This is a genomic window from Natrialba taiwanensis DSM 12281, from assembly GCF_000337595.1.
GTDB classification, from domain to species: Archaea; Halobacteriota; Halobacteria; order Halobacteriales; family Natrialbaceae; genus Natrialba; species Natrialba taiwanensis.
Map to the genome: position 1 here is coordinate 1 of NZ_AOIL01000038.1, position 51,179 is coordinate 51,179.

At 56.1% G+C, this 51,179-nt stretch carries 47 protein-coding genes and 1 pseudogene; 6 read left to right on the forward strand and 42 right to left on the reverse strand.

From position 1 onward, the window contains the following. Positions 1-2,267: 2,267 nt before the first annotated feature. The 13 genes and pseudogenes from C484_RS10340 to C484_RS24335 all read right to left on the reverse strand — a co-directional run. The gene (locus C484_RS10340) at positions 2,268-3,803 is read right to left on the reverse strand and encodes a primase-associated protein (RefSeq protein ID WP_006825890.1); all 1,536 of its coding nucleotides are present in this window, start codon (positions 3,801-3,803) and stop codon (positions 2,268-2,270) included. Next, on the reverse strand, positions 3,796-4,722 hold the full coding sequence (locus C484_RS10345) for a hypothetical protein (RefSeq protein WP_006825891.1): 927 nt from the start codon (positions 4,720-4,722) through the stop codon (positions 3,796-3,798). Before C484_RS10345 ends, C484_RS10340 begins: the two co-directional genes overlap by 8 nt. A 55-nt stretch (positions 4,723-4,777) precedes the next feature. Further along, complete coding sequence (locus C484_RS10350) at positions 4,778-9,331, reverse strand: type IV secretion system DNA-binding domain-containing protein (protein ID WP_006825892.1); 4,554 nt, start codon at positions 9,329-9,331, stop codon at positions 4,778-4,780. Beyond that, positions 9,318-12,089 (reverse strand): helix-hairpin-helix domain-containing protein, encoded by a 2,772-nt coding sequence (locus tag C484_RS10355; RefSeq protein ID WP_006825893.1) that lies wholly within the window; start codon positions 12,087-12,089, stop codon positions 9,318-9,320. The genes C484_RS10350 and C484_RS10355 overlap by 14 nt, the downstream gene beginning before the upstream one ends. Next, on the reverse strand, positions 12,089-13,039 hold the full coding sequence (locus C484_RS10360) for a hypothetical protein (RefSeq protein ID WP_006825894.1): 951 nt from the start codon (positions 13,037-13,039) through the stop codon (positions 12,089-12,091). The genes C484_RS10355 and C484_RS10360 overlap by 1 nt, the downstream gene beginning before the upstream one ends. Positions 13,040-13,045: 6 nt before the next feature. Then, positions 13,046-13,438 (reverse strand): hypothetical protein, encoded by a 393-nt coding sequence (locus C484_RS10365; protein WP_006825895.1) that lies wholly within the window; start codon positions 13,436-13,438, stop codon positions 13,046-13,048. Between the two features lie 117 nt (positions 13,439-13,555). Then, complete coding sequence (locus C484_RS24320) at positions 13,556-13,927, reverse strand: AAA family ATPase (RefSeq protein ID WP_006825896.1); 372 nt, start codon at positions 13,925-13,927, stop codon at positions 13,556-13,558. After that, a complete protein-coding gene (locus C484_RS24325; protein ID WP_006825897.1) occupies positions 13,893-15,023 on the reverse strand; it encodes an AAA family ATPase in 1,131 nt (376 codons plus the stop codon). Before C484_RS24325 ends, C484_RS24320 begins: the two co-directional genes overlap by 35 nt. A 6-nt stretch (positions 15,024-15,029) precedes the next feature. Further along, on the reverse strand, positions 15,030-16,529 hold the full coding sequence (locus C484_RS10375; protein ID WP_006825898.1) for a hypothetical protein: 1,500 nt from the start codon (positions 16,527-16,529) through the stop codon (positions 15,030-15,032). A gap of 82 nt (positions 16,530-16,611) precedes the next feature. After that, complete coding sequence (locus tag C484_RS10380) at positions 16,612-18,402, reverse strand: hypothetical protein (protein ID WP_006825899.1); 1,791 nt, start codon at positions 18,400-18,402, stop codon at positions 16,612-16,614. A 79-nt stretch (positions 18,403-18,481) separates the two neighbouring features. Next, positions 18,482-18,820 (reverse strand): hypothetical protein, encoded by a 339-nt coding sequence (locus C484_RS10385; protein WP_006825900.1) that lies wholly within the window; start codon positions 18,818-18,820, stop codon positions 18,482-18,484. A gap of 68 nt (positions 18,821-18,888) precedes the next feature. Further along, positions 18,889-19,122, reverse strand: a complete 234-nt coding sequence (locus C484_RS24330; RefSeq protein ID WP_239640965.1) for a hypothetical protein — start codon at positions 19,120-19,122, stop codon at positions 18,889-18,891. Between the two features lie 171 nt (positions 19,123-19,293). Further along, positions 19,294-19,554: pseudogene (locus C484_RS24335) on the reverse strand (HNH endonuclease); the annotation flags it as partial. A 1,860-nt stretch (positions 19,555-21,414) separates the two neighbouring features. Between C484_RS24335 and C484_RS22985 the strand changes: the two are divergent. The 4 genes from C484_RS22985 to C484_RS10410 all read left to right on the forward strand — a co-directional run bounded on the left by C484_RS22985 (position 21,415) and on the right by C484_RS10410 (position 24,586). Beyond that, positions 21,415-21,678, forward strand: a complete 264-nt coding sequence (locus C484_RS22985; RefSeq protein WP_152422696.1) for a transcriptional regulator — start codon at positions 21,415-21,417, stop codon at positions 21,676-21,678. 659 nt (positions 21,679-22,337) lie between these two features. Continuing rightward, positions 22,338-23,672 (forward strand): Cdc6/Cdc18 family protein, encoded by a 1,335-nt coding sequence (locus C484_RS10400; protein ID WP_006825903.1) that lies wholly within the window; start codon positions 22,338-22,340, stop codon positions 23,670-23,672. Positions 23,673-23,941: 269 nt separating this feature from the next. After that, a complete protein-coding gene (locus tag C484_RS10405; protein ID WP_006825904.1) occupies positions 23,942-24,190 on the forward strand; it encodes an antitoxin VapB family protein in 249 nt (82 codons plus the stop codon). Between the two features lie 3 nt (positions 24,191-24,193). Next, entirely contained in the window at positions 24,194-24,586 is a 393-nt protein-coding gene (locus tag C484_RS10410) for a PIN domain-containing protein (protein WP_006825905.1), read from the forward strand. A 343-nt stretch (positions 24,587-24,929) separates the two neighbouring features. On the opposite strand, the gene C484_RS22305 is transcribed toward C484_RS10410, so the two are convergent. The 4 genes from C484_RS22305 to C484_RS10425 all read right to left on the reverse strand — a co-directional run bounded on the left by C484_RS22305 (position 24,930) and on the right by C484_RS10425 (position 29,954). Beyond that, positions 24,930-25,976 carry an RNA-binding domain-containing protein gene (locus C484_RS22305; protein ID WP_083867328.1) on the reverse strand — a complete coding sequence of 349 codons (1,047 nt, stop codon included), beginning with the start codon at positions 25,974-25,976 and terminating at the stop codon, positions 24,930-24,932. 187 nt (positions 25,977-26,163) lie between these two features. Then, positions 26,164-27,378: a cytochrome P450 gene (locus C484_RS10415; protein ID WP_049912763.1), complete on the reverse strand. Its 1,215-nt coding sequence runs from the start codon at positions 27,376-27,378 to the stop codon at positions 26,164-26,166. A 165-nt stretch (positions 27,379-27,543) separates the two neighbouring features. After that, positions 27,544-28,368 carry an IS5/IS1182 family transposase gene (locus tag C484_RS10420; RefSeq protein WP_006825907.1) on the reverse strand — a complete coding sequence of 275 codons (825 nt, stop codon included), beginning with the start codon at positions 28,366-28,368 and terminating at the stop codon, positions 27,544-27,546. A 347-nt stretch (positions 28,369-28,715) separates the two neighbouring features. Then, on the reverse strand, positions 28,716-29,954 hold the full coding sequence (locus C484_RS10425; protein ID WP_006825908.1) for a tyrosine-type recombinase/integrase: 1,239 nt from the start codon (positions 29,952-29,954) through the stop codon (positions 28,716-28,718). Between the two features lie 591 nt (positions 29,955-30,545). Here C484_RS10425 and C484_RS10430 point away from each other — a divergent pair. Together C484_RS10430 and C484_RS10435 are read left to right on the forward strand one after the other, a co-directional pair. After that, positions 30,546-31,370, forward strand: coding sequence for a ParA family protein (locus C484_RS10430; RefSeq protein ID WP_006825909.1), 825 nt, complete (start codon positions 30,546-30,548; stop codon positions 31,368-31,370). After that, a complete protein-coding gene (locus C484_RS10435) occupies positions 31,363-31,734 on the forward strand; it encodes a hypothetical protein (RefSeq protein ID WP_006825910.1) in 372 nt (123 codons plus the stop codon). Before C484_RS10430 ends, C484_RS10435 begins: the two co-directional genes overlap by 8 nt. A 334-nt stretch (positions 31,735-32,068) precedes the next feature. Here the strand turns inward: C484_RS10435 and C484_RS10440 are convergent, their stop codons facing one another. The 25 genes from C484_RS10440 to C484_RS10535 form a co-directional block, all read right to left on the reverse strand. Next, the gene (locus tag C484_RS10440) at positions 32,069-32,626 is read right to left on the reverse strand and encodes a PH domain-containing protein (protein WP_049915301.1); all 558 of its coding nucleotides are present in this window, start codon (positions 32,624-32,626) and stop codon (positions 32,069-32,071) included. Between the two features lie 528 nt (positions 32,627-33,154). Continuing rightward, positions 33,155-34,144: an ImmA/IrrE family metallo-endopeptidase gene (locus C484_RS10445; protein ID WP_006825912.1), complete on the reverse strand. Its 990-nt coding sequence runs from the start codon at positions 34,142-34,144 to the stop codon at positions 33,155-33,157. 107 nt (positions 34,145-34,251) lie between these two features. Next, on the reverse strand, positions 34,252-35,349 hold the full coding sequence (locus tag C484_RS10450) for a DUF6610 family protein (RefSeq protein ID WP_006825913.1): 1,098 nt from the start codon (positions 35,347-35,349) through the stop codon (positions 34,252-34,254). 167 nt (positions 35,350-35,516) lie between these two features. Beyond that, the gene (locus tag C484_RS10455; protein WP_006825914.1) at positions 35,517-35,867 is read right to left on the reverse strand and encodes a hypothetical protein; all 351 of its coding nucleotides are present in this window, start codon (positions 35,865-35,867) and stop codon (positions 35,517-35,519) included. Beyond that, positions 35,867-36,094: a hypothetical protein gene (locus C484_RS10460; RefSeq protein WP_006825915.1), complete on the reverse strand. Its 228-nt coding sequence runs from the start codon at positions 36,092-36,094 to the stop codon at positions 35,867-35,869. The genes C484_RS10455 and C484_RS10460 overlap by 1 nt, the downstream gene beginning before the upstream one ends. A gap of 380 nt (positions 36,095-36,474) precedes the next feature. Next, the gene (locus C484_RS10465; protein ID WP_006825916.1) at positions 36,475-36,798 is read right to left on the reverse strand and encodes a hypothetical protein; all 324 of its coding nucleotides are present in this window, start codon (positions 36,796-36,798) and stop codon (positions 36,475-36,477) included. Positions 36,799-36,875: 77 nt separating this feature from the next. Beyond that, complete coding sequence (locus tag C484_RS10470; RefSeq protein ID WP_006825917.1) at positions 36,876-37,085, reverse strand: hypothetical protein; 210 nt, start codon at positions 37,083-37,085, stop codon at positions 36,876-36,878. A 115-nt stretch (positions 37,086-37,200) separates the two neighbouring features. Further along, positions 37,201-37,560, reverse strand: a complete 360-nt coding sequence (locus C484_RS10475; RefSeq protein WP_006825918.1) for a hypothetical protein — start codon at positions 37,558-37,560, stop codon at positions 37,201-37,203. Positions 37,561-37,668: 108 nt separating this feature from the next. Continuing rightward, positions 37,669-38,697 (reverse strand): hypothetical protein, encoded by a 1,029-nt coding sequence (locus tag C484_RS10480; RefSeq protein WP_006825919.1) that lies wholly within the window; start codon positions 38,695-38,697, stop codon positions 37,669-37,671. A 254-nt stretch (positions 38,698-38,951) separates the two neighbouring features. Beyond that, the gene (locus tag C484_RS25160) at positions 38,952-39,419 is read right to left on the reverse strand and encodes a zinc finger domain-containing protein (protein ID WP_449289171.1); all 468 of its coding nucleotides are present in this window, start codon (positions 39,417-39,419) and stop codon (positions 38,952-38,954) included. 63 nt (positions 39,420-39,482) lie between these two features. Then, positions 39,483-41,204 carry a DNA cytosine methyltransferase gene (locus C484_RS10485; protein ID WP_006825920.1) on the reverse strand — a complete coding sequence of 574 codons (1,722 nt, stop codon included), beginning with the start codon at positions 41,202-41,204 and terminating at the stop codon, positions 39,483-39,485. A 210-nt stretch (positions 41,205-41,414) separates the two neighbouring features. Continuing rightward, positions 41,415-41,792 carry a hypothetical protein gene (locus tag C484_RS10490; protein WP_006825921.1) on the reverse strand — a complete coding sequence of 126 codons (378 nt, stop codon included), beginning with the start codon at positions 41,790-41,792 and terminating at the stop codon, positions 41,415-41,417. Next, positions 41,789-41,944: a hypothetical protein gene (locus C484_RS23640; protein ID WP_006825922.1), complete on the reverse strand. Its 156-nt coding sequence runs from the start codon at positions 41,942-41,944 to the stop codon at positions 41,789-41,791. The genes C484_RS10490 and C484_RS23640 overlap by 4 nt, the downstream gene beginning before the upstream one ends. A 126-nt stretch (positions 41,945-42,070) precedes the next feature. Further along, a complete protein-coding gene (locus C484_RS10495; RefSeq protein ID WP_006825923.1) occupies positions 42,071-42,325 on the reverse strand; it encodes a HalOD1 output domain-containing protein in 255 nt (84 codons plus the stop codon). Then, positions 42,315-42,476: a DUF7563 family protein gene (locus C484_RS25165; RefSeq protein WP_449289172.1), complete on the reverse strand. Its 162-nt coding sequence runs from the start codon at positions 42,474-42,476 to the stop codon at positions 42,315-42,317. Before C484_RS25165 ends, C484_RS10495 begins: the two co-directional genes overlap by 11 nt. 2 nt (positions 42,477-42,478) lie before the next feature. Then, positions 42,479-42,655, reverse strand: coding sequence for a hypothetical protein (locus tag C484_RS23645; protein ID WP_006825924.1), 177 nt, complete (start codon positions 42,653-42,655; stop codon positions 42,479-42,481). Further along, positions 42,652-42,975 carry a hypothetical protein gene (locus C484_RS10500; protein WP_006825925.1) on the reverse strand — a complete coding sequence of 108 codons (324 nt, stop codon included), beginning with the start codon at positions 42,973-42,975 and terminating at the stop codon, positions 42,652-42,654. Before C484_RS10500 ends, C484_RS23645 begins: the two co-directional genes overlap by 4 nt. A 1,315-nt stretch (positions 42,976-44,290) precedes the next feature. Continuing rightward, positions 44,291-44,791 (reverse strand): hypothetical protein, encoded by a 501-nt coding sequence (locus tag C484_RS10505; RefSeq protein ID WP_006825926.1) that lies wholly within the window; start codon positions 44,789-44,791, stop codon positions 44,291-44,293. Then, a complete protein-coding gene (locus C484_RS10510; RefSeq protein ID WP_006825927.1) occupies positions 44,792-45,094 on the reverse strand; it encodes a hypothetical protein in 303 nt (100 codons plus the stop codon). Positions 45,095-45,907: 813 nt separating this feature from the next. Next, a complete protein-coding gene (locus C484_RS10515; RefSeq protein WP_006825928.1) occupies positions 45,908-46,372 on the reverse strand; it encodes a hypothetical protein in 465 nt (154 codons plus the stop codon). After that, a complete protein-coding gene (locus tag C484_RS10520; RefSeq protein WP_006825929.1) occupies positions 46,369-47,013 on the reverse strand; it encodes a hypothetical protein in 645 nt (214 codons plus the stop codon). The genes C484_RS10515 and C484_RS10520 overlap by 4 nt, the downstream gene beginning before the upstream one ends. A 216-nt stretch (positions 47,014-47,229) precedes the next feature. Then, positions 47,230-47,577: an SWIM zinc finger family protein gene (locus tag C484_RS10525; protein WP_006825930.1), complete on the reverse strand. Its 348-nt coding sequence runs from the start codon at positions 47,575-47,577 to the stop codon at positions 47,230-47,232. Positions 47,578-48,125: 548 nt separating this feature from the next. Beyond that, on the reverse strand, positions 48,126-49,037 hold the full coding sequence (locus C484_RS10530) for a DUF6884 domain-containing protein (RefSeq protein WP_006825931.1): 912 nt from the start codon (positions 49,035-49,037) through the stop codon (positions 48,126-48,128). Between the two features lie 5 nt (positions 49,038-49,042). Further along, on the reverse strand, positions 49,043-49,183 hold the full coding sequence (locus C484_RS23650) for a hypothetical protein (RefSeq protein ID WP_006825932.1): 141 nt from the start codon (positions 49,181-49,183) through the stop codon (positions 49,043-49,045). A 304-nt stretch (positions 49,184-49,487) separates the two neighbouring features. Then, positions 49,488-50,369, reverse strand: a complete 882-nt coding sequence (locus tag C484_RS10535; RefSeq protein ID WP_006825933.1) for a hypothetical protein — start codon at positions 50,367-50,369, stop codon at positions 49,488-49,490. Positions 50,370-51,179 lie beyond the last annotated feature (810 nt).

Below are 51,179 nucleotides of genomic sequence, written 5' to 3' on the forward strand. Positions count from 1 at the left end.
GCAACATCGTCTTCGTCTCTCCTCAAGCGTACCAGCGTACTACCACCCCGCGTGTACCGCCTTCTCGAGTGGTCCGTACACCACCGATATCGAACCCGCCGGTCACCCACGTCGTCTTCCCGTCAACCGACTCCGGTTATCCAACACTCGGACCGCCATCGAGAGGGCTCCGTCCCCCAGCTGGTCTCCGTCTCGATCGTCACCCAAAGGACCGACCGTTCCAGCTTCCAACCTTCGGACAATCCCCGAGAAGCAGGACCACCGGACTAAGAGGGACCAACATTCCACTCAGGGGAAAGCCCGGCAGCACAGCGACCACCGGGAGCGAGCGAGCAGCCCGGAACCTGGAGGAGGGCGGGTGATCGTGGGAGGGCGGTGCTATGCGGTGCGGTCCTCCTCTGCTCGCTGCTCCATNCCTTCTGTACGGCTTCCGCATCCAGGACTTCATCGAACTGGCCCATGCTCGCAGCTGTACTCGGATCGCTCGGCGCAGATCCTGCCGTAGCACCGCCACTTCCGTATAGTACGATCGTGCACTCCTCGGTAATTCGTGGAACCGTTCCTGACACTCCAGACACGTGTACTCGAACTCTGCCCGGACGTTGTTCTGGTGCCCCTCGAGTTCACCCGCTTTGCTGTAGTGGAACTCCTCGTACACGAGCTTCTTCGAGACGAACTCGCGACCGTCACACCGCGGACACTGGTTCATCATCAGCGGCTCGTCCGATCCCTGCCTCGAGACAGTACCCGATTCCATCGGTGCAACCCTGGCCGGTTCACCCTCACTGCTCTCCTTACTATCCTCGGCTGAACTCTCGTCTTCGTCCACTGTGGTATCAGCTTGGTCTGCCTCCGATTTGTCTTCCTCGCCTGGCGCTGCTCCTTCTCGAACCCCCTCGTCGAATTCCTCGCTCAGGTTCTGGTCGTCGTCCTCTGCCTCTTCCGTCTGGTGTTGGTCAGTCCAGCTCATATCCCGACTCACCCCTCTCAGGTGAGTGAACAACACTGCCGTCGCGATCACCTAGCCTGACGTTCTCCTAGCTGCTCTTCNCTCACCACCGCCCTCGAGTCCCACCTCACCGTCGACGTCCTTGCCCACGGCCACATTCTCCCCTCGAGGAGAGGAACCCACACTGTACTACCTCCCCTCCAAGTCCACTCTATCCCTATCCTCAAGCTCTCTTCCAAATTCCCCGTCACGGCCTGACTCCTAGCTTGTACGTTCCTTCAGCTCTCATCTCTCCTCAGCTTCATCTCCAGTCCTCTGCCCCTCTACTCCGATCACCACACACCACCCTGTTCTCCGCTCTTCACTCGTTCTCCAGACCTCCCTCTCTGTTCTCCCTCTCGCCTCGAGCACCATCCTCTCTCTATTTCTCCCACCCCTCTTCTTTCTCTATTGGCACCTCACATTCTGCTCTCTTTTCAACTTTCTCTCACATCTATTACCTTGTCTCACACCCGTTCCCTCCCCCCTCTCTACCGCTCTCCATTCTCCCACTGATCGTGTTCTAAAAATGCTTCTCACTCCTCTTTCATTCCCCTTCCGACCACCCCTTGTTACTGCCCCTACCTTCCACCCGTTCTACACCCAACTCAATCCCTCCATTCTCGAGTCCGCACACTCCTCCAGACTTCACCTCCAGTTTCTGATACATACACCTTCCCNCCCGTTCTACACCCAACTCAATCCCTCCATTCTCGAGTCCGCACACTCCTCCAGACTTCACCTCCAGTTTCTGATACATACACCTTCCCTTGCCCTCTGAACTCGCCACGTCTCAATCCCGTCGCGCACACCTCTCTTTCTGCACAAACCCCCATTCCTTTGGACGATTTTTCGTCATTCACGACCGGATTTAAGCCCTCAAATCGTTTTAAACCCCCGTTGCGCATATCTAAGGTCGTAACAATACGCGCAACGAGCAAAGATTTCAAGCACGAAAGTCAAAAAACGCGCAACAAGGGGTTTCAGCCACCCAACTCAGCCGATTCTAGATTTCAATGTTCAAATTGAGGAACGGCAGAAGAGACAGTTAGATGTCACATTCTTAGAAGAATCCCCCTTATCCGCTGATTTCTCCATCATCAAGGCTCAGATAATGCGCAACGGAATACTATCTCTTGGATAATGGTTGTAATTAATATATTCTAGATATCATATTGGTTGGGTAGAATAGCACCAAATCCGGTTTTTAGATCTTCTGTATAGTTTCGAAAGAAATAGCCTAAAGAGAGGGTTGAATCCGATGTGAGTTTCCTCTATATTAAATGGGGTCGGTTTCCTCGAGTTGGTCGTACATGTCGTCGGGGAATGGGAGGCTGCCATAGATTGAGTAGGGGCACTGCTCTTTCCCGATACAGTACCGTTGCATATCGTCATTATTACAATTCATTGGCAGGGGTGTGTTCCCCTCGGAACCAATGCCACGGTCGCCCCGTCGGGCTTCGTACTTGATCTGGTAGGCAGAGATCTCTGGATCGAACCATGGCCACCGGCTGAACAGGTCTTTGAGTTCATCAGTGATCGCGTCGACGGGCTTCTCGCGATACTGCGGAAGCCACATCACCATCCGAACGAGATTGAAGAGGTCTTTTCGGACTGGCTTTTCCTCTTGGAGCCGTTCGTCGAGTGCTGCCAGACAAGGTAATTCAAATAGGTCTTCGAGTTCCATGATTTCAAGTGGGCGCGATCCCCCGCCCGAGTGGCCGATGCGATACGTATTGACGCGGTCACTCCGATCGATCGTCACCGACCGATGTGACGTAGAATTAGCGAGTGTTTTTGCGACACTACGGTGGTTGGACAGTTGCCCCAACTGAGCTTTCTCACCCTCGTTCTCTGGTTCGTATGCCTCGAGCGCGTCGGACAACTCCTGAGCAGTATGAAACTCGCCGATCTGAGTCTGGGGTGACGCTCGCACCGCATTTTGGAGCAGTCGGACGATCTGCTCGCCTTGATCCCAGTTTTTCCACACCTTCTCGTACTGGCCGATCTCGAGGGCGTAGTCAGTCCGTTCGGTGATGGCAGTTTCGTGCTCTCGAAGCCACTTGCGTTGTGGTTCACCGAGTTCATCCTCTTGAACTGTCTGTAGCCGGCCAAAACACCGCTTGGCGTACGATCGATAAGTGTCATGGAGGTGGTCGAGCGGGACGTAGAGATGATTGTTCTTGATCTGCGTTCGAATCTCGCCCGTCTCATCGCTACTTGTGGCTTCGGTGGATGCTCGCGCGAGACACTTTCGAGAAGCAGCCGCCATTGGGATCTCGACGTAGAGATCGTACTCATTTTCGGCAGTTTCCACCTCGTCAAATTCGGGCATTGGTTTGACGCCCGTACAAACGCGACCTGGGTGGGGACCGTCCTGACTGGGGCCTTTCGCGTAGAGGACCTCAGCAATATCCTGATACAGAGTCGGATCGTCGTACTCATGCACAAGTGCGAGGAGATTGGTCGCGAACAGCTCGCGGATATTATGAAGGACTTGATTCCGACGAGGCGGCGTGTCTTCGAAGCGGGGTTGTTCGCTCACGCAAACTGTACTGAGAGTAGCCAACAATACGAGCGTGGCAGGTTCGTCGACGAATGGGTACTCGAGCGGACGGTTGCGCTGGGAGCTCTTGAACGCAGCAGTCCCGAACTGTTCGAGATCCGAAAGCAGCGTCTCTCGGTCTGGCGTATTATCGACGACGTAGCGGTCGTACCCGCGAGTGAACAGTCGAACGATCTCGTTATCGGTGTAATTGGTTGGGATCGCTGCAGCGAGGTAGGCATCTCGGTCAGTCTCTCGTGGGTCAATCATGGGTGAGTTCACTCTCCGTTTCAAGGAACTGTGGTCGGGCTTCCGTTCGCGGATCGAACGCTAGGCTCTCGATCGGCTGGACGACGCGACAGACGTCAGCGTGCAACGAGTAGGGCACACGAAGCAGACGACTCCGGTCGGCGGTCACAACGGGATCGATCGGAATCTCATAACGCTCGAGCAAGAGGTCGTTGAGCACTTCTCGGCTTTTCTCATCGTACCCGTATTCAAGATCGTCGTCGAGCAGGTAGACGTGAACGCCTTGACCAGAGTAGACAACCATCGTCTCCTCGGCAGCAAACACATCCGTGAAGAGGTCTCGTGTTTCGAAGCCGTACTCGATCGCACGGTCGATATCCTCGAACGAGTAGGGATACCCCCTCGGATCGGCATCACGAATCTCGGACTCAGCGAGCAACGCGTCGTCACGACTCGTATCTGCCGATTGGATCTCGAGGTCGTTCTCATCAAGCTCGCGTTCAGCGCGTGCTGTCGCGATGTCTTTCGCATCGATATCGACCGCGAGGACCCACGATCGGTCCCAGTTGTCTAACCCGTAGTAGACGCCATCCGAAATCGGATCGCTCTTCTCGAGCAGATCGGGATCAGCCAACACGTACTCACTCCCTTGGAACGGGTCATACCGTGCGGGAGACTGGATGAACGAGACGAGTTCTTCGAAGTTGTTAAAGTTCTGTGAGACTGGCTCGCCATCTGAGCTGGTGCGCCACGTCGGCCGTCGGATGAAGTCTCGGTCAGGTCGCTTCTCTTTGCGGATGGGATGGCGTTCGCGGAAGCTGATCCCGAACTCTTTCGGTGCCGTTGGTGTGATGAACGGCGGCAACTGGTCTACATACTTGGGGAACTCCTCGGTATAGTACGCATAGACCTCGTCACGGGTTGCCTGTCGCCAGGTCATAAGGGTCTACCACCGGTGAATGCGAATGTCATGTCAACAGTCATTTTAACCTCGTTTAAGTCAGCTTCCTGAAGGTGTGGATAGTCGTCATTCCATCGGCTTCGAATCCTTCGACTGCCTCCTGGAGAAGTGAAAATGAGTTAGCTGTTCGACCGCTCACATTCTCAGGGAGACGTTCTGCATCGGCGAGTACATTCACGATCTCGCCAGCGTCGTCACGTGATGGGAATGCCCACACGGCATCCGCGTCGACCGCAGCCATCTTCTCGTAGTCACTCACAACTGCTTCCGCGTTATTTGACGTCATCTCTACTTCTCCAACCCACACGAGTTCGTCATCAACGTCGAACGCGGCAACGTCGAACACCGTCTCCGAGGACTGCTGGTAGTATCGCTCCACTCGATCGACCGCTTCGAAAGTCTCGAGCCAGCACACCAGGAGTTCGACTCCAACTTTGTGTGGCGTCTTCTCTCCAAGATCACCAATCCCCGGTTGGGCGGTGACTGTCTCATCCAGAAGCTCTCGGCCAGCGGGCAGGACCGTATAGTACGGTCGTCGATCTACTTTCTCTCTTTCGAGCAGTTCGAGTTCGATCAACACATCAACGTCAACCCCATCAAGGTCCTCTTGCAACTCCTCCATCCCTTCCAACAGCGTGTAATCCGGGAGGTCACGATTCATCGCGTCGAGGACGCGTTTGAGGAAGATCGCGTCGTCTCGCGAGAGCCCCCGCTGCCGGAGTTCACGGTCCGAGACTGGGCACTCCTCTTCATCCGTGGACGGATCGAAGAAGGCGGCTCCATTTGCAACGCCAACTGGATCATCATCGGTGGTCTCCACGTCACTGCTATCATCTCGATCATCGTGCTGATCGTCGGCCCCATCGTCAGGACTGGTTTTCTCGAGCGGCTGCTGGCCGTCTGTGTCCTCACTCTCTTCGTCGAACTCCACCGTCACTTCACTCTCATCTTCGTCCAGTGCTGGCGGTGCGCCAGCACACCGATCTGTGTCGCTCCAATTCGACCACTCCATCGCGTCCTCGTGGGTCGGCACGTACAACCCGTATTCGTCCTCAGTCCGCTCAAGTACTTCCGGCAGAAGCTCTTCGTCGAACTGTTGTTGTTCGGCCGCCGTCAGCGGCTCGTCGCTTTCTGGGTGCCCGCTTATGATCGGGGGCGAGTGCAAAGTCAACGGCGCTGGTCGCTCCTCACCGAATCCAGGGGAAACGAGTTTCGTGAACCACTCGCCCGCTGCCATCCGGTTGTTCCGGTTCCGGACATCCTCCACAGACAATTCGTCGTGCGTGAACGTCTTCGCGAACCGGTCCTTCATCGAGATATCACCAATCAGTTTCGTATGCACCTCCGTCAGCAGTTCCTCGTACGCACCATTCCCATTGTGGAACTTCTTGACCTGCTCGGGGTACTGCATGATGAACCCGAGGCTCAGTCCCGACGATCGACCCTGAGGGAGCAGTTGATCGGCGACCAGTTCAGTCGCGACGAACGGTGCAGCCTCTTCCATGATGACGTTGACCACGTTCTCAGGGTTCGTCCGCCGCCGTCGTTGGATCGAATGCCACAAATCACTCAGCATGACTGTGGTGAACCCACGCTGGGCGTCGAGCGTGAGATCGCCGAGGTCGAACAGGATCGTGACATCTTCATCGAGGAACTCACTGAAGTCGAAGTGGGTCTCCTGCTGGTGGAAGCCGTAGAGATCGTCTCCGGTGGATTCGGCTTCGCGACCGGGTTTGTGTCGAAGCATCCAGTGAAGGTGGCGATCCTCTTTTAGTTTGTTCAGCCGGTTCATCACCGCCCCCATCGTCGTGTCGAACTGGTTTTCGTCCTTGGCAAACTGTGCGGCAAGTGAATCGTGGATGTCGGCATTGATCTCCGAGACCTCCGGCAACTCCTGATGATGGTGCATTCGCGTCGCGGCCTCGACGAGATCATCCAACCCGAAGACGTCGTCACCGTGTTTCGGATCGAACAACGCTTGGATCAGGAACGTCAGAATTTCGTTCGCCACGAACGCCTGTTCGTACTTCTCCGCTCCCATGATCATCCGCATCAGCTCGTGGAAGTGGTCGACTTTCTCCTTGACTGCTGTCTCTCGATCGTTCCCCTCGAGCGCTGATCGAATATCGAAGAACGAGATGGCTGGGAGTGTTCCTGGCTCACGGAAGTAGTACACGTCGTCGAGATTCCCGAATTTCTTGTAGTGGGCCATCAGGTAGTTCTTACACATGTTGTCGCCTTTCGGGTCGAAGAGGACGTTCGGGCCGGGTGTCGTCTCGGCGAGCGAGCGCAACATGTGGTACGTGACTTGGCTCTTCCCGCTCCCAGTCGCTCCACAGAGCAACCAGTGGCGCGACTGACGGTTTGGTGGTAACCGAAGGGGGCCCTCGACGGTACTGTTGGCATCCTGGCCGAGGACCATCCCCGTGGTATACTGACGGCGTTGGGCGGTGTCCAACCCAGGAAGGGTCGTGCGGCTTTCGGGATTCGCATGGGTCTCTTTGACCGCCTCGTCGGTGAGATGCTCGGTACTGGGGACGATGACCATGTTGCAGAGTTCGGCGGGATCGAGATGGAGGTCGGGTTCGGATCGGCTCCCCCGCCCACCAGCGACGACCTCACCTTCGAGAAACCGATTGAAACAGCGTCGCGACTGCTTGCGCCGGCTGCGCTCAAGAACTCCTTTCTTGTGGAGGGTTTCGCTCTCGAGTTTATAGTAGTCACCAGCAAGTGGATCGAACACGGTACTCAGGTTCCGTAGGTCGTGTTCGATTTCGGATGTGTCGCTCAGAGACGAAGTCGTGGGGACAGTCACCGCCCGCAGGTTGGTCGTGAACGTATGCCCCCAGTCTTCGTTTTTGATCTCGGCGATGCGCTCAGATCGAGATTCACTGAGTGACTCTGACCGCGATGAGGACGACTCGGTGTTCTTTGGACCGCGTACGAACTCTTTAAAGGCCACGGCGATTTCACCAGCCAACGTATCACGCCCCTGTTCGATTTCGGTGATGTGATGCTCACCTTCGCTGGTCAGATCGGGCTCGCCTTCGAATGCGGCCTGGAAGACGATCGGGTGATCGGTGGTTGCAAAGTGATCGATCAACACAGTCAGCGGCGCGTGTGAGGTCGCCTTCGTCCGATCATCTTCATTCATCTGCCCATCGAACTTCTTGATCGACGCCATTGGATCTCCACGGCCGGTCCACCGCAATCCATATGGTTCAACTTCATCCGGATGTGGCCGAGCAAGTACTCCCTTACCAGTATCGACTGGCGTCTCGAGGGAGAACGTGAGCGATCCCGGATCACGGTTTTCTGTTTCCTCTTTCACACGGAGTGTCTCGAGGTCAACGCTCGGGAGCTGCTTGCCGAGTGGGTAACTGGATTCAGAATCGGACTCAGAGTCGGAACCGGAATCAAAAACCTCGGAATCAGACTCCTCCGTACTGGTGCTCTCTTCAGCTGTGAGATCGCTATCGTCCCGATCGACCTGCTCGCTGATGGCCGTTGCTCCTCCGTCAGCTAACGTTGGCTTGGAGCCACGGACACGAACGAGTGCCTCGACTTCCGCGGGCGTACACTGGAGCGTACCGTTCTCGAGAGCGGTCTCGAACTCATCGTATGAGTACTGCTGTGGAGTGATGAGCTTCTCCGCAAAATCAACAGTCATACGTTCGATTTCCACGGAGTCGGGGTAGGCCGAGTTGAGCCGATCATAAAGCGTGGACAGGTGTTGCTCGCAGGTGTAGTAGAATTCGATCGGAGAGTCTGTCCCGTCGCTGTAGATCACAAACTCGAACGTGAGCGGGTCGGGATTCGAAAGCGGGTTGAGCTGTTGCCACCACGACAGCCCACCTCGTCGGACGTCGTGCAAGGGACGGACCTGGTTGATGACTTCCTGTGGCGGTCGTTCACCTGTCGACGGCACAACTCGGATGTACTCTTGGGTGCGATCGAGCGGCGAGCTAGCGGACGCCTCAAGCTCGAGCACTCGTTCGTGAAGCTCTGTTGGGTCCTCGATCGCCCAACACTGAATTTCGGGCGACGTGTGGTCGAACGTACTGAACGTGACGATGCCATACGACAACAGCTGGCCGACGGGCGACTGGTGAAAAGTGGTGTCGACGACACGGTCGAGTGGGAGTTTCGTGAACCCATCGCCACGAATTCCCCGCGTGCGGACATAGAGTTTCTCCGACGTGAGGACGTACGTCGTGCGAAGCGCCCGAACAATCGGACGCACACCGATCGCGACGCCTACCAGGCCAACCAGAAACGGAACAGCACTCAGCCACCAGAGTGGAATCTCGGCAGTGACGAGTTCTGTCTCGAGCATGTAGGGCTCGAATCCGACGAGCGACGGTCCTGTTGTGACCCCGGCGATGCTCTCGGTCGCCAGAGCGATCGCGACCGCCACGAAGACGAGTGTGGCCAGATACGTTCGAAATCCGCCTCGAAACAGTGGTGTGCCAGTCCACTGCACGTCCAGGTCGGAGACCTGCTTCACTTGCTCGTCCTCTGCAACGATCCATTCAAGGGATTCAGCGTCGGTATCGGGGGGACTCTCGGTTTTCTCAGTCGTCTGCATCGGTTGTCACCTCCGTGCTCGAAGAAGCGTCACCACTCGCGGTCTCCGATTCACACATCGAGCTGGCAGCATCAGCCCAATCGTCAAGCAACATGAGCGGGATCGACGTCTCCTCTGAAAGCGACTCAGTATCTGCCACGGCAAGATCGCCAACCGTCTCGACACCCACTTCGGCGAGATACCCTGCGTACGTCTCGCCGACTCCAGAGATCGTGGTGAGATCGTCTTCTTTATCCGCTCCCGCTTCAGCACATGACTCCTCTACTNGATACCCTGCGTACGTCTCGCCGACTCCAGAGATCGTGGTGAGATCGTCTTCTTTATCCGCTCCCGCTTCAGCACATGACTCCTCTACTACCTCCTCATTCGGTTCTTCTATCGCTTCTTCATGCGGTTCTTCCGCTCCCCCATCTCCAGCTGTTGTCGCTTCTTGACCGGCCTCAGCAGTCTCACCAGCGTCCATCTCGTGGTATTCGGTCTCCACATCGGCTCGCTCCCGATCGGCGTGCTCGACGACCGGCTCATCGGTCTCAGACTCCTTGTCGGTCTCATCTAAATCCACTTCCTCGAGCACCGACTCTGGAATCTCGTACTCATCGAGTCGGTCCTCTGCGGCAAGGTATTCGGCGTCGTCAGCGTCGATATATCGGTTCTTGGAGAGGTATTCCCATGGATCGAGGTCGTCGTCGAGGACGCTGACTTCGTAGTCGTTCACATGGAGTGCAAGTGGTTTCGACCACTCATTGGCTTCAAGCAAAAACTCTGAGTAGCCCCCATCTTCCCCAGTCTGGGCCGTCGTGAGGAACGTTTGCTCCGAGGGGGTAAGGTCGTGGAAGTCGATCATCTCGTCGCTGACCGACTCGTGGTGGAATATTTGCTTGATGTCGCAGAGATTGTACACGTTGCGTGCTTTCTCGGCAGCCTCCTTGGACTGGTCGTCCGACTGGGCGACGAACTCATCGACAGTCTGGGAGATGAGTGTGATTGCGGTATTGAAGTGACGACTATGCCGGATGAACAGATCGATCATATCTGTCGTCGCCTCCCGCCGCAACAGGTAGTGAGCCTCGTCGATCGTCACCTGTGTACGGCGGTCGTGATCGCTGGCCGCTCGCTGGTAGATCCAGTCGAACATCACGTGCATGAACAGTGGTGCCTGCCCTGTGTCGGAGAACATCGACATGTCGATGACGACTAAGCGATTGTCGAGTTCGACGTTCGTCCGGCCGGTCAGATTGTCGTTCTCGCCGCCCTTCTGGAACGCCTCAAGACCCAGCAGCAATTGGTAGGCGTACTGCTCGTCACCATCCCGAAACCGTGTCTCGAGCTTGTCAATCTCGGGCCATACTCGCTCGTCGTTCGCATCCTCGTGCAGTTCTAGGAATTCCGATGGCAAGCCACCGTCTGCAATTTCTGCGAGGATATCAAGGAGATCCTTGATCGTCGGGCTTGTGTTCTCGTGGGTCGCCGTCTCTTCCGTGATGCCGTACTGGAGGTAGGCAAGCCGAACTGCTCGCCGCAGGATTCCCTCCTGCTCCTTGCTCAACGACTGCTCGGCTACCGCCGAGAAATGGATGCGAAACAGCTCCATCACCGAGCGCAATTTCTTCTTAAACGGATCGTCCACAGCGTCGTCGATACCGCGCTGGATCTCAAGCGGATTGACTGTGTTATCGCCGCCGAAACGGATCACTTGCCCACCAAGATCGTTCGCGAAGTCGACGAAATCTGCAAGCGGATCGAGAACGAGCATCTCGATCTCGGGGTCCATCATCAACCGATGGTACATCTCGTGTTTCTCGGCGAACGTCTTTCCGGAGCCCATTGTACCCGCAATCGCTTTCGAGTACGAGGAGAGCTCGTATCTGTCGAGGATTACGGGTGTGTCAGTCGTATCAAACCCATAGAAGATCCCCTCGGGATCTGTAATCACCGGCTCGATAAACGGAAACATCGTGCCGATGGCGGGCTCCTGCATCAACTGGGTCGACTTGATCGAATCATCACCAAGCGGGCCGAGTGCGTCCTGTGATTCGACCTGGCGCTTCTCGAGGGGGACTACTTCCGCGTTCGCGGTACTGAGCGAATCGACGACGCGTTCGGTCGCCTCGTTGAGTTCCTGTTCGGTGTCGGCGACCACTTCGATGTAGATCGCGAAGTCGAACAGCTTCGTCTCCCCGAGGATGATGTCCCAGATCAACTCTTGAACCATGTCACGGTCGGCCTCCTCCTCGTGGGTGTCGGTCTGGCTCTTCTCGTGTTTCTTGTGAAGGCGAGCCCGGAGCTGGGTGAGGCGTTTCTGCAACTTACGGAGAACCGACCCAGTATCGCGTGGCTGGATGTGTTGAGTAACCCGAACATGATCATTCGTCGTATACAGTTCATCGAGCCAGCCCAAAGGGACGCGTTCAGGGTAGCCGTGGATCGTCAGCGTACGGACGAACTTGTCGTTGCGGATCATGTACCCCGATTCGAAGAAGTTGGAGACCTCTTTCAGCTTTCGTGGGGCGATGATATCCCGGTCGGCAAGCGACTGTTCGGTATCGTCTTGCACGACACCCAGTCGGAACTCGCCTTCGTCGACCTCCTCGAGTTCAAGGAGATGCTCGGCTTGCTCGCGGATGTTTTCCTTGGTGAGGTCGTCGCCGTTGGCCTCGACGATTGATGCTGCCCGGTCGAACGTCTCGTCATCGATCTCCTTGAGCGTGTGCTTATTACCCGGGATGAGACGAGAACGAAGCCCTGAAAGAAGGCCCATCAGTACTCACCCTCCGTTTTGGTCGCTTGGTTGAACTTCTCGAACTGCGGGTCGACGTGGTTGTAGTAGTGGTACAGAATTTCCATGGTTTCCTGACGGTCAGTTACCTGGTTGATCGAGACCTCCGTCCGTCCGAGCTTGTTTGTAATCCGGCGCTGTCGCTGTCTCACTTCGCGAATGCAGAGCTCAGTTCGTGCATCTTCGTGTGACTCGCCAAACGGCGTGTGAGCGAGCACTCGCGAGCAGGCAGCGCCGATAAGCGGGAGATCGCCAAGCTGGCTCAGAACGCTTCCCGTGTCGAGATTCTTGTGAACCTGGTCGGCGTCGACGCGTGTGACGATGTAGAAATCGCGTTGTTTGAGGTCGGCGTCTCTGATCCGGTCGCTCGCCCACTGGATATAGAACTTCCGTCCGTACTGGAGGATCGGCGTCTCTTCTCGGGTAGTCGTACTCGACGATGCTGTGTAGAAGCGCTCAAGGGGTCCCGTGAGGTCGAACGTTTTCGGGTAGCAGGGGACGGCCACGCTGAACTCGAGCGACATCAGGAAGGACATGTATGCGCTCATCGTGTCGTGTCTAGCCTGTTCACTGAGCGAGAGCCAGTTCTGCGGATGGACTTTTAAGAGGCCGATGTAGCTGTCGCCGTCGACGGCGATGCCATCCTCTCGGACATAGTCGAAGCTGAGTGCCTCCTGGGTCGTTGTCGATTCACCAAGACGATCCTTGAGGTCGAAGTGATCGCGCGCTCGGGAGCGCTCTCGAGCGGTTGGGAGGTCCGTGTCGATATCGTCAAGGAAGTTGTCGAGTGCTCGCAGGACCTCGAGGTCGGACTCGGGTGTGGGCGGCGTGTGGTCACTGGTGGCAGTCGGCTGGACAACGGGCTCCTCGTCCTCGTCGTGTGGTTCTGTGGTTGTGTCAGTGGCTGTCTCGTCGGTGGGTGCAGTTCCCATCATCGATCACCGTCCGTCAGCTTCCGCGTCCTGCTCGGCTTCGATCGTCTCGATATCGAGGCCAGCCTGCTGAACGTAGACGACATCCTGTGCGACGGGTGACTCTGGTTCGGGTCGCGTGCTCCGGTTGTGGTACTCGTTTGTGCCGAGATAGTACTCGGCGGCGGCACGAGCATAGCTGATGGGGCGCTGCCCGGCGGGGGAAACCAGCAGGGTGAGAATGCCGATAGCGAGTCCGATCCCGCCGGCACCCAGGAACAGTGACCCAGTGAAGCCAATGCTTTGGGCGATACCCATAGCCAGGAACGGAACCACGAGAACCTCGCCAACTTCTCGAGCGGTCAGCCCGAAAACCAACTTCGTATTAATGACACGCCCTGCGATCGGGAATGTTTCCATATACAATCTGCACGTCTTAGGAGTGTCTAGTTAAAAGTTACTCACTATTAGATATTCTAGTGGAGTGCCGATTTTAAATGACCTTACGATCCAACCTACCTCTTGCTGGGAACGGGCTCAAGACTGTTGGTCTGGTTGGTCTGGGAGCGACATGTGGAGATCCTCGAGCGTGAGTTCGTCAGCGTCGTGTTCGGCGGCGCGCATCGCGGCGTCGTCGACAATCCCGACGATATCTGCACTACTGAGTCCCTCTGTCTGCTCGGCCATCTTCCTGTATGAGTTGGCGTTAAGATTCGTCGGCAACTCGTCGAGGCGGACGCGGAAAATTGCCTCTCGAGCGTCGCGATCTGGAAGCCCAAGTTCGTACTGCTGGTCAAAACGGCCACGACGAGTGGCTGCCTCATCAAGGAGTTCAGCGCGGTTCGTAGCTGCGATTACAAGGTAATTCGGGTCATCAGCATCCAGATGGGCAAGGAACTCGTTGACCACCTGAGCATGCTCGCGGTGAAGATCGTTGTCGCGTGACGCGAGGANAATTCGGGTCATCAGCATCCAGATGGGCAAGGAACTCGTTGACCACCTGAGCATGCTCGCGGTGAAGATCGTTGTCGCGTGACGCGAGGAGTGCGTCGATCTCGTCGATAAAGATGACGCATCGATCGAACTGTGCAGCCTCCGCAAACAGTTGGTTGACCTGCTCGGTGGACTCATTGACCCAGCGCGATTTGATATCGCCCGCCGAGAGCTCGAGATACGGGTGGCCGAGTTCACCGGCAATGGCCCGAGCGAACAGCGTCTTGCCTGTCCCTGGAGGTCCGTGGAAGAGAATGCCGTTCGGGGGGGAGATGTTGAAGCGTTCGTAGGCGGCATCAAGCCGGGTCAACGGACGGATCACCGAGCTCTCGACCTCCGTTTTGAGAGGTTCCATCCCACCAACGTCCGCAAATCCTGTGTCGGGCGCAGGCTGCCAGCCATATTGAAGTTGGGAAAGAGTGGGCTGCTCTTGAGCCGGTCCATTGCTGGAGTGGGATGTCTTCTTGTGTTGGGTCTCGGTTTTCTCTCTCTGGGCAGTCGCGTCCACGGCGTCCGTCTGCTCCCCTTCTTCCGTCGCGACTTTCTCATCGAGAAGTTCTACGGTGGTTCCAATACTCACAGATAGCATCAGTGGAACACACGCGAGCCAACTGGCACCCATATACCAAAAGTTATCAAACATAGAAGAGACTCGGAGCGGAGCAAGGATGCTTGCGAAAGCGGGCCAATTAGTCTCCCAGGCAGGGAGAAACCATACCGCTGTCAATATCGATGTTCCAATGAAAGTTCCAATCAACCAGATACGATCCGCTTGTTCAGACTTGTCACCATGGAGTGGGTAGAGACCACCAGTCAGCAGAAGTGCAGTAAATGGGGTTGCCATCCAAATCACGGGGATTGCAATTAGCGCTATAATTGGATCGGAGAAATACGCTACAATCCAAACGATTCCGAGTGGAACAATGACATAATTCGCAGTAAAGAGACTGAGAGAAATGACGCCGACAACGACTTTCTTCAGGACACTCTTGGGTTGGGATGTTCTGTCCATCTTCCGTTAGTTATTGTTGTCGTATTCATCCAGTGTCTGTTGACTCGATTCCGGGTCTGGAGATGTGTCGGCGGCGTTGTTGCTGGCTTCGACTGCGCCACCACTGGTCGATTGTTGAGTGGACGTATCGATAACGGGGTTTTCCCGATAGCGTTCCAACCCGGCCGCCGCCCACTCGGTCGGGGATTCGTGAAGATTTCGAGGCCCATAGGTAGCACCAGCTTTCATGTCCGAAACTGCGCGTTTTCCACCTCTCTTCGCACCAGATCCTATTTTCTTACCTCCGCTCATATATCTATCCGGGACTTTCGACGCGGCTGTACTCCCAACTGCTGCTTTCGTTTGGCCTATGCGTGATCCCACGCTGCTGGCAGCACTGCTCGCCCTTCCACCTGTCTTTCTGTCGCCCCATCTGGCCCCTCTCGACCCTCCATACCTCGCTTGCTCCATCAGTTTAGTGCGTCGCGACTTCCCCCCCGACTGGGTCGATGAAGAGGGTTGCGTTTGAGAACTCGAGCTGCTCTTTACACTCCGACCGAGGCCTCTCGGCGACATTCCAGCCATCATGGCTGCTTTCAGCCCGACAGCCGCGGGGGCGACCAACCCGATCAGCCAGAAGAGCATTGCTTCGACAAGTTCGCCAAACTCTGCCTCAGTTGCTTGCTCGCCTTGGACAGCGACATCCGAATACGCCCCGACGGCTGCCGCACCTGCCTGCAACAGCCCGGCCATCACAATTCCTGCGAGCAGCATGTACGCTGTCGCCCGCAAGAGCGTTTTCGCGATCGCCGAGCTGTGGCGAAGCGGCCCGAAATCCAAGTACAACATGGCTCCGAGAATAGGGAGTAAGATGAACGTCGCGTGGAACAAGAACTCTCGAAACACAAAGACCCCGAGGGAGAACAAGATACCCCCAACAGAGACCAAGGTAATGATGATCCCACCGATGATGGCGCCAGTGCTCAGCGCGGCTGCCCCGCCAAATCCAGCCTCGAGAATCTCAGGGCCGAACGCAGCGCCATAATCATCGACGTAGACATGTAGAATGATCGCATTCGTCAAAAGGAGACTAAAATGCATGATTTGGCGGGAAACGGCCACGAATATAATCACCTTTAGCGTTTTCCAGACCAGCATGAAGTTCGTCCCCTCACGTCGATCGGCGAACGGCTTGGAGGCAATCCCAGCCATGAAAACGATCACCAGCAGTTGAGGGAAGATATCCAGATTGTGCTGGAAAGCACCCTGCATCGTCGGATCATTATAGGGGCTATCAAAGATGATGAATGAACGAATGCCGCTCGCAATGAGGCTACTGATGAACCCAATGATTCCGGACAGGATGTAGGTGAAAAAGTCCGAGACCCAACCGGAGATAAACGCGACGGTGAGGGGGACACCGTCAATTGGAAGGAAGGCACTGCTCTTCTGGGCCGATACCAGTATCGTGGGGTCAACGCTTTCTGTGATACTTGTGATCGAAGCGGGCAATCTGAATCCAGTCATGGGTTGGATGGGGTCTCTGTTATGGGTGTAGCTGCCGTAGAAGGGCTGTTCAACCTCACTGTGCTAACTCGATTTCGAAGCGTCATTTGTTTGCACCCCTCATATACGCGAACGGAATATACAAGATTACAAATGCAATGATCGAGACGAACGCCCCAGTGAAGCTCATCAGTAGCTGGTAGATGTTGAACGCCTCTGGCTGGAACGTGATCTGGGCCTCAGCTGGACTGTAGTACCCCTCTTCAGCTGGATCAGTCTCTCCCGTGAACGAAGCCCTCACGTAGAGGTCACGCCGTTCGACGACTGCGGTTCCATCCGAGTCGGTCGTAACCTGTCCCTGGGCAGCCCCGTGGAGCGAGAGTGTCTCGTCGGCGAGCGCGTCGCCGGTTCCCTCCTCAAACAGGTGGAGTTCTGCGTGCGTGTCATTGAGAATCTCCATCTCGAGCTGAGCGTCGCGCTCTTGGACAGTCTGTGTCGACACCGGGATTGGATCGCCGTGGATATCGCGAACCTCTGCGATCGGCTGCTCTGCGTTTGTAATGGTGAGCGTCGTCTGTCCACGTGGTTCTACCGAGGAGAGATTGATGTCCCCATCGAGCGGTGCTGATTCAGATGCGAAGCTGAAGCTGTTCGAACTTGTCAGTTTTGGTGGGTTAGCGATATTGATATTCTGTCCTCCATCAAGTGTAGGCCGATCTCGCTGTGCGGCAAGTTGCTTCTCGAGGATGTTCGGGAACGGAACAGTCTCCTGTTGGGTTGCTGGCGCTGGTACCGTCGCGAGGGACTCGGTTTGATCCGGCGAAATCGATAGCTCACCTGCTCGACCGCGCGTGGCACTCTCGTACTGGCGCTGTGAGTAGACGCCCCAGATATTCTCTATCTTGCCAGCGCTTTCTTCGAACGTCGCAGTACTCCAGAGCCGACGTTCATGGAGCGTCTCTGGGCCATCAAACTCGAGGATGAGCCGGTCGATGCCGTCGTCTGATTCGATTATCGTCTGCTCTATCGAAAGCTCTTGGTTCGTCGTAACGACAACGGGGGCCTCATCTTGTACCGTGTGAGAGTATTCGAGCGTCTCGGTATCGGTTGTATTCGTTGGCACCCAATCACCCTCTTCACGGATGTAAGTTGTCTCCTGGATAACAAGCGTTGAAGTGATCGTCGCCTCCACCTCCATCGTTGTCGGCTCGATTGTGTTCGCGTCGGAGTAGGTGAGCTGCTGGGGCGTCTCTGAATTACCACTCCAGGATTGGGACCCAATCTCGAGTGTGCGGTCGACCTCCTGATCGGTAAGTGTGGAGTCGAGGCAGGTCCGGGTTTCATTGGTCGTAGTGCAGGTCCTCTCCGGGATGCGAGTTGCATAATCAAGGGGGGTGAGAACCGTTCCATCCTCCGGAACCAGCATTAACTCACTCGAATTGTCGTCTTGGGGACCTGCTTCAGACTCCAGACGTGTCTGTGTCCCCTCCGCTGTTCCAAGGATTGTTACGTGAGCATCCGTGACGAGTGTACCATTCGATCGTTGTGAGTCGGGAAGCCAGAGGCTTGTCGACTCGGTGCGCTTGATTGACTGGAGCTGCTCAAGCCGGTACTCTTGCAGTGTCTGCTGATCTGGGCCAACCTGATATGGGGGCTGGGTCGTCGAGTAGAAGATATCACGGGCTTGACTCAGCTCTGCTACTGAGATATTCTCTTCTTCATCGACTTCCTCGAGGTCTGGGAGCACGAACGGTGGAACTGAGCCAGCCTTGGTGTCCGGTTTATCAGAGATGAAGATGTCTGTTTCGTTGGCCGTTGTCTCTGCGGTGGACGTCGCCGCTGCACCGCTAATTGACAGTGTCAGGGTGACAACGAGAAGAAGTACAAGTGACAAACGTTGGCCATCCATTCGTGGGTGTGGGGTGGAAGGGGATCGGTTGAGGGGTAAGACGTGATTCTGTTGGGTGTGCTACTTAGAATGGAATCCAGGGAGTGACCATCCCGGGGGCGAGATTTTCGAAGAGCGTCACGAACACGTTGTAGCTAACCGAGAGGATGATCATGCCCGCCCCGCCCCACATACCTCGCCAGCCCCACTGGGCACGGTCGGCATGTTTGCGGGAAACGAACCACGCAGCGGCACCAACGAGAAAGACAATGACACCGATCTGGCCGAGTGTCGTTGCGACGAATGACTCAATCTCCGACAGCGAGTTGTTGATCTCGCTCTCCTGGGCAGCAGCAACTCCGGTTGTTGCGATGAATGCAAACAGGCCGGTCAGGACTTTGGCTCCTTTCGTTCTGTATGCCATGCTCGGACCTCTTAGCTACTAGTATTTATATTTAATCCTAGATGGGGGGATGGGTACAAGTCGGAAGGTCACTGAATGTAGTCACAGGCAATAGCCCATGCACCGAGGATGACTGGCGGCCACACGATCGCCCCAATGAGTCCGAATTCGGGGCTCAATCCAAAGTCGGTCCAGGCAACCGCCGTCATCACAGCGGCCACGATTCCCAGTACACTCGTGACGAAGAGTGGTTTCGAGACGACCACCAGACTCCCCAGCAGTGTCGCTCCCACCAGGAGGGCAGCCTCTCTCTCCACTGCCATCGGGGCATATCCTCCTGAGAGCGCGATCAGCCGAACAACGAGGACGGTCCACAGAGCAATTGCCAACGCTGCAAAAATCCCTCGTGCAGTCGCTCGCAGTGACCCAACCGTATACACATGCGGGCCGTCCCCTACCCAGTCACCAGTGAAGATATCGTGGTCGTGCTCGTTCTGGTGACACGGTTCACACAGCGTTTCCAGATTCGACAACTGGTTCGAGCCACCGTCCGACAACGGAACGACATGGTGGGCGTGGAGCCGAACGCCCTCGTCACCAGCGTGCGGACCGCTTTGGCGACCACACGATTGGCACGTCCAGTCGTCGTGTCGGTAGACCGTCTTTCGACGGGCTTCCCAGTCTGGCGGACGATCCCCCGAATACGTGTCGGGATCGTCGTAGCGTGAGTTGATCTGTCTCTCGAGTGTGCTCATTCGATATCGATCCTCGCTTTCAACTTGAGCAATAATTTTCCAACTAGATATATAGATATTTTGATGGAGTGAGTGAGCGATACAGGAGAACCGTGATCTCAACGGGAAGCCTCCAAACGGACCCTCCCGTGGACAGATGACGGCCACCGAATTACTTCCGAATCGGTCCCTGGATTAGACCGACGACGGACCGATCGAGCGGTATACGAGCTAGTAGCGGTTCGTTGCTTACAACCGCGTGCTGTGTGTATTGTTTTACTCGTGTTTGATGGATGAGGGCTCACGCCCGGTTGGATGGGTCGGGGACACGGTCCCCCGTGGACGTCAGATGTCCCGTCAGCATCGTCTTTCTGTGTTGTCTCCCCAGGGATCTCGACTTCGTCCATGATCTTCACACGACGTTCTTTGCTGGTCACGCCACTGCGACCGCTCTTGGTCTTGGTAATCACGATCCGATCTTTCGTGAGGTCCTTCATTGCGCCGATCGTGCGAGTGACGAGTTTCTTCGCGTAGGCGTCGTCAACAGCCCCACGTCCGAGTTCTCGGCGGATCCAGTGCTTCATCTCGCTGGCATCGATGTACTCACGGACACCCTTGCAGCCCTTCTTCCAGGGGTTGTCAACCTCGCTGTCTCGAGCCTGCCAGAGGCGCGCTGCAAGATAGTCGCCCTTGGTCTTGGCTGTCCGGTCGAGCATGTCGTCGTCCATCTGGGNCCTCGCTGTCTCGAGCCTGCCAGAGGCGCGCTGCAAGATAGTCGCCCTTGGTCTTGGCTGTCCGGTCGAGCATGTCGTCGTCCATCTGGGCGAGCTGCTGAATCGGAAGGAGATCGCCGTGGGCGAGCGTCGTCGCACCGCCACGACCGACGGGATCCTCGCTCTCGGGCATGCGGAGGTAGGTCTTACCGTCCTCCTTGGAGATCTTCTCGAGGAGGCCGTCGACGACGTCGACGCCGTACTCTCCTTCGCCCTTGTCGCCTTTCGGAACATTCTCTTCGAGGAGGGGTGCGCCCTTCTCGAGTTCGCGCCCCTGTAGCTCTTTGAGCCGGTCAGTGTTCGTGCTGGACTTGTTCAGTGCCCCGATTGCGGTGCCCTGGACTCGTTCCTGCTCGGTCTCGAGTTCGCCGATCCGCTCGTCTTTCTTCTTGTTCGCCTTTTGGAGTTCCTCAACTCGGTCCTCAAGTTCGTCGATCCGCTCGTCTTTCTTCTTGTTCGCTTTTCGGAGTTCCTTGTTCTCGGTCTCGACTGTGGATACGCGAGCGCGGAGTTCGCGCAGGTCGTTTGCTAGCTCGTGGTTGGTCGGTGCATCCGTCGGTGTTTTCGTTGACATTGTGTTTGGGTCGTCTGCAGTTGGTTATCGGGCAGTACATCTACTCGACACCAAACGCTTCTCCAACGAGATTGCGGGCTATTCCTAGGGCATGGAACAGCACAGCCGCTACTCGAGCGGAAAGCTTATGTCACCGGACAACCCAAGAGAAAGTAGTCCAATCCCTTCTCTTGCGGTTATCTGCGATGAGCCGCTGGTGTGTTATGCGTTGTGTTGTTCTATCTTTCCCCTAGTCGCTGGTCTGTAGGCTTATTAATCCCTTCGGTAAATTCCGACGCTCTCTGCGGATTATCTGACGCTCGTCAGACGATTGATCTCGTTGTAGTCGCGTCGACCGATACATTGTTGAGGGGAGTATCATTGGCCGTTTTCTTGTGGGTAAATAGCCTGTTAGTGGCTACCCTCTTAACCTTTATGCGGTAATTCCCGATCTCAGCCACGCCATATCGCGTACATTTTTAACAGACCAGACAGTTAAACCGTCAGCGCATGAATGCCAGCAGTGTGTTTAGTCGAGTTTCTTGGCTTCGGCCGGTGGATGTTGCAATCTTGGAGGTGGTTGGACCTCCTCTGGGGCTAGAGCTGAATCGCGGTGCAATCGCCAGGAATATTGACTATTCCCCAGATTATGTTGGCAGACGAACAGATTTGCTTGTATCCTGCGGATTATTGCACATTGACGAGAATGGTGGTCCATATTACTCAATCACTGACACAGGGGAGAAAGTATTGAACCGTGATATTTCAGCAGACGATCTCGAAGCGCTGGGGCCTGACCGTGAATCTGATGTCGGCTAGGNCTGACACAGGGGAGAAAGTATTGAACCGTGATATTTCAGCAGACGATCTCGAAGCGCTGGGGCCTGACCGTGAATCTGATGTCGGCTAGGTCGATTTGTTATGTATAGTTAGTGTTCTACTTTTCTACCACGTGTAGTAAATGAACGGCAATCCTCGTCACTCCGTCTTGAACCATCGCACACTCCACTCCTCTTAGTTACTCACCCACACCATCTTCGAAATGAAATTGGCTAGAAGAAGTCTAGATAGACAACCCTCACACACCATCTTCGAAATGAAATTGGAAATGGAAACTGATATTTTGGCGTATTAGGGCGACTAAAGTGCCGAGAACAAGTAATTGATGAATGACAGTCAAAAATCACTTCGATAACGGTGTTCGGTGGAGCGGTTCACTCTCTATAGCTACCCCTAGTAGTAGATTTCATTTCGAATAAGGGGTGGGGGTCAAACTGGACTGTGACTCGTAGAGGGATCGCATCATTTCGATAAAGCTGCCTTCATTTCGAAAACGGCGGTGAGATTATTGAGTGTCCCCATTCGGAGTTCATTTCGATATTGGTCCCTTCATATCGACTCTCCCCCATTCATTCCGACAGACCCCCGTTCATATCGACAAAGGTTATTAGGAATTAGTCCGCAAAGGATCAATAACCATGAAAAACGACTCTGAATCAACCCATGCCGGAAACGCGGGGTCGTCTGAGTCAGGATCATCAGTTGTAGACAGTATACTCGACGGAGAACAAAGGACGGTTTTCAAAAACAAGGATCTTGTCGACCCGAACACGATTGTTGACCAAGACCGGATTTATGGTCGGGATGAACAGCTAGCCGCAGAAGCCCGTGCGTTTCGAGATACGCTAGAAGGGGAACGGCCACCCGATTTGTTGCTCTATGGTCCGAGTGGTACTGGAAAGACACTGACTGTGAAAGCAGTCGCAAACAAGGTCAAAAAACGGGCAGAACAGAAGGGCATTGCTTTCGACTTTGTGGCGGTGAACTTCAAGACGATGGAGTCACACACCCTTGACCGCGCAGTCTGGAAACTAGGCTATCAGACCGCGAAAAAGGCGGGGATCGTGTGGGATATCCCACGTAAAGGTGTGTCGACAGACGCGAAGTACGTCCGTCTCTATGAGATTGTTGACCAGCATTTCGAATCTCTCGTTTTTATTCTTGATGAGATTGATGCCCTCACTGGCCACAAGAACGAAGATGAACCGGCGTATTCCCGGTTACTGTACAGTCTTAGCCGAGTTATGGCTGAACAGCACGTTGACACGCTCATTTCGACAGTAGTCGTTACGAACTATCCCAAGTTTCGAGAGAACCTCGACAGTCGAACCGACAGCTCGTACAACCCGAACGGTATCCACTTCTCGGATTATGATGCGAATGAGCTGATTGAGATCCTTGACCGTCGACGTGACGCTTTCAAAGAAGACGCACTTGAAGACGGTGTCGTCAAACTCGTAGCCGCCTATGGTGCTCAAAATGAGGGCGATGCTCGACGTGCCATTGACTTGCTCCGAGACGCTGGAGAGATCGCAAATAAGAACGGCGATTCCAAAGTGAAGGAAGAACACGTTCAATCGGCCAACGATTCGGTAGTCAAAAATCGAGTCCTAGAGATTGTGGGCGGGATGTCACTTCAGAAGAAGCTTTCCCTCTACGCAGCTGCGATGGTTGCCAATGTGAATGACGGAACTGCACCGAGTCCCGTCGTCTATCAGGCTTACAAAACCATCTGCAATATGTCTAACCGGGAAATATACACGCAGGAAACCGTCAATAGTCACATCAACAAGGCAGGGACATACGGCGTCCTCGAGAGCGAGCGGACGAGTAGTGGATACAAGTCCGGTGTCCACTTGCTTTTCAAATTCAACGAGCCTGTAGATGCTGTCCTTGAGAACTTAGAGGAAGACAGCACATTCGATGATATCGATGCAGAGAAGATTCACTCGATAGCTGCCAAGCTTTTGTAGTCAGCATTTGCCGATTGCTATTGTTAGCTCTCTCCATCCACTGGTTCGTCTTTGATGAGTAGACAGACTATCTAAGCAGAAATCAGATAAGTGGATTTGCCATGAATGTCTGTTACTAGATTTTAGATCACCGCTATAGATTTCGAGCCTAGTTGTGCATAAGCAATCTACCTGCCTGACTTCAGGTGAATGAACTGAATGTGAATCTCTTCGATTTCAGATTTCCTACCAAAAGGTAAAGGAACGTCAACGCCTAACGTCAACGTAGAATGGGCGCTGCTGACGACCAAATCCGCGTGAGCGAAACCGTGAAGCGTGAGATCGAACGGCGGAAGCGTGAGGGCGAAAGTTACAACGATGTCCTCAAGCGGGTGTTCGGAACCGACCGTGACCGATCACGTGACCTTCTTGCTGGGGCGGGCTTCTGGTCATCCGCGAAGGCTGATCAGGTACGTGAAACCCGGCAGAAGTACAAAGAGAAGTCGAAAGAGCGGATGGAGCAGCGGGGCGGGCGCTGACGGATGAAGGTTCTGGACGCGACGTTTCTGGTTGACTATCTCGAGGACGTTGATGTCGCGACGGCGTATCTCGAGGAGCACTCGACCGAGCGATTCGTCATTCCGGCGCCGGCGTTCGCGGAGGTCCTCGTTGGTGAGGGAAACGGCCCGGACAAGAGTGACATTGCGGGCGCGTGCGAAGCTCTGTCTTGGGCTGAAGTGTACCCCGTTGACCAGCGGACGGCTGTCACCGCGGGAGAGATCGCTGACGAGGTCGGCACACAGGGACCGTACCTAACCGGGATGGACGGCGCGATCGCAGCTGTCGGCCGTGAACTCGACGCACCGGTGGTCTCCGCTGATCGGGATCTCACGCACCCGGAGACGCAGAAGGTTGTTGATGTTGAGGAATACTGAAGCCCTGCCAGCTGTCGCCCGGGTTGGAGGGGAGGACATCACTCACAAATTGACATCAGATGGTATTTCCTTCGACTTCTTGATGGTGTCTCGAAGCATCATCTCCAGAAGTACCTCGACTTTCTGGCACTAAAGCTTAACCCACCTGATAACTGGTTCGAAAAGCTCCTCTATTACAATATGCCAGGATGAGAGTCCCAGAAAATCCTCCCTCCTTCCGTTCTCGGAAAGTCGATCTTCAGGTTTCCCAAGAGTGTCGTATGGATCACCAAACTCTCCAAAGGCGTGCCACACTTCTTGTAATAGATCTTTAATGATCTCTGAGTAAGGCGTATCGTATGATTCAACCGTTGCTGACGGGAGGGNCTCCAAAGGCGTGCCACACTTCTTGTAATAGATCTTTAATGATCTCTGAGTAAGGCGTATCGTATGATTCAACCGTTGCTGACGGGAGGGTGGCAACGTCCCTGTCGAGTCGATCTGTTTGATTCCTTCTCCCCTTCGCTAGTACGTAACCCTTTGACTCAATAAAGGTCATATACAGGAACATTGGCGTCTGAACCTTTCTATCTGCGAGGAATCCCAAATAGTCCGGAATTCGATCCCGCAATATTTCGTATAACGTTAAAAACCCAACTCTATCTTCCTCTACCCGCTCATTTCGGAGGTGAAACGAATGGACTGCTTCTATACGACCATCCCTGTATAATTGAGTGTATTCAGACCAGAGATCCTCGTCATCACGCTGAAAATCCTTTGAATTCACTATCCCATCAACATTCCTTCTTGCACGGCCATAATGACTTCCTGAGCCATTTCTGTGAAACAGTGGCAACCCCCTCATCTCGTTTTCACCGGGTGAAATATCCCCCTCTGGTTGTAACCCGAACGCTGTCGCCGGGATCACGTGTAGAATGATCGATGGACCTGTCTCATATGGTGCAGGGGTGTTCCCAGCGCGAATTTTAGCGATCCGGTCGGCGAGAAATGATTCGATCTCTTCTGTTAGTCGATACTGCTCAATAAGTTGCTCCCGAAGCTGCTCAACATCATATGAGTATGTCCCAGCGGAATTACGGCCGTAAAATGGCTTTCCTGAGCTATTAGTAGCTCTGTGTGGGGAAATCATGCTTTGTTGGATCCGTACTATTGCCACGAATCCATCCCCACCTTGGTTCGGGTTCGGTATCGTATGTATCTCGTGACTCGAGAGTTGTGGCTGCGTTCCCGTTCGAATTATATCCTCTAATTTGAGCTTGTACTCATCCCGGCTATAGTCTGTAATCCAGTTTAACGAAGGCCCAAGGTGATCTACATCGTCTGGGTCAGGAATGCCGATTAGAAGATCTCCACCACTTGTGTTCGCAAAGGACGTCACCTCTTTCACCAGGTTCTTTTTATGCCCGTTTCTTCTGCTCTATTGAAAACGACACACGGCGTCGGGATTGTCCGGTTCTGGTATCGTCAGTTTCGTGAGATCGTTCTCGTGTTCGTGCTCAATAACATCAAGAAACGTACTAAGACGCTATGATCGTACTCCCGCATCGAATTTTCAATAGAGCAGTAAGTTAGATTTCTCACGTACTGAACTGTACTGGCAGCTCTTGGACTCCATAGAGGAACGAGCTCCCGACAGGTTGGAGTTCCGTTTCGGAGACTTGCATCGTCTCGAAGCGGTCAAACAGCGTCGAGAGAGCGGTCCTCGCTTCGAGACGTGCCAAGTGTGCTCCGAGACAGAAGTGGATGCCACTGCCGAAGGCGAGATGCTGATTCGGCGATCTGTCCGGAACGAACGTGTCAGGATCATCGAACTGGTCGCCATCATGGTTTGCTGAGCCGTTCCACGCGACGACTCTATCACCAGCTTTGACATCATGATCGCCGAGTTGTGTGTCGGTTGCTGCTATGCGTGAGACCGCCTGAATCGGCGATTGATACCGTAGCACTTCTTCGATGGCGAGTTCGAGCGAAGCGGCGTCACGAACTGATTCGATCCCATCGGGGAGCGTTGCGAAACACCGAACCGCATTCGTGATCAGATTCGTAGTCGTGATATTCCCGGCGATCAACAACAATGCGAGAAAACCGAGCGTTTCACCCTCTGAGAGGGTGGCACCCTCGACTTCAGCGTGAATGACTTTACTGATGAGGTCATCGCGTGGGTCTTCCTGACGCTGTTCGATCAGGTCCGTGAAGTACGTCGCCATCTCGGCTTGGGCCTGTAGCTGTTCTTCCCTGACGGTTTCTGCGCTCACCGTGGCTGCTCCGGGACCTTCGACGATGGTATCGGACCATTGCTTGAACTGCTCGCGGTCGTCCGCTGGCACGCCGATGAGTTCGGCGATCACGGTGACTGGCAGCGGCGTGGCGAGGTCCGCGATGATATCCATTTCACCGTCATCGACGACGGCATCGATGTACTCGTTGGTGATGTCCTGGATGTGCGGGGCGAGATGTTTCACCGCACCGGGCTTGAACGGGTCGTCGACGACTTTTCGGAGCTCGTCGTGGCGTGGTGGGTCGGTATTGAGCATGGTTTCGAGAGCCATGCCCCCGGTTTCATTCTCGCCCTGTGCTGTCAGCGGTCGTTCCGAGGAAAATTCCTCCGCGTTCTGGAGAACGGCTTGAACGTCGTCGTAGCGAAACACGTCCCAACACTCGCGGTCCTCGTCGTAGCGAATCGGTGATTCCTCGCGCATCTCTCGATACCACGGGAACGGATCGAGTTGTGCTTCCCGCGTCGAGAGTGCGTCTGGCTGAGCCACGGGTCCCGTTTGTCCTGAGGTTGCCATACGCCATGTACAGAGGACATTTCTATAATGGTTTTCATAACTGAAGGATTTCTGTCATTCCAGGGCATCCCGATGATCAGATAGTATTAGGACAATTTGTCTTGTTAAAATAGATAATAGCACGACAATGAGCTGCTCTATTGCAAATTCGGTGCGGGAGTACGATCATAGCGTCTCGGCGAGTTTCTTGATGTTGTTGAGCGCGAACACGAGAACGATCTCACGGAACTGACGGTACCAGAACCGCGAACGCAGGGCGGAGTCTTGCGTTCGCTTGACCGTCGAATAGGATGTCTCCGACATCCAGCGCTGGGTGTAGCCCTTCGTTCGGATGAGAGCGTTATTCGCAGTAGCCATCGGTCTCGATCCTTGGTGATGAACGAGGTACTCAACGTCCAGTGCAGCGATTTCGTATTCGGTGTGCCAGTCCTGAAACCCATTGTCAGCAGCTACTGACCGCAGGTCGTCCGCGTTCCGGCGGACGACCCGCGGGCCAGCCTTCGTGTCGTGTTCGCGCTCGATACAGCAATGGATGTCCAGTACCGCAAGCGACTCTGTATCGGTCAGCGTCGTCGCTTTGATCGTCTTGACGGTGCGGCCGCTCCGTTGGAGATAGTACTGCGAGGCTTGCTTGCGTTCGAAGAACGTGCTGTCCAACGCAACGTGTCCAGACTGCGGGTGTTGCTGCGCTGAGATGCGCAGCAACGCCCGCCAGACGTACATCGCGTACCGATCAAGGGAGTGGTAGAATGTGGTAGGATCAGGGAGCGCATCAGGATGAAGGCCGAGCCGGTCACATATCTCCGGCATGAGGCTCAACCGATCGACGAGTTCGGCATAGCTGTAGCCCTCTTCCTTGCGAATACAGTGTGCGACGATGTGAGCCTCGCGGGCAAGCCCGCCCGAGTCGGGCTTGCCCGCTCGCTTCCCCAACGCTTGTTTGGCTACACGCAGTGCAGTCTCAACGAGGTCGAGAAGCGCGACTCCCATAATCGATTTCTCGACCTCGTTTCCTCAAACGCATTACGGAGCAATCCCGTCGCCGTCGTCCATTTTCAATAGAGCAGTTTCTTCCCGGATCGAGCATATACTTGAACTCAAGTTCTGTTCGTTCTGGTACACCAATCTCAATTAGTCGTTCTAAATCCTCAACGGAGATGTCTTCTAAGTCTGATGAGAGCACTGTGACTACTGTGAAATTTTTGCACTTAATGATTGTCAATTCATAGTGTAAGTGATCTATCGACCTATTCGTCGACGCATTTGCACTACATTTGACCCAGAGACTGTCTACCGCAGGATTTCAGTGGATTACTGAAGCATTTCCCACCCCTAGCCTATTGCTCCACTTCGAACGCGTCTGCCAGCCGTTTGCGCATAAACTCGCGCCGGTACTTCCGGCGTTCGGCTTCTGAGAGATAGTTCTTCAGTACGACAGATGGATCGGAACTGCCCTGCTCGGCGGCGATCACGTCGAGATTGTCGAGTAGGTCGTTCACCGCCTTATTGTACGTCGTGTACCAAAACCGCCGTCCCATCTTCGAGGTCGGCGGGTCGCCGTAGACGCGGACGTTCGCACGATCGGCAATCTTTCGAAACCGCGCCTGGACAGTATCGCCCGTAATGTAGCCCGTTGAGGACCGTGCCGAGGGGAACAGATAGCCGGTCCACTCGGGGCCACGATCTTCGAGTGCGTCGATTCGTGCGGCGAGTTCGTCGACGCCGTAGATCAACGCGACCGTCCCCGGCCCGTTCTTTCGCTCGTCGCCGAACTCGATGTGTGGGTCGTTGCCAGACAACGACAGTTGGGAGACCTTCAAGGCCGCGACCTCGTTGCGTCGGAGGCCCCACGCACAGAGTCCGAGGACGATCAGTCGGTCAGTTACGTCCTCGGCAGCGGCGTACAACGCACCGACCTGCTCGCTCGTCAGCGTCGGGTTGTCGGGCTCGTCGGGTGCTTTATCCGCCCAGATTTCGGCGTGGTCGACGTTTTCGGCTGGATTGAACTTCGCCCCGTGGCGGTTCACGAGATGAGTGTAGAACTCCCGGACATCGCTTAGATACCGCAGCATTGACTGGTAGCTTTCGAGGTCGGCTTCAAGTTCATCGAGGACGCTTTCAACGCGCCGGAGTTCGTCGAACTGGCGTTGCTCGTCCATGACGCGGTCGACGATCGCGTCGGTCGCATGGACGGCGTCGTACAACCGGACGTAGGTCGCGAGTCGATACCGCTTTGAGTCCGCCGTTGTTTCCTTGCGCTTGCGCTCGACGCGCCGCAGGAACGCTTCAAGGGGGTCGATGGTGGTTTCGTCGTCGATACCCCAGTGGTAAGCGTCCTCGGAATCGGTGTCCACATAGCCGACAGTTTCGAGAAAGTCGGTCAGCGTCATATCGTGGTGTTCGCGCAGCGCGTATGCGATTCCTGAGTAGCCGGCGTCGGCGACCTCGCGGTAGGCCGGTCGGTTATCGAGGTCCAGACCGTTCCGTTGCAGGTTCGGTTCGACCTCGGTATTCCAGGTCTGTTGCAGCTCGGCGAGCGACATTCGGGACCAGTTGATCTGTTCGCCGCTGCTCATCTGCTCACCGGCCCGAGAAGGCCGTTTTCTCCGGGTTGGGTGCATTCTAAGACCACCATTTTCGTACGTTTTGCTACAATTGACAGTAGTATAATACTACTGGTTGCACAGGTGTCTCATCCAGACACACGACCCAAGCAACTATATTCACAAAAACATGCAGAACCGTGGTAAACCATATAGTGATATACAAAATAAACCATCTATCGCTAGATACGATTCTACCGAAAACGAACGTCAGATACCTTCACGGACGCCTATAGGAAATTAAGGCGGTCTGAACTTCTCACTCCGGTGCGTAGTTGTACGGCTCGATAAACTCGATTCACCAGAGGTCGGCTAGATGGATTTGTCATGCATAGCCGCCTGAGAAATTTAGATCATCTATTTATTTCAATATATTGTGTGTGTGGAAATAGGGACCTGACTTCAGATGAGTGGGTTGATGACTTCAGAAAATGGCCGGCGATAGCATATCCTATAGGAATAGCTACAGCCAGAACACTAGGGCAGACTATAGGCAATCCTGTATGTCTGACGTAAGTTTATGTCTATAGCGCTTCCTATAGGAAACACAATATGTCCAAACCAATGCGAGCCGCCGCCTTCCTCGACAAAGGTGGAGTGGGGAAGACGACGGCTACGGCACACTTTGGCGTCGCGCTTCATAATGATGGCTTCGATGTCCTCATGATTGATCTCGCCGGCAAACAGAACGACCTGGCGAAACACTTCGGTCTGCTTGACGAGATCGAAGCGAGCGAGCAGAAGCCGAATATCGCGCACGTATTCGATGACTCGTGGGACTACATCGTCGAGAACGTCCCGGACGTCGTCGATCAGCTCACGTTCGAGACCGACGAGGGCCCAGACCTGATCCCAGCGCACAAAGGTCTGGATCAAGTCGATGACGAGCTGGCGAGTCGGCCGGTCGAAGACCGGGACAAGATGTTCGACGACTTCCTGACTTCGCATGTCGAATCCCAGGAGTACGATGTCATTCTGATCGACCTGCCAGGACTGACGAACAACATCACGCTGAACGGTCTCCAAGCCGCCCGGAAGGTGATTGCTCCGGTAGAGTTGGGGGAGTTTGAAGAGCAGCAACTCAAGGCTCTTCACGAGGATCTCGAAGAGTTCAATGCCGCGCTCGACGAGACAATTGAGGTTTCCATGGTCATTCCGAATCGCGTGCAATCGAACACGAATCTCGGAAAGCAGCTCCTAGAAGAGCTTCGTGAAGACTATGCAGAGACAGTAGCCCCGGTACACATTCCGCAGTCGCAGGATATCAGAAACGCGCAGAAATCTGGAAAAACGACGTTCGCACTCGAAGAGCCGTCGAATACAGCCACGCGCGCACGTGAGGCGTATCAAGTGAACGCAAACGAACTGGTTGATCGAATCAATGAGTGACAGCGATATCTTCGATGAGAAGGGGAACCGTTTCGCCTCTGACGCCGATCGCGAAGAGTTCAAAGACGAACTTCGGGCTGAGCTCGAAGCGATCAAGGAGGGAGAGAAGCAGAAGACCATGTCCGTCTGGGATGGGGATATGGCTGCAGTAATCCGAGCCCTGGAGGACGGAGACGAGCTCACCGATCGCGGTGAAGAGGTCGGGAAGAAGTTGCAGAAAGCGCTCGGTCGCGACGAGAGTGTCGACAAACTAGATCGAAGCGAATTAATGCGGATGACGTTCCGACTGGGTCTGAAGAACGCGGCACCAAACGTCGTTGACGATCTCCTGGAAGTGAAGAAAGAGTCGGTTGAACAGCTATAGGATCTACTATAGAACTTTCTAAAGTATCTGTTATAGGATTAGTGCTCCACCGTCAGCAAAAGCGGGAAGGCACGGTAGGCTTGTCGGCACTGTTTCGAATCTCGTCTGTTGATCGGATTTCGTTGCGATCGCGAAATCGCCCGGGCTCTTAAGAAATAGTATATCCCATAGGAATAGCTACAGCCAGAAGATTAGAGATTCCTATAGAAACTCCTGTATGTATGACGTAAGTTTATGTCTATAGAATTTTCTATAGGAAACGCAATATGCCCAAATCGATGCGAGCCGCCGCGAACGCTATGTTCTCGGTCGAGAAGCGAAAACCAGAGAAGCGTTAAGTCGGTGGTGTGGTAGTATCGGGCCTGCTCTGTTCGCTGAGAAGTTGTGTCAGAGTTGACTTGATCTGCTCCGGGTCGGGAACATCTCGGAACGTGAGATCTTCGGTACTCGTCCCGGCGGTGTATATCCGGACGTCGCCGAACGAGAGCATCCGCTCGAGGATCGTTTGGTCAAAGGAGGTGTTCTGGACGCGATCGAGACGGATCTGGGTGACATCGCGGGATATGAGTCCATGTTTGACGTAGATCTCTTCATCGGTGATCACGTACAGCAGTCGTATCCACTCCAAATACGTCTTCCCGACGATCACCACACCGACCACAGCGAGGACGAGCGGAAGGAATCCAACCCACACCGGCAGTTCTTGACCGTCGAGTACTGACAGAAGCATCAGTGTGCCAACGATCCCGCCGAGTACGAACAGGAGGCCACCGACGATCGCGAACAGGATCGTGAATCGCGACGGTCGCCCGGACCACTGTACGTTTTCATCTTCCATCAGGTGGAGCCAGTCTGCGTTTTCGACGTTTTCTTGCGGCTGTATTAGTGACATTGAATCTCACGCTCTGTGGCTGTATATGGATCTGTCTGCCAGTCGAGGACGCCACGTCGGCGTGCCCAGTACTGTATTCGTTTTCGTGTTACCATGTGTGATTTCCCCTCTTCTGGGGTTCTTATCTAGACATACATATGTGTAATGCCGATTCCCTCATTCCCGAGTCGGTACTCACCGTTCGACCACTGGTTGCTACTTCCTCAAGTCTCTGCGTGGGGGGTTTCGACGTCTTGTCCGATCGCTTTCGCAGTCACATCGGCAATGCCGCACCGACGACACTCTCGCCAGTATCGATGTGTTGGCTCTTCAGTTGTCGTCTCCTTGGCTTGTTTCTCCGCCCCCTTGCTCTCGTCGCCGGGTGTGGGAAGGGCAACCCATTCGTGAGAATCTGCGGGACAGGCGGTTCGGATACACCGTTGTGCGGCCTCCCACGAATGCGGCGGATGGGGAATATTGCGTCCAGACAGCGTTTCTGGATCGACACTGGGTCTAGCACTCGACTGATCAGTCATTGTCTGGTACTGGTTATCCTTCATCCTGGTTGTTTCCCTTATCCGCGTTTGATTCCGCCTTCGGGAGACGCTCGAGTTCTCGTTCGAGCGTCTCGATTAGCTCTTGGGCCGTGTTGCTAATCCGGCCAAGCCGGTCAGTGATCGCCTCGGGATTGTCACCGTTCCACGCCGCAAGGTAGAACGCTGATCCACTCATATCCAGCTCGAAGTAGCGCCCCACGACGTACGCAACGGCTTCGGCTTCCAGCTCGCGTTTCGACCGCTCATCACGGTCCTCAATATCAAAGTGCAACAAGGCGTGGGCGAACTCGTGGATGAGTGTCCCAGCGAGATCCGCTTGGTTGTCTCGATCTTTCACTTCGACTCGCGGGCGCATAGTCATCGGACAGCGTTGTTTGCAGACTCCTTTCGCTTCCCCGTAGTTCCCCTCGTCGGCCGGCACAATCTGTGCGTCGACGTCCAACTGCTCTGCACTCTCGAGGAGGGCCGGCACCAGATTACTGGCATCACCATATGCTTCGGTTTCGAGATCAGGAAGCGGCTCTCCGTCGGTCTGCGAGACATCGAAGACAGCGGTGGGTTTGAACCCGACAAGCCCTTTCGACCACTCTTCGGGCTGCGTCTCGTCGTATTCACAATCACTATTTTCGTGGTACGACGGGGAGTTTCCGCATTCGGGGCACTGTTTCGTGATGATCGGTGCCCAGATCCAGATCGCGCTCTCGCCTTCCTGGACGTAGCGCTCGAACTCGTTTGCCCACGTGTTGTACCCTGCAACCCGGGTTGCGTGGGGACACTGCTGTTTGATCAGGAGCGTATTTCGGTACGAGTAGTCGTGGAAGTGGCTCTGTACGTCGAGCCAGGCTTTGAACTCCTCACTGGCCGCAGCGTCGTCGACGAGGTCGGTAAGGTCGTCAACCCACGTTTCGATCGTACTGTTCATCTCGTCGCTGCGCGTCTCGGTGTCGGTGAACGAAGCTGCTCGCTCTGTGGTCACTACCATTGGAATCACTTGTGTTGACGCTTTCGCCTGCTCGAAAGCGCCTCACCCCTCTCAGGGGCACAACAACACCACTCTCGTCGCACACCTGATTTCGAGTGAAAATCGGCTCACGGAGGGATGAAAACGCTCTGTTCATCGACGATCTCCTCGAGTCGATTCTGCGTCCGATGCTCGAAGTAACAGTCGTACGAGCAGTACCCGCAGATCTCGCCGATATCGTACTCGGCAACGAACGGGCCACGATCGGTTGTCCAGACATTCGCTCCACAGGCTGCACACGCCGCGCTCTGTAGGTCGCTCGGCGTTGGTCCCTCGTACTCGAGGGTGATGTTCTCGTCGTGGAGTCGTGTCTCCGGCCAAATTCCCTGGGTCTCCCAAAAGGCTTTGATCCGGCCCAGGCTGTGGCGCACTAACTTTCGGACGGTGACGTGATCAGCGTCACGTCCGCTGTCGTCCCAGCCGTCGGCTGACCAGAACTCGCCGAACTGGGCTCCGCGATGCAAGCCGTTCCAATCGAGCCCCACGATGTCTGCCGGTGGATCGCCGGAGAGTGTCGGCCGAGTGAGTGCCTCGATCGCGTTTACCTGCTTTCGCGGACTGCCACCGAGGATGTGGACCCGTCGGCCACGCCAGTCTGCCGGATCTGAAAACTCGTGTGCGAGTTGGTCGGAGTACCCACGCGGGTAGCCGAGCACGAGATCCTCCGGAATAGCGTCGATCGCCTCGCGGCACTTCGGCACGATCACGAGTTCGGACTCGGGATAGCTTGCCTGAAGGTCGCGTGCAGCACGAACGTACTCGTGTGCCTCATCCATGGAGTAAGCATCACCGAGGACGCCAACGCGAGGCTCGTACTCTCTGAAGCGCTCGAGATATCGCTCGAGGTCGGGATTGCGAAAGTCGTTGTCGAGCATCCCGACTGGCAACTCGAGCGTCTCGTACTGTGTATGCTGGTAGGAGCAATCCTCACGAAACCCGGTCACGTAACCGAGGGAGAGNAGCATCCCGACTGGCAACTCGAGCGTCTCGTACTGTGTATGCTGGTAGGAGCAATCCTCACGAAACCCGGTCACGTAACCGAGGGAGAGTGCATCGATCGCGAACGGGACTCGATGGAGAAAGGCGACGTAGTCAGCCTGGCGAGCGGCTCGAATCTCGGCGGCACTGTCGCTACTGGTCGCTATCGGGTGTGCTGAGTGTGACATGAAACGGAGTGCTGGAACCCACGTTGGGCGCTCTGTCTGTTACCCCACAAATCGGGAGAGACCGCGCGTTCGTGGGGTAACTACGACTTGAGTGATGATGCCTGAAACGCGAGTCTCCTCACTCCTCAGGGGAGGTGGAACAACAGAACCGCATACAAGGGGTCGGATCAGTGGGAGGCCCAGCCGAAGAAGAGCCAGACGTCGCCGTGCTTGCCTTTTAGCCCGTGCTGTTCGCGATACCGCTTGGCTCCCGTCGTCCCCGAACAGTTGATCGCTCCGGCGGGACCCCACTTACTTCGGATCCGCTCATCTCCGTCCTCGAGTAGCTGGTGTGCGTATCGACGTTTCTGCTTTCCGTGATGCTCTTGCTCGGGGATGACTTCGACCGAGGATTTCTCGGCGATCGTCCCCGTGTATCCGGCGTGGCCGTGCATATGCTTCGCGTCCGCAACGGCGTTTCTGAACGCCTTGTCGGCAGTCTTGCCGAACGCGAGCGTCTCGAAAGGAACAGCGCCCATCAGTTCTCGCCTCTGCTATCGCGGACCCGAGCGAGTGGGTCGCGATCGTCCCCCTCCGGCCCGGCAATGGCGATCGCTTCGCTGAGTTCCTCGTGGTCCACGTCCTCGGGCTTCGGGTTGCTCCTCCTGCTACGTAGGAACTCCTCGAGAGTCGGCTCTGGTGGGTGGATATCGGGCTCGGGGTGTCGCGGCTCTCCAGCGAGCCAGGCGGCGCGATCGGGGTTCATCAGTTCCCACCCCCATTTTCACGGACGGTCTTGGGGTGTTCGGTTCGCTGTGCGGTCTGTTCTTGCGCTTTGGATCGTCTCATTGTTTTTCCCTCACCCCTCCCGGGGACGAACAACACCACCGCGCGGTGCACGTGATTCTGGCGTCTCACGCGCTTGGAGGACGGAACAGGCACCGTTCGCACTCGAGAAACTGCTCTCCTCCATCATTGAATCGTCCAGTCAACACCGCTACCTCGCAGCGGGGACACGGATCACCGTGGGTGTAGCCGCCTTTGACTGGTGGATCGGGAGTCGCTGCGGCCAGTGCGCGTATGCGTGCTCTTGCGCTCGCCCGTGTGACTCTCCGTTCGTCAGTCTGAGGGACATCCTGGGAAGAATCAGTCACTGTTCTCACTGAGCGAGTCGAAGAGGAACTGGGCGCTGGCGTCCTCGCCTGTCAGCGTCAGCTGGTCGTCGGCCGTCTCCGCGAACAGCGATGTCTGGTCGGTATTGTCGCCCTCCGAGTATCGAACTTCGACGCGATCGTCGATGCCGAACTCGCTGGCCACGGGGCGATCGAGTTGTGTTTCGACCTCGCGATGGCTGACGTCAGCACCGAAATCCTCGAGAGAGGTCTCAACGCTTTCTTCGGTCGGTTCGAGTCCACCATCAGCGGTGAACGCGGTCTGCTGTTGGATCGTGATCTCGGGTCGATCTGTCATCTGTAAAACCCTCCACCCTTCTCGAGGGTGCAAACAACACTCTCAAATCTTCGCAGGCGTCGCAATCGGTGGACCAGTCACGACTCCTCGCGAAGTTCTTCAGCTCGCTGGGCTAGGAGTTTGAGGATCGGAAGGCGTTGTTGGTGCTGATTTTCATAGGCGACACACGCCTGGAGTGTCTCCATGTTGGTGATCGTCGCGATTCCCGCATCAATGAGCCGGGGATTCGATGAGTCGAGGCGCTGCTGGGGCGTCAGTGGCTCGTCAGTCTGGTCTGTATCTGCCATTGTGGACTCCTCTCACCCCTCGAGGAGAGAAACAACACCACCAACTGCTTACGTTGGTGTGGTATCAGTCGATCCAACGGTTGATTCTTTTCTGAAATTATTCAGACTCATGGAACTAACTATATCCGGGAGAGGTAGCCATTTGGATGATCTCGAACGTATATTTGGTTTGTGGCTTCCACTCTGGATTAATATACTTTGCAGCAGAACTGACCACGGGTTCATCGTGCTGCCGCATTTCCTGATATAGCTCTTCTTGTGAGAGGGGCTTGATGTATTCTGATATTTTCCCCCACCGATCACAGGCTGGGAACTCTCCAGGGCTCATTTCCTGAAACACCCCTTCTTCGACTAGGAGGGCCTCAAGACCGTGAATTACATTATCGGCAGGATGGTGAAGCCTGCTATCCTCGATATAGTGTGCGTCTAAGAGTTCTTGCGGATACTCTTCATCAGAGACATTCACGTCGTCCATGACTCGTATTGAGGACTCCGAAGTGTTAATTTCCTCGATAGGTGATCAACTTAACACAGAGACCAATACACATACCCGAGAGACGAGTTCAACAGGTTAATTTCCATATTAGTGGTGGTTCGTGTCCCCCTTCGGATTGTCAGGGTCCGGCCCGTGTCGGGGGGATTGACACCTGGTGCACTCCCAGATCGGTGAGTCGGGAATTTCTGGAACTGGCACTTCATCGAAGCCACCGAATGTGTGTCGTGTCGTCTCACTGCACGATCGGCACTCCAAATTCCGACGGGTTCGTCCCTCACGAGGGGTCTCGTCGGAGCGATCCGGTGGGGAGACATGTTCGAGGGCGATTGCGGGAACGATCCAGGTGCGTGTTGGCTCGTCCCGTCGTGGATATTCGTCAGTATCCCAGTTGGAACTAGTTCGCTTGAGCGTGCCACCGGCAATCAGCTGGCCGACCTCCTCGATGTCAGTGATCGGCTCTCCTTCAGCGTCGAACAGCACTGGATCGAGCGTCGGTCGGTTTTCTTCGGTGTTGTCAGTGCTGTCGCCACGGGCCACGGTGTAGTCGTGGCCGGCGTTCTGGCGGATGATATCGAGCTGGCGCTGTCCTTCAGTCGTCTCGACGGCAGCGGCACCAGGCAACTGGCCCCATTCACGAGTGAAGCGCGTCACGAGCTCGCCCTCGAGGTCAGCGATCACTTCGCACTCGTCGATACCATCGATAGAAGTGGTGAAGGGATCGCCCGTTACTCCTTTGAAGACGGCCTTGGCCTTGCTAATGGCGTTGTGCTCGGTTTTCGCGTCGATGAGGACATGAATCAGTCCAGTGAGCTTGCGCTCGGTGTCAGGCTCGACCGCTATATCACCGTAGTCGAGGCTGGTCGTGAGACAGAAGTCGCACTTTGTTCGATCGTGAGCGATCTCCGTGCCACACTCGCACTGGTTCTCAGCGGTGGAGCCGTTCTCGTAGGATGCTGATCCAGGAGCGTCTGGATACCCTACGTGACCGTTCTCGAGCGAGTCGTCGACGCGTTCGTAGCTGCCGTCGTCGACGGCTCTCGAGTCGGTCGCATCGGGGGCAATACTTCCTTCGTCTTTGGGAGCGAACTCCCAGCGGTCGTCATCGTTGTAGTTCATGGTATCTGGAAATCCTCGGTGTGTCGTCAATTTTCGCTCTTATCCCTATCCTCGTTAATCTCCGGGTAGTGGAGTGAAAGTGAAACGAGATCTTGTCAATGGATCAAAAGAGCTATCAATACGTGTTGTTTAATACACATTTGGGGAGAGGGGATCGGACCTGTCAGAGGCAGCTCACCCGCGCTTTCCGTACGTTTTACTTTTCTATCGTCGAGGCGATGAGTTGACTCTTCTCGAGAGACTCCACCTCTCGATCACTCATGATCACTGAATTCTGAGAATGTCTGTTGGGTGCTGTCTGCACTCGACTTTGCCGATGAGCGTCGCGACGGCATCGACGCTCCAACTGGGGGAAGACCCTCGGCACCGAGTGAGCAGGGAAGTGTTGGGAGCGCATCTGGATCAAGTAGCTCTTCACTATCCGTCTCCTCGATCGTCACCGCGTCAGGGTCGAACGGGACATCTGCAGGAACGGTCGATCCGGCACAGATCACGGCGTTGTCGGTCTTACACGGACACTTTGTGTAGCCAGTCTCATACGCGGCGTTGATCCGATCTACGTGCGACTGGCGGATGCGATGTCCACTCGGTCGCTTGCATTTCCGACCTGGCTTCGCTCCACACGACGAGCACTCGATCGCCAGAACCGGATGATACGGTTGAGAAACACCACAATCTTCGCACGTGACGGCTGCTGTCACGGAGTCAATGGTTGGTTCCATGGGTTTCAGTCCTCGAGACCACTGAACAACACACTGGCTGTGGTTTTAGGCGATTTACCCCCGTCAGGTGCCCCGCGGTTTCTCGAACTGGGAAACGGTTGGCTGGTTCGTCGGGAGCAGCAGGTGTTTCACGAGCGACTTTCCGAGGTTGACCGGGACAGCGTTCCCGATCTGTTTTGTGGTCTGGGTCTTGTTCCCGGCGAAGTCGTAGTCCTCCGGGAAGCCTTGAGCTGCGGCGAGCTCTCGCGGCTGGAGCATCCGGTAGCGGAGATCGAGTCCCCACGGATAGAAGTCTGGGATGCACAGCGCGTGCCGATCCTTGGTCGTCACTGTCGGGAGTGGTTCGTCGATGGACTGCACGTCAGAATTGCCGTAGTATTCGACCAAGAACGGGCGGGCGAGGNGATCCTTGGTCGTCACTGTCGGGAGTGGTTCGTCGATGGACTGCACGTCAGAATTGCCGTAGTATTCGACCAAGAACGGGCGGGCGAGGTACGGGTCGGAACCGGTCGCGGTGATCGTCGGGTATGGCTCCCCGATGTCGTGCGTTCGCGGCCGTTGTCCTTCGCGCTCTCCCTTGTACGGCACGAGAAATGGCCAGACGAGATGACCGTCGTGGTTCTGTGCCGTGACCGTGTGGAGTGGGCGCTCAGCGGGCTTGTAGGTGGGGTTGCTGTGAAGCCCTCGAAACGCGCCGTTGCGTGGGAGAACGAACGGGTCTGCGTGGATACAGTGGATCGCACCCCGTGTGGCTACTGTCGGGACGGGGCTCTCGGTTGCGTCTTTTGCCAGGGCGTTGGAGTGCTGGCCCATCACCATCGTCGTCGAGAACTCGGTCTTGTCGATATCAGGGCCAACTGCCGGCCCTTCAACGATGAACGGCTCGTCGCGTACCTCGACTGACTGCTCGAGATTGTCCACAGCGACCATGTCGTCTTGCATCGCCTCGAGGTCCTCGGGGTCGATATCGGCCACGGCATCGGCGTACGGTACCAGCCTGTCGTCACAATGTTGGCGGATGCCTTCGGCGATACGGCGCATCGTGTTGTTCGACAGGGGGCGTGATCGCGTCCAGATTGAGTCGCCGAGCTCGCTCCAGTCGATGATCTCAGCGGCGCTGCGCCATTCGTCAGTGGCTGGCTTTTCACCGTTCGGGCTGTGGGTCGGATCGGGAAATTCGGGACGGTAGTCCCGACGTGCCATAACGAAGAAGCGTCGGCGAGAGGTCGCGTCACCGTAATTCGCAGCGTTCAGTTTCGTATGCCGGACGCTGTAGCGGTCGGCTTCGAGCTGGCTCTTCCAGGCGTCAAACTTTGTTCCGTCTCGAGTTGGGCTCCCGTCCACAATTGGCCCCCACGATTCGAACTCGGGGACGTTCTCAAGGAGACCCGAGTCAGGCTGGAGTTTGCCGACCCAGTCGAGCACGTGCATCGGACTCGCACGCTGCTGTTCGGTCACTGGCTTGCCGCCTCGGGCCGCCGAGAAATGTGTACACTCAGGAGCCGCGATAAGGATGTCGACGGTTCCGGGGTCGACGACATCTGGTGGGTGGAGTTCTTCGATCTTTGCGTTGAGATGTGTCGCCCACGGATGGTTTCGCTTGTGGGTTTTGATGGCCTTCCCCCAGTGGTTGACCGCTACGAGTTCGACATCTCGGTTCAACTCCTCGCAAGCTTCTGCGAGGGCCGTTGAAAGGCCCCCACCACCGCAAAACAGGTCCACGGCACAAACGGTTTCGTTGGGAAGAGCGATGCTTGCTGTCGTCTCGTCTAGTCGATCTGCCATCTGTAAAACCCTCCNCCACCGGTCAGGAGCTCACTGACTGGTGGATGGTCGATGGCGTTCGGGATCGTCACACGAGCAGCCGATCGCTGCGATGTCACCACAATTCGGACACTCGTAGATCGGAATCCCATCCGAGCCGCGCTGGGGCAGCGGACCCTCTTTCAGTCCCTCATATCCACATTCGGCACAGTGGGAACCTACCATCTTTGGTCACTCTGATCCTACTCGGTGTCGAGTGCCCCAGACCTCCTTAGAGAGCACCTCGAGGATGGTGAGTGCGTCACGACGGATCGATGCATCGTCGGTCTCGTCGACGTAATCGCGGTGGAGATCGATCGACAGTCCTGGTGTATCATCGTAGCTACCGACAAAGCCACAGTGGCCTCTCGGAAGGCCGAGTGTCTTGACCTCTGGGTCGCTTCCGTTCCCGATACTCGCGGCGAGCTGGACAGTAATCGTCCCGTCAGCGTGGATACGCACGAGGACGTCGTCAGTAGTCATCCGAAGGTCGTTCATCACGAACTCGTGGAGGCGCTCTGCGGCGCGTACTTGCCGTCCTGACGTGTGTTCTGGACTGTCGATCGTCATGGTGGGGATCGACCCTCCTCGGCGTTGTTGTCTGCGCTGAGTCCGTCGTAGGGCAGTATCTGTTCCTCGCTGTCCCCGTCTCCGACGGGCGGCTGTTCAGAGAGGGGAACGTCTTCGTCGAACGTGTGTTCGTATACGTCTAGGAGTGGCATGATGATCAGTCTTGGAGAGCGCGTATTGCTTGTACACGCTCCCTCCGACCCTCTGTGGGGGTGAGCAACACCACAGAGAACCCAAGTGGTACAATCGCAACTCACTGTTGATCGTCCGTTCGCGTCTCAGGTGTCGCGAACGAGCAGCATCTTCTCGGTGAGTTTGACGTCATAATCACCGACTGAGAACGCGACCGACACCGATTCGCCGGTTGTGACGAGTCGATCGAGCGCCTCGGGGTCGATCGTGTCGGACAAGACGATCCCGTGGGTTGGTCCCAGCTCGGTTGACGGGCAGTTTTCGAGACTCGCGATTGCTTCGATAATTGCAATGCTCGGTGGCGTTTCCGACCACTCGTATTCAAGGTATTCAGTATTCATGATTTACCTCCGCTAGGCCAGCCCCTGCCCCTGAAAATCGCTTGCGCTGGGATCGGCAGTTCGGACAGGCGTGTAGAACGCCGCTGTTGTCCGCAAATACCCGCTTGTACTGTTCTGTGACGTGCGCGCCACAGTTCGAACACTCAGGCATCGTCAGGCCTCCACAACCGCATGTTCGTACATTGCACGCGTCGTCTCGAGTTCAGCGATTGCATCTGCGAGGGTCAACGGTTCGACCAGGTACTCCTCGAGCGTTCGCAGATCGGCCAGCACTGCTTCGAGTTCGGCCTGCACTCGTTCGTCAGACCAGTTGTCGGTGGACTCGTTCATCGCGACTCACGCTCCGGGCAGCCAGGCGCATGCGACAGGTTGTCCTGTCCACCGAGTTCGGTCAGCAGCTCACGTTTGCAGTACGTACAGCGGACGTATGTCTTCCCGCCCTGTTCTGGCGGTTCGACATGCCGCGTGTACGTCGATTTCTCGGACTCACTCTGAGTAGCCTCGGCGGCTACGGTCCCGCCATCGGGAATCATCCGCTCTGTACGAGCAGTCATCTCGGCTTCCGCACGCAGGTGCAGTTTTCGGCCCGTGTCGGTTTCGTAGTATTCGGATCGCTGTACCACTCGATCGATGGTTCTGAACTGGTTCATCGGTTCAAACCCTCCATCCCTCTCGAGGGTGGAACAACACCACGTGCGGTGCGTTCGTGCGGACGCTAATCGATACAGTCCTCTCCTTTGTGATGCGTGCGATGGAGAGAGTCCAAGAAGCCAAATTTCATGCCTCGCCTTCGCTCGGACCCACACGTGTAATTTGCTCCACCTTTCCGCGGGCGCCAGCCAGTACCAGTGAAATGTGCTCGAGCATCGCGTTGCTCCCCTATCTCTTGTTCCCATCCTGTTCCACGCGCAGAGCGCGCCTCCCAACCCCCACCAGGTTCCGGGCTTTCCTTTGGCCTTGTCCGTTCCTACGCGAGCTAAGCGTGCTACTCAAACTCGGAAAGGACGGCCTCCCAATGCTTGATCAACTGTCTTACGTACTCTTCCCGAGCTTATCACGTAATCGTTGCCATCGGCCGCGTCTTTTTACTATCTAAATAACAGAGGGATTAATCTGAACAGCGCCAGATAACTCGTTCTTTGTAAGTATTGACCATTTCTGATTCCAAAGTACGAATGCTATCGGCTTGCTCGATTCGCCAATGTTTGTTTTCGTTGTTTATATTCCAGAATAACCGGACATACGAATCACTGTCAATTGGAAAGTAAGCATTGAGTGTACCATAGTGAGCTGTGACGAAGGCAGCATCAAGAGGTTCTCCAATATTAGGTCGTCGCGTTGCTTGATGGAACTCGAGATCTGGAGCCGATAGAGAAGCATCCAGTTCAAGATTTGAGATCGGAATCGTCTCACGGGTCACGCCACGTTCGTCAGTATCGACATCAATTAGCAGATATTGGTGTCTATGACCGTTTTCACCGTCAGTCCGCCACTCAGTGCCAACATATTGGTACGTAGCGTCCTCCTCAGTGAGACGGTGCATTGAGTTGATAATCTCATCTCTGCCCTCGAAAACAAGATCTTCCCAAGCGTTCCGGTGAACAACTACGCGCGGTATTTCATGACGCCGACGTGGATCGTATGTGGTGTGTACCTCGGGATTGATACCAGCTAGCTCAGAATGAATCTGCACGCTGTGATCAGCATGACGGGNACGCCGACGTGGATCGTATGTGGTGTGTACCTCGGGATTGATACCAGCTAGCTCAGAATGAATCTGCACGCTGTGATCAGCATGACGGGTCAATGGCCACGGCGCTCGATAATATTCAATCTCCATGTTGTTCGGATATTAATTCATCAGTCTTAGTTATCCTGCTATGCAGTTCACTTGCCCGAGCGCACGCCCTCTAACCCCTTCTCGTTCTCTCACTCTACCATCGCTCATCGGAATAGGTCTGGCTGTTATTCCGAGAACCGAGCAAGGAACTGCGTCACGTACGAGTTGTTGCGCCAACTTCGCTCATCTACCATCTCTGAAAGCGCTGCTTGTGCGTCCTCTGCTGAAAGCACGCCCCGCAGAACGAGTGCTTCCATCATCTTTGGTGTTGTCAGAAGACGAGGGCTCGAAAGGAGTGCATGCACTGTCGAGAGTTCGCCGTACTCGTCACACAAGAATATCTCTGCGTTCGTCTCGTTCGCGAGCGCGATTGCCTCTGTTTCTCCCTCATCGAGTGGATACTCCGGCTGCTCGCTCGGCTGCTGGATATGATTTTCGTCCAGTTGATCAAGCACTCGTGTCGCCGCCTCTGCATGCGTATCCTCGTAGGAAGCAATCTCCTCAAGTTCTTCGACAACTTCTGGCGAAATTCGGACCTTGTACTCCGTAAATAGAAGCTCAATCGGGCTCTCGTCGCTCGCAATTGCTAGGCTGACGAGAGCCGAGGTATCTGGGACAACTACCATCTACAGATTTGCGACATCTTCTGCGAGTTCGTCGTCTTCGAGCTGACCTTTGAGAAGCCGAAGATTCTCGGCTTCTTTCGGTCCAAGAACTGCCTTCATCTCTTCATACTGAATCGTTCCATCGTAGTATGCGTTAGCGATATCCCGCTTTACATCGTCGCTCTCGGATGATTCGCGCAGATATGCACGAAGCGCTTCGATGATCACGTCCGTTCGGTCACGGTCTTCTGCCGTTGCCAAGATGTCCGCCTGTTCGATTAACTGCTCCGGTGCTCGAAACTGGACTCGTTTGCTCGAACTCATATATGTGTACATTCGTACACACGAACTTAGCTATTATGCTAGCTGAACTGCTATAGAGACAGACGAAATATAACCCACGATACGGTTCGGTTGGGGCAGGCGCACTTCGAAGGGTTCACCAACGCCATTTTAGGAGGACTCTGTCTGTAGCTGGAGTCGCTCCAAATTACTGCCTCCGAACCTGGAGAGCATCGTTTGGCTCCTCTCAAGAGGTATCGTTATTCACCTCAATCGTTTCGCCTGCTCGTGACATCTCTGAAACCCTCCATCCCTCTCAAGGGTGGAACAACACCACGTGCGGTGCGTTCGTGCGGACGCTGATCGATGCAGCCCTATCCTTTGTGGTGCGTGCGATGGAGAAATCCAAGGAGCCGAATCTCACGTTTCGCCTTCGCTCGGGTCCACACGTGTTATTTGGCCGACCTTTCCATGAGACCCAGCCAGTACCAGCGAAACGTGCTCGAGCATCGAGATATCGGTCACAATCGTGTTCCCATCCTTCTGGAGGACGACGACGCCGCTGTCGTGGAGCCAGACAGAGACGCCGATGCCCCAATGATGCCATCGACCCGGTGAGAGTGCTTTCGACGGGNTGGAGGACGACGACGCCGCTGTCGTGGAGCCAGACAGAGACGCCGATGCCCCAATGATGCCATCGACCCGGTGAGAGTGCTTTCGACGGGTGTGTGAGACTCACGTCACCGCAATCGATCGCCGCCTGCACGCCCTGGCGAAGCGCCCACACTTGCGAGTCGGTGAGCGTGTCCTCGGGTGCGTCAATCTCGTCGACGTACGTCAGCAGATCGGCCATCATCAGATCTCATCTCCGATGATCCGGTCGACCTCAGCCAGTTCACGCGCTTCAGCGGCCTCGTCCTCATATCCGACGTCGGTGGCATAGCGCTTGAGGACGGTCACAGCTCCATCATCGTCCGTGGCTGCTCGTTCGAACAGCTCTTCAAGGACAGTGACGACTACACGATCGGCGACCTGACGGCCAGCATCGGCTGCCTCGCTCTCGATGCGGCCAAGCCGCGACTCCGGATACGCATAGGTTTTCGAGGGCCTGGACTTCAGGCTCGAACAGTAGACGACATCGAACACGCGATCGTCGTTGGTTGCGTCGAATCGTGAGTTGCCGTAATTATCGAGCAGATTGTAGTTGTTTGCCTCGGACCACTCCGCTACGGTCTGGCCAGTATCGGTGACCACGTGCACTGGTCGCCCCTGTGCGAGATCCAAACAGACGTCACCAAGTTTGATCGACTGCTCGCTCATCGGTTCACCTCGTCGTTACTGAGAGTGCGAGCAAGCGTTTCGGCCTGCTGTTCAATCGGCTCGTGGTGGGCGTGTTTGACGTTCAGAAGAGCGAGGGGCGTTCCATGCCCCCACAGCTCTGCCCGGCGAAGTTCGTCAGCGAACTCCGTGAGAACGTCGTCAGTCGTCTGGCGACCATCGGTGAGACCGTTGATCCGAGCTGCAATCCGGTGAGGGATTGCGTCTCGGCAAGAGGGGGCTCGTCCTGTGTAGTCGGCCATTGTCTCGACGAGCCCTGCGAACGCTTCGACACGTCCGTCGACCGTAATGTCCCACGCTTCGAGGTCGTCCTCGTCGACGGCGTACGTCACAGCGTCGGGTTCCTGCCGCTCGAGGAGAGCTTCGAGAGCCGCTCGTTTCCAGCTGCGGTAATCGCGGAAGCTCCAGAACGTAGCGAACTCTTCGAGCGTCTCGATCGAGTACTCGATGGAGATGTCGGCACGAACCCGCTCGGTTGTCTCGTCACCGTAGTCAGTGATCCGGTCGACCGGGCCGCTGGCAGTCACGAGGAACCGTCGTGGAAGCGTCGTCGTCTCGTCGAGTGACTGCGCTTCATCGGGTGTCTCTGCTGGCTGTGCTGTCGTCTCGTCTGCTCGTGACATCTGTGATACCCTCCACCCCTCTCGAGGGTGGAACAACACCACGTGCGGTGCGTTCGTGCAGACGCTGATCGGTCTGGCAGAGTTACCCCACGTGCGAAACCAAGTCCGAAAACGTGGGGTAACTCACGGCGTCAGTGGATTCGCTGTGGCCTGCATCTTGCTGGTCTGCAGTTCGCGAATCCGCTGTGCGTTGCGTGCAGCCTCGAGAACGGNAACTCACGGCGTCAGTGGATTCGCTGTGGCCTGCATCTTGCTGGTCTGCAGTTCGCGAATCCGCTGTGCGTTGCGTGCAGCCTCGAGAACGGGCGTTCGGATCGCGACTGCAACGCGATGCTTGCACGCGCCCTGGTGGTGTTCGTCTGCCGGGCACGGACAGCTGTGGGGCAGGCCATCCTCGATCGTGACCAGATACTCGTGATCTTCGGGAGTCGCGTGGCTGGCGTTGCGAACGAGGACGCCCTGCGCAACAAGTTCGAACTCGAAGGCTTCGTACTGGGCGCGTCGGAGCGTCCGCTGGGGCGGGTCAAGTCGCTCGATCGGATGTGCTGATGGTGATGTTGACATAGATTGGGTGTAACTACCGTTAGACTGGTCTATCGCCTCGAGTTACGTGCTCTCGCAGTCGGAGCAGATCAGTTGAACGTCGAGGTCACAGGCAGTTTCACATCTGTGCGTCGGAACAAGCCCGAACTTCCCGCAGTAGTCACAGCTCGTGTTAGTGTGCTCAGGGGCGTCGAATACGTCGAAGCGGGACTGCTCGACGGTCGATCAGACTCGGTAGTAAACTCAACGGCAAGTGGGTTCGTGATCCGGCTGGCAGTTTGCATCGTTTTTGATCTCTCTACTCCTCATGAGGAGCGAACAACACCACCGGCTGTCCAGAGTGAACGAGAACCAACAGGGAAAGCCCGGCAGCACAGCGAGCTCGAAGAGAGCGAGCATCCCGGAACCTGGAGGTGGGTGGGAGGCGGTGAGTGGGCGAGCTGGAACCCACGCATCACAGAAGCGATCTTCAGTCACTTCAGTCACCACACTTCACGTACATCCGCACAATTCTTTGGACAGCCTCGTCCCCGTCTTGTCCGCTGTTCGCGTCTCCTAGATCACCACTGTCACCCTGACCTCTTCTTGACCTCGTCGGTCATCCATCCCATCTGATTCCCGTTTCCTCCCTGCGCCTCGGGCACCTCCTGGAAGGGGAACGAAATCTCGAGATCGGCTGGGCCACGAAGCCGATCGAACACACCCCGCTCCTTGAGCGGGTCACGATAGTTTCTCCCGAGGAGGATCTCGAGCGATACATCTCGTGGATCGACCCCGCCCGCGGCTGCTCGAAGCCAACGGGTCAGCCCTTCGTAGACGCTCAGTGCCCACTGGTCGAGGAACGTGTTGACATCCTCTCCGTTCGGAAGCCGTTTACTCGAGTGGACCGGGATCCCTTCGAGGTCCCCCGGCGTTCGCTCGTAGGACGCGATCTCCTCGTCAAATCGAAGAAGCGCATGCTGTGCCGAGATGATCCGTCGATCGTCGCCGATCGTCTGGCCGTACTCGCGTTTGCACGACCAGTACGCGCCCCGGTAGAGGTCTGCTGCCGGAACAGGGTCATCGACCTCGTACTTCGAGCCCGAGCAACCAACCGCAACGAGCGTCTGCGGCTCGCGGTCCCGGTACTCCTCGATCGTGTCCCGGACGGTGTAGCAGTATCCCATCCCCCCCCCGACGCCGCCGATGTCAGCACGACCGCGGTTGATATTCTCGACCGCTCGCTTCACGTCGACGAGGTCCTCACAGTCAGATACGAGCCGGGCCGGCATGCAGTCGGGGATTTGAACGTCCGTGAGAAGGTCCATGAGCAGTCGGTACAGCGGGCGGTCCTCGGCAGCGACGACAGTCGCATCGCGAACGCCGTGGACCCAGTGGCTCGACACTGCGAGGTCGCCACCTGGGAGGTCGTGCTCTCGAGGACGTGGAAGGTGAGGATTCTCGCGGTCAGTCCCATCCGCGAGTTGTGCATCGGCGCTCACTCCAATCAGACCTCCACCTCGTCAAGAAGTGCGATTGCTTTGGTAACCTTCTCTCGATCGTCGTCGCTCAACTGCTCCTTGTCGATGTTTCTGAGGTTGCTCCACGCACGCCACAGCAGGTATCCGGGGATGTTTTCGTCGTCCATCTTTCAAACCCTCTACCCCTCTCCGAGGGTGGAACAACGCCACAATCGCGTCGAACGAAGCAACCACTCGAGAGGTCTCCTCTCTGCCTTCTCTACTGCTGTGGGTGCGGTTCGGCTAGACGGCTCTACGAGACCCTCCAAGCTGCGTCAGCGGTGGCGCGTGATGAATGCGCGCTTTAGCACGCAGAACGCGCGAGGGACGACCGAGGAGGCGCACTTTAGTGCGCCCCGCAGGGAGGAGGATGGGGAGGACGCGAGCGAAGCGAGCGTGTGGTCGGACACACAAAAAAGAGAGGGAACTATGCTATTCCTGGGTCCACCACCGGCCGCGCTCGGGGAATTCGAGGCGGCTCCAGCCGGTCACGGCCAGGTTGCATCGCTCGTTGTGCCAGTTCTTCGCCGCGTTCCTGATTCGCACCGTCTCTCCCTCGCTCACGTTCGTCTGGTAGGAGTTCTCCCAGATCGTGAACTTCATCTTCTCGGTCTCATCCGCGATCAGCCCCACTTGGCTGATCGACGACTTCGAGGGCTCCCACAACTCGATGATCTCGCCTTCCACGTCCACTTCGCCTGCCTCCACCTCCGGCACGTCTGCAATATCGACGATCGTTCCCGACTCGGCCTTCACTTCATCCATCTCCTCGAGGGTTGCGTCGATCATCGATTTTCCGTCGGTCACCTTCTCCGCCAGTCCACGGCTCACTGCCGCCCGGCTTGGACCTCCACGCACCGTCTCCGTGATTCGCACCGATTGTTTGTTGACCTCCGCCAACTGCTCTTGCTCCAACTCCGAACGGGGATCCACCTGTTCGACCCTCCGCTCTCGGCGCTGCTCGACCACGACCTCTCGCGTCCGCTTCTCTCGTCCCTCCTGCATTCCGAACGTCGCCTTTGCACTGATCAACTCGAGCTCCTCCTCTCGACCTCGAATTTGCTCTTCCTGTGCCAGTGGCAGGTGTCCGAACTCGTTCTCTTCGCGTCCAACCACCGTCTCTGGGTGGTTCGTCTCGACTTTCGTATTGACCTCCTGATCAACTGACGCCGCGAACTCCGGCGGCTCGTCCACGATATCTTCCGCGAACGGATCTTCCACGTCGACGCCCACGTCCGTCTTCTCCGCAGCCGCCTCTTGGTTGACACTCGATTCATCCGAAGCTTTATCATCTCGGAAGTTCGTAGAACTCATTGTATTGACCTCGAAGGCGCTACCTACTGCGTCTTCACCTCAACTCTTCTGAGTCCCAACTGTGTTCATCTCCTGCAACCGCTCTCGCTCGCGCCTTCAGGTCCCCTGAGGCGCGAGTAGAGCGGGACACTATCCCCACCAGCCAGCACCGCGCGCCGGGAGTGACCGGAGCGAGCGGCCAGCGGAGTAAGCCCGCTCGTGTCCGGCCCGAACTGCAGGTCCGTGTCCAGTGCGACTGTCGAGAGCACGGCGAGCCGCATCGTGGCTCGCCGCGCGCATCGGCACCAAGCACTGGAACGCGAAAGCCTGCGAGAGGCGCAACCGACGGGCTTACCCGCTGGCGTCGAGGGCACATGCCCGGAACGGGAGCTCGCAGTGCGGAGAGCGCCCGCACGCCCGGAATGGTCAGTCGCGAAACGGCGAACGAAGTGAGCCGTGTGCGACGCGGAGGGAGCGGAGGCGAGCGGGGCGTGCCGTCTCGTTCACACCAGTCGAGGGAGAGCTACAGCATCCCCGCCTTCAGCTCAGCCTGGTGGGCTTCGAAAGGGCGAGGTCGACTCGGTCGTCCCCCGCCGACGCAAGCACCGCAACGACCGAGCGTAGCGAGGGAGTGAGGCGCGCAGCGAGGCGCGGGATGCCGAGCGGCCGAGGGCTTTCGGTGGGAGTGTACTCCGTTCACCTCTCTTCTCGAGTTATATCGACGACGTCGTCTCCCTCACAACCACCTCTCTGTCTCCACCCCTCCGTCACGATCTTCCCCTCACCCTGCCCTCATTCTCCTCTCCTCTCCTCGATCGTCACCTCCACGCC

Coding starts and splice junctions, on each gene's coding strand:
- C484_RS10340 (WP_006825890.1), bottom strand. CDS start 3,803: ATGATTGACCCACGAGAGACTGACCGAGATGCCTACCTCGCTGCAGCG.
- C484_RS10345 (WP_006825891.1), bottom strand. CDS start 4,722: ATGACCTGGCGACAGGCAACCCGTGACGAGGTCTATGCGTACTATACC.
- C484_RS10350 (WP_006825892.1), bottom strand. CDS start 9,331: ATGCAGACGACTGAGAAAACCGAGAGTCCCCCCGATACCGACGCTGAA.
- C484_RS10360 (WP_006825894.1), bottom strand. CDS start 13,039: ATGGGAACTGCACCCACCGACGAGACAGCCACTGACACAACCACAGAA.
- C484_RS10365 (WP_006825895.1), bottom strand. CDS start 13,438: ATGGAAACATTCCCGATCGCAGGGCGTGTCATTAATACGAAGTTGGTT.
- C484_RS10375 (WP_006825898.1), bottom strand. CDS start 16,529: ATGACTGGATTCAGATTGCCCGCTTCGATCACAAGTATCACAGAAAGC.
- C484_RS10385 (WP_006825900.1), bottom strand. CDS start 18,820: ATGGCATACAGAACGAAAGGAGCCAAAGTCCTGACCGGCCTGTTTGCA.
- C484_RS24330 (WP_239640965.1), bottom strand. CDS start 19,122: ATGGCAGTGGAGAGAGAGGCTGCCCTCCTGGTGGGAGCGACACTGCTG.
- C484_RS10400 (WP_006825903.1), top strand. CDS start 22,338: ATGAAAAACGACTCTGAATCAACCCATGCCGGAAACGCGGGGTCGTCT.
- C484_RS10405 (WP_006825904.1), top strand. CDS start 23,942: ATGGGCGCTGCTGACGACCAAATCCGCGTGAGCGAAACCGTGAAGCGT.
- C484_RS10410 (WP_006825905.1), top strand. CDS start 24,194: ATGAAGGTTCTGGACGCGACGTTTCTGGTTGACTATCTCGAGGACGTT.
- C484_RS10415 (WP_049912763.1), bottom strand. CDS start 27,378: ATGGCAACCTCAGGACAAACGGGACCCGTGGCTCAGCCAGACGCACTC.
- C484_RS10420 (WP_006825907.1), bottom strand. CDS start 28,368: ATGGGAGTCGCGCTTCTCGACCTCGTTGAGACTGCACTGCGTGTAGCC.
- C484_RS10425 (WP_006825908.1), bottom strand. CDS start 29,954: ATGAGCAGCGGCGAACAGATCAACTGGTCCCGAATGTCGCTCGCCGAG.
- C484_RS10430 (WP_006825909.1), top strand. CDS start 30,546: ATGCGAGCCGCCGCCTTCCTCGACAAAGGTGGAGTGGGGAAGACGACG.
- C484_RS10435 (WP_006825910.1), top strand. CDS start 31,363: ATGAGTGACAGCGATATCTTCGATGAGAAGGGGAACCGTTTCGCCTCT.
- C484_RS10440 (WP_049915301.1), bottom strand. CDS start 32,626: ATGTCACTAATACAGCCGCAAGAAAACGTCGAAAACGCAGACTGGCTC.
- C484_RS10445 (WP_006825912.1), bottom strand. CDS start 34,144: ATGGTAGTGACCACAGAGCGAGCAGCTTCGTTCACCGACACCGAGACG.
- C484_RS10455 (WP_006825914.1), bottom strand. CDS start 35,867: ATGGGCGCTGTTCCTTTCGAGACGCTCGCGTTCGGCAAGACTGCCGAC.
- C484_RS10460 (WP_006825915.1), bottom strand. CDS start 36,094: ATGAACCCCGATCGCGCCGCCTGGCTCGCTGGAGAGCCGCGACACCCC.
- C484_RS10465 (WP_006825916.1), bottom strand. CDS start 36,798: ATGACAGATCGACCCGAGATCACGATCCAACAGCAGACCGCGTTCACC.
- C484_RS10470 (WP_006825917.1), bottom strand. CDS start 37,085: ATGGCAGATACAGACCAGACTGACGAGCCACTGACGCCCCAGCAGCGC.
- C484_RS10475 (WP_006825918.1), bottom strand. CDS start 37,560: ATGGACGACGTGAATGTCTCTGATGAAGAGTATCCGCAAGAACTCTTA.
- C484_RS10480 (WP_006825919.1), bottom strand. CDS start 38,697: ATGAACTACAACGATGACGACCGCTGGGAGTTCGCTCCCAAAGACGAA.
- C484_RS25160 (WP_449289171.1), bottom strand. CDS start 39,419: ATGGAACCAACCATTGACTCCGTGACAGCAGCCGTCACGTGCGAAGAT.
- C484_RS10490 (WP_006825921.1), bottom strand. CDS start 41,792: ATGACGATCGACAGTCCAGAACACACGTCAGGACGGCAAGTACGCGCC.
- C484_RS23640 (WP_006825922.1), bottom strand. CDS start 41,944: ATGCCACTCCTAGACGTATACGAACACACGTTCGACGAAGACGTTCCC.
- C484_RS10495 (WP_006825923.1), bottom strand. CDS start 42,325: ATGAATACTGAATACCTTGAATACGAGTGGTCGGAAACGCCACCGAGC.
- C484_RS25165 (WP_449289172.1), bottom strand. CDS start 42,476: ATGCCTGAGTGTTCGAACTGTGGCGCGCACGTCACAGAACAGTACAAG.
- C484_RS23645 (WP_006825924.1), bottom strand. CDS start 42,655: ATGAACGAGTCCACCGACAACTGGTCTGACGAACGAGTGCAGGCCGAA.
- C484_RS10500 (WP_006825925.1), bottom strand. CDS start 42,975: ATGAACCAGTTCAGAACCATCGATCGAGTGGTACAGCGATCCGAATAC.
- C484_RS10505 (WP_006825926.1), bottom strand. CDS start 44,791: ATGGTAGTTGTCCCAGATACCTCGGCTCTCGTCAGCCTAGCAATTGCG.
- C484_RS10510 (WP_006825927.1), bottom strand. CDS start 45,094: ATGAGTTCGAGCAAACGAGTCCAGTTTCGAGCACCGGAGCAGTTAATC.
- C484_RS10515 (WP_006825928.1), bottom strand. CDS start 46,372: ATGAGCGAGCAGTCGATCAAACTTGGTGACGTCTGTTTGGATCTCGCA.
- C484_RS10520 (WP_006825929.1), bottom strand. CDS start 47,013: ATGTCACGAGCAGACGAGACGACAGCACAGCCAGCAGAGACACCCGAT.
- C484_RS10525 (WP_006825930.1), bottom strand. CDS start 47,577: ATGTCAACATCACCATCAGCACATCCGATCGAGCGACTTGACCCGCCC.
- C484_RS23650 (WP_006825932.1), bottom strand. CDS start 49,183: ATGGACGACGAAAACATCCCCGGATACCTGCTGTGGCGTGCGTGGAGC.
- C484_RS10535 (WP_006825933.1), bottom strand. CDS start 50,369: ATGAGTTCTACGAACTTCCGAGATGATAAAGCTTCGGATGAATCGAGT.